Below are 57,671 nucleotides of genomic sequence, written 5' to 3' on the forward strand. Positions count from 1 at the left end.
TGTTTTTGTTTTTTCGTCATGAGGTGCCTCCTCACGAAAAGTCTCAGACTTAATTCTAGCATAATTCGTCATCTGAGATTAACTTCCAGTTTTGGGGGAGAGATGGAAGTTACTTTGAGAAGTTACGTTTTTTAATTTTTTAAAAAAACACCTTGAAAAGGTGAATGATTGATGATATAATGGTTCTATTGTTCGTAAAATGACAAAGGAGATTAAAAATGGACAAACTATTTAAACTAAAAGAGCACGGGACAGACGTCCGTACAGAGGTTCTTGCTGGTTTAACAACTTTCTTTGCAATGAGTTATATTCTCTTTGTAAACCCTCAAATGCTTTCACAAACAGGAATGCCTGTTCAGGGTGTATTCTTGGCAACAATCATCGGTTCTGTTGTGGGAACTTTGATGATGGCCTTCTATGCTAACTTGCCATATGCACAAGCTCCAGGTATGGGACTTAACGCCTTCTTTACATTTACAGTTGTATTTGGGATGGGCTACACTTGGAAAGAAGCTCTTGGGATGGTCTTCATCTGTGGAGTTATTTCACTGATTATTACATTGACCAATGTTCGTAAAATGATCATTGAGTCTATTCCTACAACACTTCGTTCAGCGATTTCAGCAGGTATTGGGGTTTTCCTTGCTTATGTTGGGATTAAGAATGCTGGTCTCTTGAAATTCTCGATTGACCCAGGTACTTATACAGTAGCAGGTGAAGGAGCAGATAAGGCTCAAGCAGCACTTACTGCAAACTCAGCAGCTGTTCCAGGATTGGTAGACTTCAACACGCCAGCTGTCTTGGTAGCTCTTGCAGGTATTGCCATTACTATCTTCTTCGTTGTTAAGGGGATCAAAGGTGGTATCATCCTTTCTATTTTGACAACGACAGTTCTTGCGATTGCTGTTGGTCTTGTTGATTTGTCTAGCATTGACTTTGCAAGCAATAATCTTTCATCAGCAGTTAACGATCTAGGAACCTTGTTTGGTGCTGCTCTTGGTTCAGAAGGATTGGGATCTCTGATTTCAAACACCTCTCGTTTGCCAGAAACCTTGATGGCCATTCTTGCCTTCTCATTGACAGATATTTTTGATACTATCGGTACTCTTATCGGTACTGGTGAAAAAGTTGGTATCATTGCAACAAGTGGTGAAAACCATGAGTCAGCTAAATTGGATAAGGCTCTTTACTCTGACTTGGTGGCAACTTCAGTAGGTGCTATTGCAGGTACTTCAAACGTTACAACTTATGTTGAGTCTGCAGCTGGTATCGGTGCTGGTGGACGTACTGGTTTGACAGCTTTGGTTGTTGCCATCTGTTTTGCCCTATCAAGCTTCTTTAGCCCACTTCTAGCAATCGTTCCAACAGCTGCAACTGCACCAATTTTGATTATTGTCGGAATTATGATGCTCTCTAACTTGAAAAATATTCCTTGGGATGATATGGCTGAAGCTGTTCCAGCTTTCTTCACATCTATCTTTATGGGATTCAGTTACTCAATCACACAAGGGATTGCCGTTGGTTTCTTAACTTATACTTTGACGAAGGTTGTCAAAGGTCAAGTGAAAGATGTGCATGTCATGATTTGGATTTTGGATGCCTTGTTTATCTTGAATTACATCAGTATGGCTCTTAACTAATGACAAAAACAAAAAAAGAGGGGAGTCTCCTCTTTTTTTGTTGATGGAAATATCACAAAATAAAACTTTTTGGTATAATAAGTACATGTACACAAAAAATGAAGATGAGTTGATTGCACTTGGGGAAGACCTAGGGCATTTGTTAGAAAGAAATGATGTGTTGATTTTGACTGGTGAATTAGGTGCTGGGAAAACAACGCTAACAAAGGGTCTGGCTAAGGGATTAGACATTCATCAAATGATTAAAAGTCCTACTTATACCATTGTTCGAGAATATGAGGGACGTCTACCCTTATATCACTTAGATGTTTATCGCATCGAAGGGGATGCAGATTCTATCGACTTGGATGAATTTCTTTTTGGTTCAGGTGTAACGGTTATTGAGTGGGGACATCTATTGGGGGAAAATCTTCCATCAGATTATCTGGAGTTAGAAATCCTTAAAAAAGATGAGGGCCGAGAAATCGTCTTTCATGCTCATGGCCAAAGAGCGACAGAACTTTTGAAAGGATTGACGGATGGAGTATGATCTTTTAATCCGTGAAGCGGAAATCCAGGATGCTTCAGCGGTCATTGCTCTCTTAGATCAAATTGGTCAAGAGTCTAATTTTACCAGTCTGGATGAAAATGGGATTGCAATGAGTGAGTCTGAGATGCAACATTTTTTGGATAAGCAGGCCCAGTCGGATAATCAAATTACCCTACTCGCTTTTTTGAATGATGAGTTAGTAGGAATCATCAATACAACAGCTGATCAACGTCCGCGAGTCAGTCATATTGGAGATGTTTTTTTAGGAATAAAAAAAGCTTACTGGGGAAATGGTCTCGGTAGTATCTTGATGGAAGAAACTATTGAATGGGCCAAATCAAGTGGTAGTATTCGACGGTTACAATTGACAGTTCAAAAAAGAAATCTTGCCGCGGTGCATCTGTATGAAAAAATGGGCTTTATCATAGAAGGATTACAGGAACGTGGTGCTTGTATAGAAGGAGGAGAGTTTCTAGATGTTTACCTAATGGGTCAACTGATAGACGAATAAGAGTATGGTAAAAAAAATAATTGGAATGTTTTTGGGTTTGGTCCTTGTGACTGTGCTAGGTGTAGGTGCCTATGCCTATACAATTTATCAGCAAAGTACGCAAACTTTAGCTAAAACCTATAAAAAAATCGGTGAAGAAACCAAGGTAATTGAAGCGACCGAACCTCTGACGATTTTGCTTATGGGCGTGGATACAGGAAATGTTGAACGTACAGACCCATGGGCTGGGAATAGTGATTCAATGATCTTAGTGACAGTGAATCCTAAAACTAAGAAGACGGTCATGATGAGTTTGGAGCGTGATATTCTCACACAAATCCAGCAACCAGATGGTAGTGTTAGAGAAGCGAAACTCAATGCTGCCTATGCTGATGGCGGAGCAGAGTTGTCTATTTCAACGATTCAAAAGATGATGAACATTCATATCGACCGTTATGTGATGGTCAATATGCATGGCCTTCAAAGAATGGTTGATGCTGTAGGTGGTATTACAGTCAACAACACTCTCGGCTTCCCAATTTCTATTCAAGATCAGGAACCTTTTAATACGATTTCGATTGGAGTCGGTGAGCAAACCCTCAATGGTGAAGAAGCCCTTGTTTATTCACGCATGCGTTATCAGGATCCTGAAGGGGACTATGGTCGTCAAAAACGCCAGCGTGAAGTGATTCAAAAGGTTGTCGAGAAAATTCTTAGTTTGAACAGTGTGAGTCACTACCAAGAGATTCTGAAGGCTCTTAGTGACAACATGCAGACAAATATCGAGATTACAACGACAACCATTCCTCAGTTGATGGGTTATCAAGATTCCTTTAAAAATATCGAAACCCAACAATTACGTGGTGAAGGTGAAATGATTGACGGGATTTCTTACCAAATCGTTTCTGGTGAGCATATACTAGAGATGCAAAATCTTTTACGCCGTTCGCTCGGACAACCAGAGGTTACGAATTTGGAGACCAATATAGTCTTGTACGAGAATCTTTTTGGCCACTTGCCACCATCTTCTGAGGAGTCAGAATAACAAGAAACTATCCATCAAATCGTAGGAATTATCCTGCGATTTTTTCAAAGAAATCCGAATAGGTAAGTAGGAGGAAAAAATGAAAGCAGAAATTATAGCTGTTGGAACAGAGATTTTGACAGGTCAGATTGTCAATACCAATGCGCAATTCTTGTCTGAAAAATTGGCTGAAATCGGTGTAGATGTCTATTTTCAGACAGCTGTAGGAGATAACGAGGCTCGTCTCTTATCCTTGTTAGAAATTGCTCAGAATCGCAGTAGTCTAGTCATTTTAACAGGTGGCTTGGGACCGACGGAAGATGATTTGACCAAGCAAACTTTGGCCCAATTTTTGGGACGCGACTTGACTTTTGATCCTCAGGCTCAGGCTAAGCTAGATGACTTTTTTGCTCATCGACCAGACTATGCTAGAACTCCAAATAATGAACGCCAGGCTCAAATCGTTCAAGGTTCAACTCCATTACCAAACGAAACAGGACTGGCAGTCGGTGGTATGATCGAGGTGGCTGGGGTAACCTACGTTGTTCTACCAGGACCTCCAAGTGAATTGAAACCTATGGTCTTAAATGAGTTGCTTCCAAGATTGACAACGGGATCTAAGCTCTATTCACGTGTGCTACGTTTTTTTGGGATTGGTGAGAGCCAGCTAGTGACCATTCTATCAGATTTGATTGACCAACAGACGGATCCAACCTTGGCACCTTATGCTAAAACTGGGGAAGTGACGCTTCGCTTATCGACCAAGGCTAAGAGTCAAGAAGAAGCGGATCGTGTTCTAGATACTTTAGAACAAAAAATCCTTGAAAGAGAAACCTTTGAGGGTGTTTCACTTCGAGAAATTTGCTATGGCTATGGGGAAGAAACCAGTTTGGCTAGCCTGGTAGTAGAAGAGTTGAAAAAGCAAAAGAAAACTATCACTGCAGCAGAAAGCTTGACTGCAGGTCTTTTTCAAGCTACTTTGGCTGATTTCTCAGGTGTATCTGCTATCTTTAAAGGTGGTTTTGTGACCTATAGCCTTGAAGAAAAAGCTAAGATGCTTGATATTCCAAATGCTGAATTGGAAAAACACGGAGTCGTCTCAGCCTTTACTGCTGAAAAAATGGCTGAACAGGCGCGAATCAAGACTCAGTCAGATTTTGGCATTAGTTTGACAGGAGTGGCTGGACCAGATAGCCTAGAAGGTCAACCAGCAGGTACAGTCTTTATCGCTTTGGCGCAAGCTTCGGGGACAGAAGTTATCCAGGCCAATATCGCAGGTAGAAGTCGTGCAGATGTGCGAGAAATTGCAGTCTTACATGCTTTTAACCTAGTTCGCAAAGCTTTATTAAGTGCTGGAGATTTGTTATAATAGAAGAAGGTCTAAGGACTATTAGAATACAGGAGAATAAAATGGCGAAAAAACCAACAAAAAAATTAGACGAAATTGGCAAAAAATTTGGTGCTGATCGTGAAAAAGCCCTAAACGATGCCCTTAAATTGATTGAAAAAGATTTCGGTAAGGGATCAATCATGCGCTTGGGTGAACGTGCAGAGCAAAAGGTCCAAGTGATGAGCTCAGGTTCTTTGGCTCTTGATATCGCACTCGGATCAGGTGGTTATCCAAAGGGACGTATCATCGAAATCTACGGTCCAGAATCATCTGGTAAGACAACAGTAGCCCTTCACGCTGTAGCGCAAGCCCAAAAAGAAGGCGGAATTGCTGCCTTTATCGATGCGGAGCACGCGCTTGACCCAGCCTATGCAGCAGCGCTTGGTGTTAATATCGATGAATTGCTCTTGTCACAACCAGACTCAGGGGAGCAAGGTCTTGAAATTGCTGGGAAATTGATTGACTCAGGTGCAGTTGATCTTGTTGTTATCGACTCAGTTGCTGCCCTTGTACCTCGTGCAGAAATCGATGGAGATATCGGAGATAGCCACGTTGGTCTTCAAGCTCGTATGATGAGCCAGGCTATGCGTAAACTCGGAGCTTCTATTAATAAGACTAAGACAATTGCTATCTTTATCAACCAATTGCGTGAAAAAGTAGGAGTTATGTTTGGTAATCCAGAGACAACTCCTGGTGGACGTGCTCTTAAATTCTACGCTTCTGTCCGTTTAGATGTTCGTGGAAGCACACAAATCAAGGGAACTGGTGACCAAAAAGATACTAGCGTAGGTAAGGAAACCAAGATTAAGGTTGTTAAAAACAAGGTGGCTCCACCATTTAAAGAAGCCTTTGTTGAAATCATGTATGGTGAAGGAATTTCAAGAACTGGTGAGCTCTTGAAGATTGCAAGTGATCTTGACATCATCAAGAAGGCAGGAGCATGGTACTCTTATAAAGACGAAAAGATCGGTCAAGGTTCTGAAAATGCTAAGAAATACTTGGCGGATCACCCAGAAGTCTTTGACGAGATTGACCACCAAGTTCGTGTCAAGTTTGGCTTGATTGAAGATGATGCGGTAGCTGATGAAAAAGTTGCACCTGTGGAATCAGAAGTAGCTAATCAAGAAGTGACTCTTGACCTTGGCGATGATCTTGAAATCGAAATTGAAGATTAAAAAGTAAAAGTGGCGGAGGAATCCCCACTTTTTTTGCTATATGAGAATAAAGAAACAAGGTTATGAGAGCAGGAATGACAGATTTTCACAGTAAAAATGAGGAAGACTATTGCAAAAGATTTGATGATAAAATAAATTGAAAATAAAAGTAATACCAAGGAGATTGTTGGTATGGAAAAACGTTTAGTTCGCAATGTTCAAGAGAAAAAAATTGCTGGTGTTTGTGCAGGGCTTGCTGACTATTTAGATATTGATGCAACACTTGTTCGTGGGCTTTGGATTCTCTTCACACTACTAGGTGGATCAGGAATTCTTGCCTATCTCATTCTCTGGCTCATCATGCCAGAAGCTGGAACAAAAGCGTAAACTTAGTGACATTTTTATAAGAGAAATCAAGATAAGGCTGAAACAAAATTGTTTCAGCCTTATTTATAGTGGATTGAAATAAGGGATGAACAATTCGATTAGGAAAGTCAAACTTATTTCTAGAAATATTTTAGAATTCGTAGCGTACTATTCTAGATTCAATCTACTATAATTTTGTTGTGTAGCAGATTGAATAGAAAACACTATAGTAGATTCAAATAAGGGATGAACAATTCGATTAGAAAAATCAAACTTATTTCTAGAAATATTTTTAGCAGTCGTGATGTACTATTATAGATTCAATCTACTATAATTTTGTTGTGTAGCAGATTGAATAGAAAATACTATAGTAGATTCAAATAAGGGATGAACAATTCGATTAGGAAAGTCAAACTTATTTCTAGGAATATTTTTAGCAGTCGTAATGCACTATTCTAGATTCAATCTACTATATTTTGATGGATTTAGCAAAACTTTCTGCTATTTGATTTCGGAATCACAAAAAAATCACCTGTAGTGCAGGTGATTGGGTATTCATTGTAGAGAAATTTGCAGTTTCTTACTGGGAAGTTCAAGACTGCAGTATAGGTTAGTGGTCGCTGAAACGACGGTACTCGATGTGGAAGTCGAAATAATTTTCTTCTTGCAATTTTTGAAAGATATCACGGTAGGCTTCTTCATCAAAGTGGTCACCACGATATAGAATCTCAAAACTAAGACCTTCGTACTCCAAAAAAGCATTGGCGGTTTTGAAGCCATTTTGTTTATAAAATTCCATGCGAGCTTTTCGCTGTTCGAGGTTATCGCATTCCTCATCCAAACGTTCAACTTCAAGAATCATGGTACGCTGGTAAAAATCAATCAGCTTTTCAATGATTTCTTTGCCATAGCCGTGGCTACGCAAATGAGGCATAATGGCAAAAAAGCTTATGTAGAAAGCCTTTTGATTAGAAATGGCAAAGGCAAATCCTACAAATTCCTCTTCGTTGTAAAAGGCGAAAAAGTGGGCATCGTCTCGATCCTGGTAACTTAAAAATTCTTCCAAAGAGACGCGTTCTTCTTCAGGAAAGGCTTCTTTGTTTAATTGGTCGACTTTTTCAAGGTCTGGGAATGCATCTGTAATTAACTGGCTGGTTAAGCTCATACATACTCTCCTTTTCTGTCACGATTATACCAGATTGTTTGTAACTAGGCAACGCTTTCTTATCCAAACTCTCTTGTTCCCCTACTAGAAAGCTGATATAATAGCCTTATGAATAAAAAATCAACGGTGGACCTGATTCATGGTCCCATACTTCCCGCGCTAATTAGTTTTGCATTCCCGATTCTACTGTCCAATATCTTTCAGCAACTTTATAATACGGCTGATATTTTGATTGTTGGGTATTTTTTAGGGCAAGAATCCTTGGCGGCAGTCGGAGCAACGACAGCCATTTTTGATTTGATTATCGGTTTTGCTCTCGGAGTCGGCAATGGAATGGGTGTTGTTATTGCACGTCTCTACGGCGCTCGCAATTTTGCTAAAATTAAAGAAGCTGTCGCAGCAACTTGGATTTTAGGTATTATCTTGAGTGTGCTTGTCATGTTGATGGGCTTTTTTGGTCTTTATCCACTCTTACAGTACCTAGAAACACCTGCAGAAATTCTCCCTCAGTCCTATGAATATATCTCCATGATTGTTAGCTGTGTGGGAGTGAGCTTTGCTTATAATCTTTTTGCAGGTTTGCTACGCTCTGTTGGTGATAGTCTTGCTGCGCTTGGTTTTCTTATTTTCTCAGCCATCGTTAATGTCATCCTGGATTTATATTTTATTACGCAATTGCAGTTGGGGGTTCAGTCTGCAGGTCTTGCAACGATTATCTCCCAGGGCTTGTCAGCTATCCTTTGTTATCTCTATATCCGAAAGAGTGTTCCAGAGCTCCTTCCTAGGTGGAAAGATTTTAAATGGAATAAGGCCCTCTATGTCGATCTCTTAGAGCAGGGGCTAGCCATGGGCTTGATGGGTTCAATCGTCTCTGTCGGAAGTGTTATTTTGCAATCCTCTGTCAATAGTTTTGGAGCAGTCATTATCAGCGCTCAGACAGCAGCACGCCGAATCATGGCCTTTGCCTTATTGCCAATGACGGCTATCTCAGCATCGATGACTACTTTTATCTCTCAAAACTTTGGTGCAAAACGTCCAGATCGCATTGTCCACGGTCTTCGACTAGGGAGTTATATCAGTATGGCTTGGGCAAGCTTTGCATGTGTATTTCTATTTTTTGCAAGTCCTAGCCTAGTTTCTTTCCTGGCAAGTTCGACAGACGGTTACTTGATTGAAAATGGGGCTTTGTACCTACGCATCAGTTCGGTATTCTATCCGTTTTTGAGTCTTTTATTGATCTATAGAAATAGCTTGCAGGGTCTCGGTCAAAAATTCTTGCCACTTGTATCAAGCTTTATCGAGTTTTTGGGCAAAATTATTTTCGTCGCTTGGATTATTCCTTGGACAGGTTATACAGGTGTGATTCTATGTGAGCCCCTTCTCTGGCTAGTTATGACTGCTCAACTTTACTTCTCACTTTCCAAACATCCATGGATCAAAGAAGGCAAAAAACTCTTGGCTACTGGCGGGAAATCCTAGCTTAATTTACTAAAGAAAATCCGTTTCCTCTAGTGAAAATCGGATAGACTTGTGTTATAATAAGAAAGATTAAAATGTGAAAAAAGGAGATTCCTAATGGGACGTAAATGGGCCAATATCGTAGCTAAGAAAACGGCTAAAGATGGAGCTAACTCTAAAGTATATGCAAAATTTGGTGTAGAAATCTATGTAGCAGCTAAAAAAGGTGAACCAGATCCAGAACTAAACACTGCTTTGAAATTCGTTATCGATCGTGCCAAACAAGCACAAGTGCCAAAGCACGTTATTGATAAGGCTATCGATAAGGCAAAAGGAAACACAGACGAAACCTTTACAGAAGGACGTTACGAAGGATTCGGACCAAATGGTTCTATGTTGATCGTTGATACTTTGACTTCAAACGTCAACCGTACAGCTGCGAATGTTCGTGCTGCCTTTGGTAAAAACGGTGGAAATATGGGAGCTTCAGGTTCTGTATCTTACCTCTTTGACAACAAGGGTGTTATCGTTTTTGCAGGTGATGATGCTGATGCTATCTTTGAACTCTTGCTTGAAGCAGATGTTGATGTAGATGATGTAGAAGCAGAAGAAGGAACAATCACTGTCTACACTGCACCAACTGATCTTCACAAGGCTATCGTTGCCTTGCGTGAATCTGGTATTGAAGAATTCCAAGTAACTGAATTAGAAATGATTCCTCAATCAGAAGTTGAGTTGTCAGGTGAAGATTTGGAAACATTTGAAAAACTCTACGGAGTCCTTGAAGACGACGAAGACGTACAAAAAATCTACACAAACGTAGACGGATTCTAAGAATAAAAATAACCCCTTTGAAAATTCAGTGTTTTCAAGGGGTTTGTTTATCCTGTGATGACAAAAGGAGCAGGAAAGAGACAAAAATTTCTTTTGCTCAAAACGTTATTAGTAATCTATAATTGTCCATAATCCAATGGATTGTGGAAATATCGTGGTGTTGGGATTTAGAAATCGAGGCTTGGTCTACCGATTGCTATTCCCAGTACCTTTTTAGTTATGTTAAACTTTCACTCCAGAATCAGATTGTTCTTTTCGGTCCAGTCCGACAGCAAATTTATGAATCAGAAGAAACTGACCATTTTTCTGCTTTACAAAGTTTAAAACAACTGCCTTACTAGGTGAACCTAGGGAGAGATAGGTGATTCTTTTGGTTTCATAATCACTGTCACTTGAATCTACTTCAGAATCTGGAATCCCATGTTCACTGATAATGTCTTTGTAATTGCTACCGCCTTGCCCTTGGTTGGAAGGGTCGCCCTCTATTAAGGCATCAAACTGTTCTTGAGTCCAGGTAAATATCTCTTCTTCCTCTTCATATTCATCAATGGTACTATTTGGCCAATCTTCATTGGTTGGTTCTTCCATGAGATAATTAGAAGAGCTACGATAGCCTCTTATAAAATCAGCGAAGATAGGAGTGAACAGCAGTTGGCTTATCAGTACAATGATAATGGAAATGAGGCCAAAGCTTGAACCAATCATAGCTAATGTTTTTTGATTTTGGAGATTGAGGCCAATGCCGATGACTCCTAAGATCAAGGCAACAAATCCAAAGAGAAAGGATAGACCATTGATAATTGGTATCCAAGAACCAAGAAGTGCCAGGGCTCCAAAAATAACAGCAAGGGTTCCTAAGGTTTTATACTCTTCTTGTTTCATTTGAAAGTTCTCCCATTTCTAGTGTAATCAGACAAGTTAGTGCCTATTATAGATAAATTATCAACTATTGTCAATTTATATCGAAATAGTTCTCATAGAAACTTTTTTCTTGACATCTTTTCTGAAAATGATAAAATAGTTCTCATGAAAACCAATTGGTTCTCGTGAGAACTATTTATGTGTAAAAAGGAGCAATCATGGATAAGCCGATGTTAGCTTTTAAACGTTTTGGTCATCAGGTTCACCTTATGGTACAACAGGAAGCTAAACGTTGTGGTATTGAATTTATGGGTGGACCGCAGGGCCAAGTTATACGATTTTTAGACTATCGTGAGGAGTCTGAACAGGCGGTGTTAATCAAGGATATTGAGCAGGAACTCAATATCACCAAGTCAGTCGCCAGTAATCTAGTGAAGCGCATGGTGCAAAATGGTTTGGTGGAGTTGGAGACAAGTCCAAGTGATAAGCGGGCAAAATTTGTTCATTTGACGGAAAAATCACGCTCTCAGATGAAGCCAATCAAGTCTTTCTTTGATCGAATTGACCGTAGTCTACTTGATGGAATTTCTGAGGAAAAACTAGCTGTTTTTGAAGAAGTCATGGGTCTACTACAGGCTAATGTAGATAAAATGGGAGGTAAGAATGAAGAAACTCGCTAAACGTATCACAGGAAAAGAGTGGGGAATGATTCTCTTGACTGTCCTCTTTACCTGTTTCTCGGTCTATCTAGAGTTAGAAGTACCGACTTACATTTCAGAAATTACAGAACTGCTTGGAACACCAGGCACAGAGCTAGGAGATCTTTGGTCACCAGCCATTAAGATGATAGGCTTGTCTCTACTTGCTTTTCTCTCATCCGTTACTGTTGGATTTTTTGCCGCTCGCGTTGCAGCGTCTTACACAACTCATTTACGAAGCGATATTTTTAATCGTGTTCTAGATTTCTCGCAGACAGAGATCAAACGTTTTTCAATCCCCAGTCTTTTGACTCGGACGACTAATGATATCACACAGGTTCAGATGCTTTTTACCATGGGACTCCAGGTGGTCACTCGTGGACCAATCATGGCTATCTGGGCCATTGGAAAAATCCTTGGGAAGTCTGAGTACTGGCTCTGGGCAGTAGTAATCGCTGTTATCGTCAATGTTTTGATGACAACTGTTCTCCTGACTCTGGCCTTTCCGAAACAATCTGTCATTCAAAAATTGACAGATAAACTCAATAGTATTACTCGTGAAAGTTTGACAGGGATTCGAGTGGTGCGTGCTTATAATGCCGAGGATTATCAAGACAAGAAATTCGAAGAAGCCAATGAGGAAGTCACTCGTCTTAATCTCTTTGTCAACCGTTTGATGGCGATTATGAATCCTATTATGATGGCGATTTCGAGTGGCTTGAGTCTAGCTATCTACTGGATTGGAGCCTATATCATCAACGATGCTAGCTTGACAGAGCGTCTACCCCTCTTTAGCGATATGGTGGTCTTCATGTCCTATGCTATGCAAGTGGTAATGGGCTTCTTACTCATGGGTGCTCTCTTTATCGTTCTTCCTCGTACCTTGGTTTCTGCAGGTCGTATCAATCAAGTCTTGGACCTTTATTCCTCTATTGAAAATCCTAGTCACCCACAGACGGCAAACTCTTCTGTAAAAGGTCAAGTGGAATACCGCGACGTAACCTTCCGCTACTCTAAAAACTCAGAAGCAGTTGTGGAACATGTCAGCTTCAAGGCAGAAGCAGGGCAAACCATTGCCTTTATCGGCTCAACTGGTTCTGGGAAATCTACTCTAGTTAATCTCTTGCCTCGTTTTTATGATGTGTCAGAGGGAGAAATTCTAGTAGATGGCGTCAATGTGAAAGATTACTACTTGGAAGATTTGCGTAATAAGGTTGGCTATATCCCTCAAAAAGCTGTGCTCTTTTCTGGAGATGTTAAGGACAATCTCGACTTTGGTAAGAGTCAAGAAACGCCACTAAGTGAAACGGCCATGTGGCAAGCTTTGGAATTGGCTCAATCTAAAAACTTTATAGAGGATAAGGAAGCTGGTCTTGACTCAGAAGTGGCTCAAGGTGGGACCAATTTCTCAGGTGGACAGAGACAACGTTTGGCCATTGCACGCGCCTTGGCTCGTAAACCAGAGATTCTCATTTTTGATGATTCGTTCTCAGCCTTGGACTACAAGACAGATCGTATCTTGCGTCAAGTATTAGCTGAAAAAACACAATCCATGACCAAATTAATCGTTGCCCAACGCATTTCAACCATTATGGATGCAGACCTGATCTTAGTCTTGGATCAAGGTAAAGTCGTGGGGCAAGGCACCCACAAGGAACTTCTTGCAAGCAATGAAGTTTACCAAGAAATTGCCTATTCACAACTATCGAAGGAGGAATTGGAACATGGAAAATAAGAAAATGTCCTTATGGAAACAGTGTAGACCTTTTCTAGCAGGTCTCCAACTTCCCCTACTAATCGCAGTTGTGACGGCTATCTGTTCAAGTATTATCACGGTTTATGGACCAACTAAGATCAAAGAAATTACCAATTTGATTTCAGATGGGTTAATGACAGAGATTGATCTAGAGGCTGTCTCAAGTATTGCTAGCTTTTTGGTTATCCTCTATGTGCTTGGGATTATCCTGAACTATACGCAAGCCTACATTTTCTCAACTAGTATCCAACATTTCTCAAAACGTTTGCGGACAGCTATTGCTGAGAAAATCAATCGCTTGCCACTTGCTTATTTTGACCGTCATTCTCAAGGGGACACCCTTTCTCGTGTGACTAATGACGTTGATACAGCAGCTCAGTCTCTTAACCAAAGCCTTGGGACAGTTCTTTCAGCTAGCTTTTTACTGATTGCTGTTTTGATTACCATGTTTGGTATGAACTGGATTTTGGCACTGGTAACCGTTGTTTCAACCCTTATTGGATTTGCGGCGGTCTCAGTGATTATGGCTAAATCTCAAGGCTACTTTAAAGCTCAACAAAACAACCTAGCAGCTGTAAATGGCTATGTGGAAGAAATGTACTCTGGCCACAATGTGGTGACTAGCTATAATGCTGTGGAACCAACAAAAGAAACATTTGCAGGCTTGAATCAGAATCTACATGATAGCATTTGGAAATCTCAGTTTATCTCTGGAATTATGATGCCTGCCATGGTCTTTGTAGGCAACTTTAGTTATGTTCTAGTCATTATCGTTGGTGCTGCCTTGGCTCTTGAAGGGTATATCAGTATCGGGATTATTGTAGCCTTCATGGTTTATGTTCGAACCTTCTCGCAACCCTTATCACAGATTGCCCAAGGAATTACAAGTTTGCAACAGGCCAGTGCAGCTATGACCCGTGTCTTTGAGTTTCTAGGCGAAGCTGAGATGGAAGACGAATCTCATAAGGCAAGACAATTGACTGGTATGAAGGGTGAAGTAGTCTTTGACAGAGTTGCCTTTGGCTATACTCCTGAAAAAACGATCATTCACGACTTTTCAGCGACAGCTCATGCAGGTCAAAAGGTCGCCATTGTTGGACCAACTGGTGCTGGGAAGACGACCATTGTTAACCTCTTGATGAAGTTCTATGAGATTGATAAGGGAAGTATTCGCATTGATGGTGTGGATACCAAGGCTATGAAGCGCTCAGAAGTACACGATGCCTTTTCAATGGTCTTGCAGGATACCTGGCTCTTTGAAGGAACCATTCGAGACAATCTCATCTATAATCAAACAGGTATCAGTGATGAACGTGTGATTGAAGCTGCCAAAGCAGTAGGAATCCACCACTTCATCACAACCTTACCTGATGGATACGATACTGTTTTGGATGATACAGTGACCTTGTCAGTCGGACAGAAACAACTCTTGACCATTGCTCGTGCTCTGATCAAGGATGCTCCGCTCTTGATTCTGGACGAAGCAACATCCTCAGTCGATACTCGTACGGAGGAGTTGATTCAAAAAGCCATGGACCGTTTGATGGAGGGACGCACATCCTTTGTGATTGCCCACCGCTTGTCAACGATCCGCAATGCTGACTTGATTCTGGTCATGAAAGAAGGAAATATCATCGAGCAAGGCAATCATGAAGAGCTTATGGCTCAGGGTGGTTTCTATGCTGACCTCTACAATAGTCAATTTACAGAAGATGAAGTAGAAGAATAAACCCAAAGAAGGCTTGACGGCCTTCTTTTTCTTCTTTATACTGGTATAATAGAAAGAGGAAAGTATGAGTCAAAAATTATACAATATGAAATTTTCTGCTGTCTATCCAGCCTTGATTGCAAAGGTTGAGCGAAAGGGTGGAAGGGCAGAGTCCGTTCACCAAGTGACCAGTTGGCTGACAGGTTATGAAGTGAGTGAGATCCTTGCTTGTCTGGATAGGGACCTTACTTATGGAGATTTTTTTCGACAGGCACCGTCTTATGTACCTGAACGGATTGCGATTACAGGTAAGATTTGTGGGATTCGTATTGAGGAAATTGAGGACCCTCTGATGCAGGAAATCCGCCGTCTGGACAAATTAGTGGACTGGCTTGCCAAGGGTAAAACAACTCAGCAGGTCCTAGAAAAGTATGAGAAATAGACATGAAAAACTATCAAGAATGGTACGAGAAGAGGAAATCAAGTCTCCTTCGACATCCACAATTATTGCAATTGATGCGAGTCTTTAATCGCATGATGACAGTTCTGATGCCCTTGGCTTACTTGACCTTGTTGGGGACAAACTTTGTAAGTAAAGGAATTGGGAACGACCTTTATGCTTATATCTTAGTGCCAGCTTCTGGCTTTGTCCTATTGACGCTTGTTCGTAAGTGGATCAATCAACCGCGTCCTTATGAGACTTGGGAAATTATTCCGCTACTAGACAAGGACAGCTCTGGCAATTCAATGCCCAGTCGCCATGTCTTTTCAGCGACTATCATTTCTATGGCTTGTTTTCACGCAAGTTTACCAGTGGGATTGATTTTATTGATCTTGTCAGCTCTTCTCGGTCTTGTGCGGGTCTTAGGAGGCGTTCATTATCCCAAGGATGTTCTGGTAGGCTATGCCTGTGGCCTCCTTTTGGGAATTCTTTTCTTTATTTTGTAAGAAGCAAAGCAAGTGGGCTTGGCCTCGTAACCACTTACGGGTCAAAAGTGACCACTTGCTTTTTTGCCCTTGTAAAGTCTTTTAGGCTTTGGTATAGTAGATGCAGAAAGGAGATAGGATGAAGTTACGAATCGAGATTGATAGTGAATTAACTGAGACAGAGATTGTCATCAAGGCTGCAGCCCTGACAGATGAGATAGCTGATTTGCAACGACTCTTGCAAGAAACCAAAGCTCCTAGGTTGATTTTTTACAAGGGGACGGGTGAGTACTACTTAGACTTGTCGGAAATTCTCTTTTTTGAGACAGAAGGTAGCAAGATTTACGCTCATACCCAGAAAGAAGCCTACGAGGTTCGACTCAAGCTTTATGAGTTGGAGTCCATTCTCCCCCGCTATTTTAGTCGGGTATCCAAGTCGACCATTGCCAATATCCGGCAGGTTTACTCGGTGGACAAGTCCTTCTCAGGTACAGGAACTATTTCCTTTTATCAGACCCACAAGGAGGTGCACGTGTCACGACACTACCAATCCCTCCTAAAAGAAAATCTAAGAAACATGAGGTAAGAACATGAAAAAGAAAGCATTTGGTATTGTATTGCTAGTATTGGCAGCTTTAGTATTATTGCAGGGAAATTTTGGAATTCCTTCTCTAGGAGGGCAGATTTGGCCCTTGATCGGTATTGGATTTTTTGCTTACCAATCAGTTGAAGCTTTGTTGCGTCGTCACTTAACTTCAGCCTCTTTTACAGCCCTAGTGGCCCTCATGATTGCTAATCATTTTTATGACATTCTACCGATTCCCAATCAGTCACTGTTCTGGGCAAGTGTTCTCATCGTGCTTGGAGTAAGTATGCTGACTCATACTAACAGAACTTGGAATGGGAAAAAATGGTGGTATGACGGTGAAAAGACTATTCTGACAGACAAGGAAGTCGCTTTTGGGGCGGGTACATTTTACAAGCAAGACCAAGAATTGGTAGAAGACGAGTTTGAAGTCGGATTTGGGAATGCCAAAATCTATTATGACAATGCAGAGATGTTAGGTGATTTTGCTACTCTGAATATCGAAGTCGGATTTGGGAATGCAGTTATCTATGTGCCCCAACACTGGAGAGTGGACCTGAAGGTGGAAACTTTTTGTGGTGCGGCCAAGGCAGATGCTCCTGTAGCCCCAACCAGCAAAACTTTGATTATCCGTGGAGACGTAGCTTTTGGGAAATTGGGAGTTGTTTACGTTAAATAAAAAAAATATTCCAATCTCCTTGCCAAAAAAGAGAAAGTGTGATAACATAGTACAGTATGTGGTGCTAGCACATCCGCTATATTAGATCTAATAGGAGGAAAACACAAATGGCTAAAGTATGTTACTTTACAGGTCGTAAGACTGTATCAGGAAACAACCGTTCACACGCGATGAACCAAACAAAACGTGCCGTAAAACCAAACCTTCAAAAAGTTACTGTACTTATCGATGGTAAACCTAAAAAAGTTTGGGCTTCAGCTCGTGCTTTGAAATCAGGTAAAGTAGAACGCGTTTAATAAAGAGTAAAAGGCCATCAGGTCTTTTTCTTTTGCTCTGAGCTCAAAATCCCTTGTCAAAGGAGCAAATATCCGCCGATACAGTATTCTGCTTTTACACTTGGCTTGAAATATGATAAAATAGAGTATCAACTAGTTGAGGTAGAAAAAATGACTGTAAAAATTAATACAAAAGATGGTCAAATCGAACTAACAGATGAAGTGATTGCTACCGTTGTAGGCGGTGCAGCAACTGAGATTTTTGGTGTGGTCGGTATGGCAAGTAAGAAAGCCCTCAAAGATAATTTCCAAGCCCTCCTTGGGAAGGAAAATTATTCTAAAGGTGTCGTTGTAAAAGCGGCCGAAGATGGTAGCATTGCAGTTGATGTATATACCGTGTTGAGCTATGGAACTAAGATTAGTGAAGTCTCAAAAAACATCCAAGAGCGTGTACGCTTTAGTTTGGAAAACCAACTTGGCATCACTGCTCAAACTGTGAATGTCTACATTCAAAATATCAAAGTTGTAGGAGAATAATCGTGTCAAATATTACTACAAGCTTATTTCAAGAAATGGTACAGGCTGCATCTACTCGTTTGAACAAGCAAGCCGAATATGTCAATTCATTAAACGTCTTCCCAGTTCCAGATGGAGATACAGGAACAAACATGGGAATGACTATCGAAAATGGTGCTAAAGAAGTAGCAGACAAACCAGCTTCAACTGTTGGTGAGGCTGCAAGTATCTTGGCTAAAGGTCTGTTGATGGGTGCGCGTGGGAACTCAGGAGTTATCACTTCTCAGCTTTTCCGCGGATTCTCGCAAGCCATTAAGACAAAAGAAGAGTTAACAGGGAAAGACCTAGCTCTTGCCTTCCAATCTGGTGTTGAAGTAGCCTACAAGGCTGTTATGAAGCCAGTTGAAGGAACAATCTTGACTGTATCACGTGGTGCTGCCATCGGTGCTAAGAAAAAAGCCGAGCAGACAGACGATGCCATTGAGGTTATGCGCGCTGCCTTAGAAGGAGCTAAAACAGCCCTTGCTAAGACTCCGGACATGCTTCCAGTCTTGAAGGAAGTTGGTGTTGTGGACTCTGGTGGTCAAGGTTTGGTCTTCATCTATGAAGGTTTCCTTTCAGCTCTTACTGGCGAATACAGCGCTTCTGAGGACTTTGTCGCTACTCCAGCCAACATGAGTGAAATGATCAATGCAGAACACCATAAGTCTGTAGCTGGACATGTGGCAACAGAAGATATCACTTTTGGTTACTGTACGGAGATCATGGTTGCCCTTAAGCAAGGTCCAACTTATGCTAAAGACTTTGACTACGATGAATTCCGTAACTACTTGAATGACCTTGGGGATTCTCTACTTGTTGTTAATGATGACGAAATCGTTAAAGTTCACGTCCATACAGAAGATCCAGGTCTTGTCATGCAAGAAGGTCTCAAATATGGTAGCTTGGTTAAGGTTAAAGTCGATAACATGCGTAACCAACACGAAGCACAAGTGGAAAAAGAAGCTAAAGTTAGCAAACCAGCTGAAGAAAAAGAATACGCCCTTATCGCAGTAGTAGCTGGACAAGGCTTGGCAGACATCTTCCGTGCTCAAGGTGTGGACTATGTTATCGAAGGTGGACAAACCATGAACCCTTCGACAGAAGACTTTATCAAGGCTGTTGAGCAAGTTAATGCTCGTAACATCATCTTCTTGCCAAACAACAAAAATATCTTCATGGCAGCTCAATCTGCAGCTGAAGTCTTAGAACAACCAGCAGTAGTGGTAGAAGCTCGTACCCTTCCTCAAGGATTGACTAGTCTTCTTGCCTTCGACCCAAGCAAATCAATTGAAGAAAACAAAGAACGCATGACTGCAGCTCTTGGTGATGTGGTCAGCGGTAGTGTAACAACAGCCGTTCGTGACACGACTATCGATGGTTTGGAAATCCATGAAAATGACAATCTTGGTATGGTAGATGGTAAGATTCTCGTATCAAACCCTGACATGCACCAAACTCTGACTGAAACTTTGAAACATATGTTGGATGAAGACAGTGAAATCGTAACCTTCTATATCGGTGAAGACGGAAGCGAAGAATTGGCTAACCAAATCGCCCAAGAAATCGCAGAAGAATTCGAAGATGTAGAAGTAGAAATCCACCAAGGTCAACAACCAGTTTACCCATATCTTTTCAGTGTGGAATAGGAGACTTTGAATGAAGAAAGTTTTAGGATTGATTTTTGCAGCGTTACTTGCTCTTGCTGGCTGTGGTCAAACCAACACTGCAACAACAGAGTCAAGTAGTACAGCAAGTTCGATTGATTCATCTAGTCAGTCGAGTCAGGTAAAAGAAGAAAAAACAAAAATCCTTAAAGGGAAAATGGATGAATTTGATGTCACTATGACCTTTGTTTATACGGATGTTGTTAAACACTTCAAGATGGAGATGCTCGGAAAAATGAACGTGGAGATTCCTGCTGGAGTTACTCCTGAAGAATTCCAAGCAATCTTCCGTGAAGCTATGGAAGATAGTCCAGAGTATCTTGAAATCAAGGACGAGCCTGGTGTTAATGTAGAATATTTTATCACCGAGGACAAAAAGATGAGAGTCGTTATGGAACTCGATCTTGAAAAAGCAGATTTAGATAAAGTAAAAAACACATATTTCTTTAAATCACTAGCGGATGGTATAGAAGACTTTAAAAAGCCTAATGCACTATTCGCTGCATTAAAATTACAGGGATTTAAAGAAGAATAAAAAAAGAGGTCGGGAAAAGATTCCCGATCTTTTTGGTTTGCAATGAGTTTTTGAGCTGGTAGCTGACTGAACTTTTTGTGACATTTGTCATATTTCCTCATGACAGAAGCTTCTAGTGATTCTACCTTCAAAGAATTATACTAGATGTATCAAATGGAGGAAGAAAAAAATGAAACATAAAGTAATTGTCGCAATGAGTTTAGTAGCAGCAGGAGTCATGACTTATCTCATGTTTTCAGGATTGGATGAAGGCTTTTATCATTTTCCTTGGGAGTTGTTTGCAAGTTTTGGAATCATGTCTTGGTTGATCCGAGAAGGTTTGAAATTGGTCTCAGATGTGAAAAAGGAGTTTGAAAAATGAAAAAAGCGATTCTCTTTCTTTTTATTGGACTGTCACTAGTGGTATGGTTGGTAGAAATGTTTACAGGTTGGTTTGATCAAGCCTTCCTGCACCAAGCCATTCGCGGTGCCTGGGGATTAGGATTTATGATTTTTATCGTCTTTCCGATGGGAAAGGAGTGGCTGAAAGGAGAATATCATGAACATGATTAAGGTAGAAAGCCTAAATAAAAACATCAAGGGCAAGGCTATTTTGAAGGATATTTCCTTTGAGGTAGCTGAAGGTGAATGCGTCGCCTTGATTGGGCCCAATGGTGCTGGAAAGACCACACTCTTGGACTGTTTGCTTGGAGATAAACTGGTCACCAGCGGTCAAGTATCCATCCAAGGCTTGCCAGTGACGAGCTCTCAGTTAGACTACACAAGATCCTACCTCCCTCAAGAAAATGTCATCGTTCAGAAATTAAAGGTTAAAGAGTTGATTGCTTTCTTTCAAAGCATTTACCCAAATCCCTTGAGCAACCAGGAAATCGATCAACTATTGCAGTTTGACCAGCAACAAAAAGAGCAATTGGCAGAAAAATTATCAGGTGGGCAAAAGCGTCTCTTCTCTTTTGTCTTGACCTTGATTGGGCGACCAAAGCTTGTCTTTTTAGATGAACCGACTGCGGCCATGGATACCTCAACCCGTCAACGTTTTTGGGAAATTATCCAGGAGCTAAAAGCTAAGGGAGTAACTATTCTCTATTCGTCCCATTACATCGAAGAGGTAGAGCATACAGCTGATCGGATTTTGGTCTTGAATAAGGGAGAGTTGATTCGCGATACAACACCTCTAGCCATGCGCAGTGAGGAGATTGAAAAGCACTTTATCCTTCCTCTAGCATACAAGGAAATCATTGAGCAGTCTAACTTGGTTGAAAACTGGTCACAAAAACAAGATGCTCTGCAAGTAGTTACACGTGAAGCGGATGCTTTTTGGCAACTGTTAGTGCAAGCAGGATGTAGGATTCAAGAAATTGAAGTCAATAATCGTAGCTTGTTGGATACAATCTTTGAAGAAACACAAAAAGGAGATGACTAAGATGAAACGATGGATCGCATTAAATAAGATAGAATTTCTATTGACCAAACGACAATTAGTCTATTATCTGTTATCCGTAGGGATGCCGACAGCCTTCTATTTATTCTTTTCAGGTATGTACCAGGACACACCAGGTGGACCGGCTAATTTTATGCGCGACTACCTCATCTCCATGACGGCTTTTTCCATGATGTCGACAGCTATCTTTTCATTCCCAGTTGTTTTACATACCGATAAGATCAACAACTGGCAGAAAATATTACGTCATAGCCCTGTAAATATGGTAGAATATTATCTATCAAAGATAACAAGTATGATGGTTGATTATTTGGTCTCAATCCTGGTTGTTTTCTCAGTTGGGCATTTTGTAAGAGGTGTGGATATGTCTCTTGGAAACTGGATTGGGGCTGCGTTCTTGCTGATAGTAGGAAGTGTTGCCTTTGTAGCACTTGGCTTAACCCTGACTCTCTTACCGTCCAGTCAGCTGATGTCTGTCGTAGGCAATCTTCTTTACTTTGGCTTGGCTGTTTTAGGCGGACTCTGGATGCCTGTCTCTTTATTTCCAGATTGGATGCAAGCAATCGGGAAGCGTCTACCAAGCTATCAGTTGATGGAATTGATCAAGACCTTCTTAAATGAGGGTGGCATCAATTTATCAGCCACAGTTTATCTACTTGTTTTTTCAGCAGTTTTGTTTGGTTTGACCATTTACCTTCAAGGTCATAAGGAGAATGCTTAATGCTTGAAAGACTGAAGAGCATAGACTATATGTATTGGGCCAGTTTGATTTTTATGGTTTTTCCCATCCTTCCTGTAGTGATTGGGGAGCTTGCTGTCTGGCATTTATTGATTGATATTCTATTTGTAGTGGCGTATTTGGGTGTTTTAACAACTAAGAATCAGCGCCTATCTTGGCTTTTCTGGAGCATCATGCTGGTCTATGTAGCTGGGAACACCGCCTTTGTTGCTGTAAATTATATCTGGTTCTTCTTTTTCCTTTCCAATCTCTTAATTTATCATTTTGGCGTACGTAGTTTTAATTCTTTACATGTCCGGACTTTTCTCCTTGCTCAAGTGCTTGTGGTGGGGCAACTGTTGATTATTCAGAGAATCGAAGTTGGGTTTCTATTCTATCTACTTGTAATTCTTGCTTTTGTCGATTTGATGACTTTTGGTTTGGTTCGGATTCGTATTGTAGAGGATTTGAAAGAAGCGCAGGCCAAGCAAAATGCCCAGATAAATCTATTGCTAGCTGAAAATGAACGCAGTCGTATCGGTCAGGATTTGCATGATAGCTTGGGACATACCTTTGCTATGCTGAGTGTCAAAACAGATCTGGCCCTGCAGTTGTTTCAGATGGAGGCTTATCCACAGGTGGAAAAGGAATTAAAAGAAATTCACCAGATCAGCAAGGATTCCATGAATGAAGTGCGAACCATTGTGGAAAATTTGAAATCACGGACCCTAGCTTCCGAGCTTGAGACTGTTAAGAAGATGCTGGAAATTGCTGGGATTGAAGTTCAGGTTGACAATCAGTTGGACAAGGCTAGTTTGACCCAGGATGTCGAGTCGACGGCTGCTATGATTTTGTTAGAACTTGCGACCAATATCATCAAGCATGCCAGCGCTGAAAAAGCCTATCTAAAACTGGAACGCACAGATCAGGAATTGCTATTGACAGTTAGAGATGACGGGAAAGGATTTGCAACTGTAAAAGGAAATGAACTTCATACAGTCCGTGACCGTGCAGCGGCCTTCTCAGGTCAAGTAGAGCTGGTCAGTTTGGAAGATCCCACAGAGGTGCGCGTGCATCTGCCTTATAAGGAGAGAAAGTAGATGAGAGTATTAGTCGCAGAAGATCAAAGTATGCTTAGAGATGCTATGTGCCAGCTCTTAAGCTTTCAACCAGATGTGGAGGCTGTCTTGCAGGCGAAAAATGGAGCCGAGGCTATCGAGGTTTTGGGGAAAGAAGCAGTAGATATTGCCATCCTTGACGTCGAAATGCCAGTCAAGACGGGACTAGAAGCACTTGAGTGGATCAAAGAAGAAGTGCCTGAAATCAAGGTGGTTATCGTTACGACCTTTAAACGGCCAGGTTATTTTGAACGAGCAGTCAAAGCAGGAGTAGATGCCTATGTCTTGAAAGAGCGAAGCATCGCTGAGCTCATGCAAACCCTGCATACGGTGTTAGAGGGGCGCAAGGAATATTCTCCAGAGCTGATGGAAGTCATGATGACTCACCCCAATCCATTGACCGAGCAGGAAGTCGCTGTTCTACATGGAGTGGCTCAAGGGCTCTCCAATCAAGAAATTGCTGACAAGCTCTACCTCTCAAACGGCACCGTCCGTAATTACATGACCAATATCCTCTCCAAACTAGGCGCCAGCAACCGAACCGAAGCAGCCAAAACCGCTGAAGAAGAAGGCTGGTTGTGAGGAGAAAGAAAAAATCTCTTAGAAATGAATCTAAGAGATTTTTTGTGTTATGTGGCTATTATAGTAGATTAAAATAAGGTATGAACAAATCGATTAGGAAAGTCAAACTAATACTCTATAGGTAGTATAGAAGTTTAAGCCTTATCTAATTGCAAGAGGGCTTCAATCTCGGCTAATGTGCTTGCTTGTGAGATAGCTCCACGGAGTTTAGCTGCACCTGATGTTCCACGGAGGTAGTGAGGAGCGAGTCCACGGAATTCACGGACCGCAACCTTTTCTCCCTTGAGGTTAATCAAGCGTTTCAAATGCTCGTAAGCGATGTTCATCTTATCTTCAAAGGTTAAATCAGGAAGGATTTCTCCAGTTTCAAAGTAATGGTTGATCTGGTTGAAGAGGTAGGGATTTCCCATGGCAGCTCGACCAATCATAACAGCGTCAGCACCGACTTCTTCGATGCGTTGTTTGGCTTCTTGGACCGTACGGATATCGCCGTTGGCGATGAAGGGAATCTTGGTCAGAGCTTGGGCTACGTCGTGCAAGGTCTCAAGATCAGCATGACCAGTATACATTTGCTCACGGGTACGGCCATGCATGGCGAGGGCAGAGACACCTGCAGCTTCAGCGGCGAGGGCATTTTCCACAGCTAGAGATGGGTCAGCCCAACCTGTACGCATTTTGACGGTGAGTGGGATATCAAGGACAGATTGAACTTTGTTAATGATAGAGTAGATCTTGTCGGGATCCTTGAGCCACATAGCGCCGGCTTCGTTCTTCACGATTTTGTTAACTGGACAACCCATGTTGATATCCACGATATCGGTCTTGGTGTTTTCTTGGATGAATTCTGCTGCGCGTGCTAGGCTGTCTTCATCACTACCAAAAAGTTGGATAGAGACTGGGTTTTCGCCTTCATCGATATGAAGCATGTGAAGAGTTTTTTCGTTGTTGTATTGGATTCCCTTGTCAGAGACCATTTCCATGACAACGAGTCCAGCTCCGAGTTCTTTAGCAATGGTACGAAAGGCTGAGTTGGTCACGCCGGCCATGGGTGCTAAAACGGTACGATTGGGAATCTCAACATTGCCAATCATAAAAGGTGTATTAAGATTTGTCACGAATGAGTTCCTCCAGATCATTTTCGTTAAAGTTGTAAGTTGTTTGACAGAATTGACAAGTGATTTCTGCCCCGTGGTCTTGGTCCTTCATTTCCTGCAAGTCTGAGCTTGGGAGACTAGAAAGAGCCTTCATAAAGCGTTCTTTGCTGCAGTCACATTGGAAACGAATCTCTTCTTCAGACAAGCGTTTGTATGGTTCGTCACCATAGATGGCTTTAAGAAGAGCTTCGATATGGTCGTCGCTTTCCAGAAGGGTTGAGATAGCTGGCATTTCTTGGATGCGTTTTTCAAAACGAGCGATTTCTTCTTCCTTGGCTCCTGGCAAAACTTGAACAAGGAAGCCACCTGCTACTTTGACCTTGTCTTCTTCGTCTAAAAGGACATTTAGACCAACTGCTGACGGCGTTTGTTGGCTTTCAGTCAGGTAGTATGCCAAGTCTTCACCGATTTCCCCAGAGATGAGAGGAGTCATGGAGTTGTAAGGATTTCCAGTGCCATAGTCTGTGATAACGAGAAATTGGCCATTGCCGACAAAAGGACCGACTAGGACTTCACCCGTTGCAGTCTTTTTGATGTCAACGCCAGGATTTTGAACGTAGCCTTTGACGTTGCCCTTGGTATCTGCGACTGTGATGATGGCACCGAGAGAGCTCGTTCCAAGAACTTTAACTGTTAGTTTGGTATTTCCTTTCTCATTAGCTGCGAGAATCTGGCTAGCGATAAGGGTGCGACCAAGTGCGACGGTTGAACTGGCTTGGGTTTGATGTTTTTCTTGAGCAGTGCGGACGGTTTCTGTGCTATCAAGGACAAAAGCACGAAAGGCTCCGCTTTCTGATATAGTTTTAATAATTTTATCCATAGCTACTATTTTAGCATAAAAATGCCCAAAGGGGGAGCCGTGTGTTTGCTGATTTTCAGGATAATGGATCAGGAAATCAGCAGGTAAATAAAAAGAGAAACAGATTATTTCAGCATTTGTAAGATTTATGCTATGCTTAAGGTAGAAAATGAAAGGGGTAACAAATGTATTTAGGAGATTTGATGGAAAAGGCCGAATCTGGCCAATTTTCAATCCTTTCCTTTCTATTACAAGAGCCTCAGACGACTGTCAAGGCTGTAATGGAGGAAACAGGATTTTCAAAAGCAACCCTAACCAAATATGTCATCCTTCTTAATGAAAAGGCTTTGGATAGTGGCTTAGAGCTGAACATCTCCTTAGAAGATGAAAATCTGCGCCTGTCGATCGGTGCAGCTACCAAGGGGAGAGATATTCGGAGCCTGTTTTTGGAGAATGCTGTTAAATACCAGATTTTGGTCTATATTCTCTACCACCAACAGTTTTTAGCCCATCAGCTGGCTCAAGAATTGATGATTAGCGAGGCTACGCTTGGCCGTCACTTAGCTGGTTTAAATCAGATTTTGTCAGAATTTGATTTATCCATCCAAAATGGACGTTGGCGAGGTCCAGAGCATCAGATTCGCTATTTCTATTTCTGTCTTTTCCGCAAGGTCTGGTCCAGTCAGGAATGGGGAAATGAAATGCAAAAGCCTGAGAGAAGGCGGGAGATTGCTAGTTTAGAAGAAATCTGTGGTGCTCAATTGTCTTCGGGGCAGAAGTTAGACTTGATTTTGTGGAATCATATCAGCCAACAACGTTTACGTGTCAATGCCTGTCAATTTCAAATCATAGAAGATAAAATGCGAGGCTATTTTGACAATATTTTCTACCTTCGCTTGTTGAGAAAGACACCGTCCTTTTTTGCTGGGCAACATATTCCTTTGGGAACTGAGGATGGTGAGATGATGATTTTCTTCTCTTTTCTTCTTTCTCATCGCATTTTGCCCCTACATACCATGGAGTATATCCTTGGGTTTGGAGGGCGGCTGGCAGATTTGTTGACGCAACTGATTCAAAAAATGAAGAAAGAGGGCTTGCTGGGTGATTATACAGAGGATCACGTTACCTATGAACTCAGTCAGCTTTGTGCTCAAGTCTATCTCTATAAGGGCTATATTTTACAGGATCGCTACAAGTACCAGTTAGAGAATCGTCATCCTTATTTGCTGATGGAACATGATTTTAAAGAGATAGCAGAGGAGATTTTTCATGCTTTACCTGCCTTTCAGCAGGGGACGGACTTGGATAAAAAAATACTTTGGGAATTGCTTCAATTGATGGAATACATGGCAGAAAATGACGGTCATCATATGCGGATTGGTCTAGATGTAACAGCGGGTTTTCTTGTCTTTTCAAGAATGACTGCTATCTTGAAACGCTATTTGGAATACAATCGTTTTATTACTATTGAAGCCTATGACCCTAGTCGGCACTACGATTTGCTGGTTACCAATAATCCTATTCATAAAAAAGACCAGACTCCAGTATATTATTTAAAAAACGACTTAGATATGGAAGATTTGGCAGCGATTCGTCAGATACTATTTGCTTAAAAGGCTTGGGAATCCAGGTCTTTTTTGTGAAATTCTCACAATCCTTATCAATTTTTTTTAAAATTTTAAAAAACTTGATAAACAAGAAAGCGCTTTATTTTGTATACTAGTTACTGTAAAGAGGAAATAACCTCAAGATCTTTATCAGGAGGACAGCACATGTCACAAGAAAAATACATTATGGCCATTGACCAAGGGACTACCAGTTCTCGTGCCATTATTTTTAACAAAAAAGGGGAAAAGGTCAGCTCAAGTCAAAAAGAATTCACACAAATCTTTCCACAAGCAGGTTGGGTTGAGCACAATGCCAATGAAATTTGGAACTCTGTGCAGTCAGTAATCGCTGGGGCTTTTATCGAAAGCGGTATCAAGCCAAATCAAATCCAAGCTATCGGGATTACCAACCAGCGTGAAACGACAGTTGTTTGGGATAAAAAGACAGGTCTCCCTATCTATAATGCCATCGTTTGGCAGTCTCGCCAGACAGCGCCTTTGGCTGAACAACTAAAAAAACAAGGTTATGTAGAGAAATTCCATGAGAAGACTGGTCTGATCATCGATGCTTACTTCTCTGCGACCAAGGTTCGTTGGATCTTGGACCATGTAGAAGGCGCTCAAGAGCGAGCAGAAAAGGGTGAGTTGCTCTTTGGTACTATCGATACTTGGTTGGTTTGGAAATTGACTGATGGTGCGGCTCACGTGACCGACTACTCAAATGCAGCCCGTACCATGCTTTATAACATTAAAGAACTCAAATGGGATGATGAGATTTTGGAAATCCTCAACATTCCGAAGGCTATGCTTCCAGAAGTTCGTTCTAACTCTGAAATCTACGGTAAGACAGCTCCTTTCCATTTCTACGGCGGTGAAGTGCCAATCTCAGGTATGGCTGGGGACCAACAGGCAGCCCTCTTTGGACAGTTGGCTTTTGAGCCTGGTATGGTCAAAAATACTTACGGAACAGGTTCTTTCATCATCATGAATACTGGTGAAGAAATGCAGTTGTCTGAAAACAACCTCTTGACAACCATTGGTTATGGTATTAACGGCAAGGTTTACTATGCCTTGGAAGGTTCTATCTTCATCGCAGGAAGTGCCATTCAATGGCTTCGTGACGGACTTCGCATGGTTGAAAACTCACCAGAGTCTGAAAAATATGCTCGTGACTCTCACAATAATGACGAAGTTTATGTCGTTCCAGCCTTTACAGGTTTAGGTGCTCCATACTGGAACCAAAATGCTCGTGGTTCTGTCTTTGGCTTAACTCGTGGAACAAGCAAAGAAGATTTTATCAAGGCAACCTTGCAATCTATCGCTTATCAAGTGCGTGATATCATTGATACCATGCAAGTGGATGCTCAGACAGCTATCCAAGTCTTGAAGGTGGATGGCGGTGCAGCTATGAATAACTTTCTCATGCAGTTCCAAGCGGACATCTTAGGAATCGACATCGCACGCGCCAAAAACTTGGAAACAACTGCTCTAGGAGCAGCCTTCCTAGCAGGTTTGTCAGTAGGTTACTGGAAAGACTTGGATGAGTTGAAGCTCTTGAACGAGACTGGGGAACTTTTTGAGCCATCTATGAACGAATCTCGCAAGGAACAACTCTACAAGGGCTGGAAGAAGGCTGTGAAAGCGACTCAAGTCTTTGCGGAAGTAGATGACTAATACCGGAAGAATAAAGCGACTTAGTTAGAAAGTGTGTAAATATGGAATTTTCAAAGAAAACACGTGAATTATCAATTAAAAAAATGCAGGAACGTACCCTGGACCTCTTGATTATTGGTGGAGGAATCACAGGGGCTGGTGTAGCTTTACAGGCAGCAGCTAGTGGTCTAGATACTGGTTTGATTGAAATGCAGGACTTCGCAGAAGGAACATCTAGCCGTTCAACAAAATTGGTCCACGGAGGTCTACGTTACCTCAAACAATTCGACGTAGAAGTGGTATCAGATACAGTTTCTGAACGTGCAGTGGTTCAACAAATCGCTCCACATATTCCAAAGCCAGATCCAATGCTTTTACCAGTTTATGAAGAAGATGGAGCGACCTTTAGCCTCTTCCGTTTGAAAGTAGCTATGGATTTGTACGACCTTTTGGCAGGAGTTAACAACACACCAGCTGCAAACAAGGTCTTGAGCAAGGAAGAAGTCTTGGAACGTCAACCAAACTTGAAGAAAGAAGGCTTGGTAGGAGGTGGAGTTTACCTTGACTTCCGTAACAACGATGCGCGTCTTGTGATTGAAAACATCAAACGTGCCAACCAAGACGGTGCCCTCATTGCCAACCACGTGAAGGCAGAAGGCTTCCTCTTTGACGAAAGTGGCAAGATTACTGGTGTCGTAGCTCGTGATTTGTTGACAGACCGAGTCTCTGAAATCAAGGCCCGTCTGGTTATTAACACAACAGGTCCTTGGAGCGACAAAGTACGCAATTTGTCTAATAAGGGAACACAATTCTCACAAATGCGTCCAACTAAGGGAGTTCACTTGGTAGTGGACTCAAGCAAGATCAAGGTTTCACAGCCAGTTTACTTTGACACAGGTTTGGGTGACGGTCGTATGGTCTTTGTTCTCCCACGTGAAAACAAGACCTACTTCGGTACAACTGATACAGACTACACAGGTGATTTGGAACATCCAAAAGTGACTCAGGAAGATGTAGATTATCTACTTGGTATTGTCAACAACCGCTTCCCAGAAGTCAACATCACCATTGATGATATCGAAAGTAGCTGGGCAGGTCTTCGTCCATTGATCGCAGGCAATAGCGCTTCTGACTACAATGGAGGAAATAACGGAACCATCAGTGATGAAAGCTTTAATACTTTGATTGCGACTGTCGAAGCATATCTATCGAAAGAAAAAACGCGTGAAGATGTTGAATCTGCTGTCAGCAAGCTTGAAAGCAGTACATCTGAGAAACATTTGGATCCATCTGCAGTTTCTCGTGGTTCTAGCTTGGACCGTGATGACAATGGCCTTTTGACCCTTGCTGGTGGTAAAATCACAGACTACCGTAAGATGGCAGAAGGAGCTATGGAGCGCGTAGTTGAGATTTTGAAAGCAGAGTTTGACCGCAGCTTTAAACTCATCAACTCTAAGACTTATCCTGTTTCAGGTGGAGAATTGAATCCAGCAAATGTAGATTCAGAAATCGAAGCCTTTGCGCAACTTGGAGTATCACGTGGTTTGGATAGCAAGGAAGCACATTATCTGGCAAATCTTTACGGTTCAAATGCACCAAAGGTCTTTGCCCTTGCTCACAGCTTGGAACAAGCTCCAGGACTCAGTTTGGCAGACACCTTGTCCCTTCACTATGCAATGCGCAATGAGTTGGCTCTTAGCCCAGTTGACTTCCTTCTTCGTCGTACCAACCATATGCTCTTTATGCGTGATAGCTTGGATAGCATCGTTGAGCCAGTTTTGGATGAAATGGGACGATTCTATGACTGGACAGAAGAAGAGAAAACAACTTACCGTGTTGATGTCGAAGCAGCTCTTGCTCAAAATGACTTGGCAGCATTAAAAAATTAAGAAAAACTAGAAGAGAGGGAGACAAGCGTTCCTTGCTTTCTCTCTCCTTCTTTTAAATGGAGACAAAGATATGATGAAAGAATTATTTGGAGAATTTTTGGGAACTTTAATCCTGATTCTTCTAGGAAATGGTGTTGTTGCAGGTGTAGTTCTTCCCAAAACTAAGAGTAACAATTCAGGATGGATTGTCATCACTATGGGTTGGGGGATTGCCGTTGCTGTCGCAGCCTTTGTGTCTGGCAAGCTCAGTCCAGCTCATTTAAACCCAGCTGTGACCATTGGTGTGGCCTTAAAAGGTGGCCTGCCTTGGGCATCAGTATTCCCTTATATCCTAGCCCAGTTTGCAGGAGCTATGCTCGGTCAGATTTTGGTTTGGTTGCAATTCAAACCGCATTATGATGCAGAAGAAAATGCAGGCAATATCCTGGCAACCTTCAGTACTGGGCCAGCCATCAAGGATACAGTTTCTAACTTGATCAGTGAAATCCTTGGAACCTTTGTTTTGGTGTTGACAATCTTTGCTTTGGGGCTTTATGACCTTCAGCCTGGTATCGGAATCTTTGCAGTGGGAACTTTGATTGTCGGTATCGGTCTATCATTAGGTGGGACAACAGGTTATGCCTTGAATCCTGCGCGTGACCTTGGTCCTCGTATCATGCACAGCATCTTGCCAATTCCAAATAAGGGAGATGGAGACTGGTCTTATGCCTGGATTCCAGTTGTGGGACCTGTTATCGGTGCAGCCTTGGCCGTGCTTGTATTCTCACTTTTCTAAGATAAAAGAGCTATTTGTAACAAAGTTTGAGATTGGCTTCTCAAACTTTGTTGTTTTTTGAGGGCAAAACATTAATATTTTAACTTGTCTTAAAATAACCTAAAACGAACTTTTAAGTTATGGTAAACAGTTGAAAATAGAGGGAATAAAGTGGTAAAATGGGAACAAGAAAAAATAGTAATTGTATATTTGCATAAAATTATTGAAAATTTACAAAAAGAAGTTAATTATGGATAAAAAGAAACCAATTTATGTTTTTTTAGGGCAAACGGTCCTGTATTTTATTGTTCTACTTGGTTTGCTTTACTTTTTTAGTTACCTAGGACAAAGTCAGGGAAGCTTTATTTACAATGAATTTTAGTTTAAAGGAGAAAAATCATCGTGTCTAATAAGCCGATAAAAGATATGATTGAAGCGATTGAATATTTCGCCCAAACTCAACCTACCTTTCCAGTCTATAATGTTCTTGGTGAGGAACGTACCTATGGTGATTTAAAGGCTGATTCAGATAGTTTGGCTGCAACCATTGATCAGCTAGGATTACCTGAAAAATCTCCAGTAGTCGTTTTTGGTGGTCAAGAGTATGAAATGTTGGCAACCTTTGTAGCCTTGACTAAGTCAGGACATGCCTATATTCCCATTGACAGTCATTCAGCCTTGGAGCGAGTTTCGGCTATTTTAGAAGTAGCGGAGCCAAGTTTGATTATTGCCATCTCAGACTTTCCATTGGAGCAGGTTTCTACACCGATGATGACTCTAGCTCAGGTTCAAGAAGCCTTTGCTCAAGGGTCTAGTTATGAGATCACGCATCCAGTCAAGGGAGATGATAACTACTACATTATCTTTACTTCTGGTACAACTGGTAAGCCTAAAGGAGTGCAGATTTCACATGATAACCTCCTCAGCTTTACCAACTGGATGATTACGGATAAGGAATTTGCGACGCCAAGTCGTCCGCAAATGCTGGCTCAGCCACCTTATTCTTTTGACCTGTCTGTCATGTACTGGGCACCGACCTTGGCACTGGGTGGTACGCTTTTCGCTCTTCCTTCAGCCATTACTCAGGATTTTAAGCAACTCTTTGCGACCATCTTTTCATTGCCAATCGCTATCTGGACATCAACGCCTTCTTTTGCGGATATGGCCATGTTATCAGAAGACTTCAACAGCGAGAAAATGCCAGGTATCACGCATTTTTACTTTGATGGCGAAGAATTGACGGTCAAAACGGCTCAAAAACTACGTGAGCGTTTCCCCAATGCCCATATTATCAATGCCTACGGTCCAACAGAAGCGACAGTAGCCCTGTCAGCTGTTGCTGTGACAGACGAGATGTTGGCAACTCTCAAACGCCTACCAATCGGCTATACCAAGGCTGATTCTCCAACCTTTATCATTGACGAGGAAGGCAATAAATTGCCAAATGGCGAACAGGGAGAAATCATTGTTTCTGGACCAGCCGTTTCAAAAGGTTATATGAACAATCCTGAAAAAACGGCAGAAGCCTTCTTTGAGTTTGAAGGTCTACCAGCCTACCATACAGGAGATGTGGGAACTATGACAGATGAAGGCTTACTTCTCTACGGCGGACGCATGGACTTCCAGATTAAGTTCAACGGTTACCGCATTGAGTTAGAAGATGTCTCTCAAAACCTCAATAAGTCTCGCTTTATCGAGTCTGCTGTAGCTGTGCCACGTTATAATAAAGACCACAAGGTGCAAAATCTATTGGCTTATGTCATCTTGAAAGACGGTGTTCGTGAGCAGTTTGAGCGAGATATTGATATTACCAAGGCTATCAAGGAAGATTTAACAGATATCATGATGTCCTACATGATGCCGTCTAAATTCCTTTATCGAGACAGTTTGCCACTGACTCCAAATGGAAAAATTGACATCAAAGGATTGATTAACGAGGTGAATAAGAGATGATGGAGTTCTTTCAACAGCTTCCTCATTTAGAGCCATATGGGAATCCTCAGTATTTTGTTTATGTGATTGCTGCAACCTTGCCCATCTTTATCGGTCTCTTTTTCAAGAAACGCTTTGCCTGGTATGAAGTGCTGGTTAGCCTCTTCTTTATCGTCACTATGTTGGTAGGTGGGAAGACTAATCAATTGGCTGCCTTGGGTATTTATCTGTGCTGGGAAATATTGCTCTTACTTTTCTACAAGCACTATCGAAAAAGTAAGGATGGCAAGTGGGTCTTCTACTTAGTCAGTTTTCTGTCCCTATTTCCGATTATCTTTGTCAAGGTGCAACCAGCTATCAATGGAACGCAGTCTTTGCTTGGGTTCTTGGGAATTTCTTACCTGACGTTTCGTTCGGTTGGGATTATCATCGAGCTGAGAGATGGAGTGATTAAGGATTTCACCCTCTGGGAATTCCTCCGCTTTCTTCTCTTTATGCCGACTTTTTCAAGTGGCCCAATCGACCGCTTTAAACGGTTTAATGAAAATTATCAGACCATTCCTGAGCGGGATGAGTTGATGGATATGCTGGATGAATCTGTTCGTTATATCATGTGGGGCTTTTTGTATAAGTTTATCCTAGCTCATGTTTTAGGAGAGACCTTACTCCCTCCTCTGAAGAATCTAGCCCTGCAGACAGGTGGCTTTTTTAACCACTATGCCTTGGCAGTTATGTATACCTTTGGTCTAGAACTTTTCTTTGACTTTGCAGGCTACTCTATGTTTGCCTTAGCCATTTCAAATTTGATGGGAATCCGTAGCCCTATCAACTTTAACAAGCCTTTTTTATCTAGGGATTTAAAAGAGTTTTGGAATCGCTGGCACATGAGTCTGTCTTTCTGGTTCCGTGACTTTGTCTTTATGCGAATGGTCATGGTGTTGACCAGAAAGAAGGTCTTTAAGAATCGCAATGTAACCTCAAGTGTGGCCTATATTGTAAATATGCTGATTATGGGATTTTGGCATGGAGTGACCTGGTACTATATCGCCTATGGCCTCTTTCATGGATTAGGCTTGGTTATTAATGATGTTTGGATTCGTAAGAAAAAAACGCTCAATAAGGAACGGAAAAAAGCAGGGAAAGCTGCTCTACCTGAGAATCGCTGGATTCAGTTGCTTGGCATGGTTATCACCTTCCATGTCGTCATGCTGTCATTCTTAATCTTTTCTGGATTTTTGAATGATTTATGGTTTAAAAAATAAAAGGAAATAAAATATGGATATCAAATCAGAAGTTATTGAAATTATTGATGAGTTGTTTATGGAAGATGTTTCTGACATGATGGATGAAGATCTTTTTGATGCAGGTGTCTTGGATAGTATGGGAACGGTTGAGTTGATTGTGGAGATTGAAAACCGTTTTGATATTCGTGTCCCTGTTACAGAATTTGGTCGTGATGACTGGAATACAGCTAGTAAAATCGTAGCAGGGATTACGGAGTTAAAGAATGCTTAAACGCTTGTGGCTGATTTTCGGGCCTGTCTTTGTAGCGGGCTTGCTGGTGTGCCTTCTTATCTGTTTCTATCCAAGTAGTCCAAGTCATAATCTTATGGAGGAAAAATACTCTGCCGCTTCGATAAGTGCAGAAAGCTTTAAGGAAAGAAGTCAAAAAGTAAGAGCTCTTACGGATCCTGATATGCGTTTTATACCCTTTTTGGGTTCGAGTGAATGGATTCGTTTTGATAGCATGCATCCAGGAGTATTAGCTGAAAAGTATAATCGCTCCTATCGTCCTTATTTTATGGGGCAGGCAGGAGCAGCTTCTCTTAGTCAGTACTTTGGACTACAACAAATCACATCTGAGCTTGAAAACAAACAAGCGGTATTTGTAATCTCTCCACAATGGTTTACAAAAGAGGAGCACGATGCGCCTACTTTTCAAAGCTTTTTTAATAATGACCAGTTGACGGCCTTTTTGGAAAATCAATCCGGAGATCTGGCTGCTCAATATGCGGCTACTAGACTCTTGAAGAAAAATCCAAGAGTACCGATGAAGGGGATTGTTGAGAAGCTGGCCAAGAATGAACAATTGTCAGACTTTGATCAAACGATGGTTAATCTCTCTGCCGAGTTCAATGAAAGACAAGCTGCTCTTTTTGGTCAATTCTCCATTCATGGTCGATTAAAGTACAAAGATCATGTTGAGAAATATTTGAGCAGTCTCCCAGAACAATTTTCTTATGAAGAATTGGAAAATATTGCACGTAAAGATGCAGAAGAAAATACGACCAATAATGATTTGGGAATGGAAAATCATTTTTATACCACTCAACTAAAGAAGGACTTAAAAAATTTAGAAGGCTATCAAAAGAATTATAACTTTCTCCAATCAACTGAGTACAATGATTTGCAGCTAGTGCTCGATCAATTTGCCAAGTCTAAGGTTAATGTGCTCTTTGTCTTTCAACCTGTCAATCAAAAATGGATGAACTATACAGGTTTGAGCGAAGAAATGTATCAACACTCTATTGAAAAAATTCGTTACCAGTTGGAAAGTCAGGGTTTCACTAATATCGCTGACTTTTCAAAAAATGGTGGAGATCCCTACTTTGTTAAGGATACGATTCATATTGGTTGGTTAGGCTGGTTAGCATTTGATAAGGTGGTAAATCCCTTTTTGAGCAATCCGATAACAGCACCTAATTACCAAATGAATGACCGTTTCTTTAGCCAGGATTGGGCAAATTACGATGGGAATATTAAAGATTTTCAATAATATAGAAAAGGAGTTTGAACTTTTTGTTCAGACTTTTTTTATGAAATGTCGGATAGCTTATCCTAAATAAGGCTAAAAGTTTTAAAATGATGCTAAATAGCGTATAATGATAAAAGAAAGAAGAGAAAGGGATTTCAATATGAATAAACGTTTTTTGTTGCCTGTCCTATCGACAGCCCTATTAGCTCCAGCCTTTTTAGCTGGACAAGTCTATGCTGAAGAAAGTACTAGTACTTCAGAAGCTCCAGAAGTTGTGAGTACTGCAGAAGCACCAGTAGTAGCAGCGGCTCCTGAGGTTGTTACAAGTCCGGCAACACCAGCTGAAGAGGCTGCAACTCAAAAAGAAGAAAAAGATACTGTTATCTTGCACACCAATGACGTGCATGGTCGTATCGTAGAAGAAAAAGGAGTAATCGGAGATGCCAAGCTCGCGACAGTTATTGAGAAGGAGCGAGAAAAGGGCAGCCAAACGACTCTAGTAGTAGATGCAGGGGATGCCTTCCAGGGTCTGCCGATTTCAAACTCTACAAAGGGTGAAGCTCGTGCCAAAATCCTAAATGAGATGGGCTACGATGCTATGGCTGTAGGAAATCATGAGTTTGACTTTGGACTTGACGAAGCTAAAAAATACAAAGAAATCTTGAACTTCCCACTGCTTAGCTCAAATACTTATGTAAACGGAGCTCGTCTATTTGAAGCAGCAACAATTGTTGATAAGAACAAGAATGTTGAAGGTGATGAGTTTGTCGTCATCGGTGTGACAACACCTGAAACAGCTACTAAGACCCACCCTAAAAATGTTAAAGGCGTAACCTTTACAGAACCGATTGCAGAGGTTAACAAGGTTATCGAAGAAATTCAAGCTAAAGCCTTGGCAGAAGGCAAAGACTACAAACACTATGTTGTTCTCGCTCACTTGGGAGTTGATACAACAACACCTGTAGAATGGCGTGGTTCAACACTTGCAGAAGCACTTTCAAAAAATCCTTTGTTGAAAGGTAAGCGTGTTACAGTGATTGATGGTCACTCTCATACAGTAGAATCTACTACCTATGGTGACAATGTGACTTACAACCAGACAGGAAGCTATCTCCATAACGTTGGTAAAATCACTTACAACTCTCGTCAATTATTAGGAAATCCAAGCCAGGTACCTGCTGCAGATGCTAAGAAATTAGAAGCCAATCCAAAGATTGCAGCCATGGTCAAAGAAATCAAAGAAAAATATGATGCTGAAAATGCTGTAGAAGTTGTTTCAAATAGCCCAGTTGAATTGAACGGTGACCGTGAAAATGTCCGTGTCCGCGAAACCAACCTTGGAAATGTCGTCGCAGATTCTCTCTACCAGTACGGTCAAACAGGATTTAGTCATCCAACAGATATTGCTGTGACAAATGGTGGAGGCTTGCGTGAAACAATTGCCAAGGATAAACCAATTACAAAAGGAAATGTCATTGCAGTTTTACCATTTGGGAACACAATCTCACAAATCCAAGTAACTGGTCAGCAAGTTCTGGATATGTTTGAAAAATCACTCGGATCTATCTTGCAGGTTGATAAGGCAGGAAAAACTGTCTTGGATGAAAATGGTCAACCATTGCTAGAACCAAGTGGTGGATTCTTACAGATTTCAGGAGCCAAGGTCTACTACGATACAAACCTAGTCGCAGGTAAACGCGTCCTGGCTATTCAAGTGAAGAATCGTGCAACTGGTCTTTATGAAAAACTAGATTTGGCGAAAGTCTACTACCTAGCAACCAATGACTTCCTTGCAGCAGGTGGTGACGGTTATACCATGCTTGGTGGTGCTAGAGAAGAAGGTCCTTCAATGGATGCTGCTTTTGAAGACTATCTAAAAACAGCTGATTTGACTCAGTATGAAAAGGTAAATCCAAATTCACGCACGATTTCTGTGGACTCAAAAACATTTAAACTTCCTGAAGAAGGTAAAGAGCAAGATCCAGCTAAACCAGTAGAAGACCAAGCAACAAAACCGACTCAACCTTCTACTGTAAAAGTTGATTATAAGGTTGCAGATAAGTTTGCTAAGAAAACAGTAGTCTCAGAGAAACTACTTCCAAATACAGGTAGTGAGCAATCTATTTTCATGATGCTACTTGGTATGATTCTTGGAGCGACAGCCCTCTGGACTAGCCGTAAACAAGAAAAATAATTCTAAAGGATGAAAACATCTCAGGTGTTTTCATCTTTTTTCTTGACTCCTTGCTTGGATGTGATATACTTAACTAGTAAAGGAATGGTTTGAATTTGATTTTTGAAGAGTATGAAAACCTTGTATTTATAGAAATTCCGTTCTGAGAAAGGAGCAAATCATGAGACAGTTGGCAAAAGATATCGATCGTTTTTTAAATGAGATTATTCTCAAGGCGGAAAACCAACATGAAATTCTCATTGGTCATTGCACCAGTAATGTGGCCTTGACGAATACCCAGGAGCATATTCTCATGCTTTTATCAGAGGAGTCGCTCACCAACTCTGAGTTGGCGCGTCGTCTCAATGTTAGTCAAGCTGCCGTTACCAAGGCTATCAAATCCCTGGTTAAGGAGGGAATGTTAGAAACGTCTAAGGATCCCAAGGATGCGCGCGTTATCTTCTATCGATTGACAGACTTAGCACGACCAATTGCTGAGGAACACCAGCATCATCATGAACATACCCTCTCGACTTATGAGCAGGTTGCCACTCAGTTCACACCAAACGAACAAAAAATTATCCAGCGGTTTTTAACTGCTTTAGTAGGAGAAATCAAGTAATGAGATACATCACAGTAGAGGATTTGTCCTTCTATTATGACAAGGAACCTGTGCTTGAGCATATCAATTACAGTGTTGATAGTGGGGAGTTTGTCACACTGACAGGAGAAAATGGAGCAGCCAAGACGACTCTTATCAAGGCTAGTCTAGGTATTTTACAACCGAGAATTGGGAAAGTAACCATCTCAAAGACAAATATTCATGGGAAAAAATTAAGAATTGCCTATCTTCCTCAGCAAATTGCTAGTTTCAATGCAGGCTTTCCAAGTACTGTTTATGAATTTGTCAAATCAGGTCGCTACCCAAGAAAGGGCTGGTTCCGTCGTTTGAATGCCCATGATGAAGAACACATCAAGGCTAGTCTGAACTCGGTAGGCATGTGGGAACATCGGGATAAACGGATTGGTTCTCTCTCTGGTGGGCAAAAGCAAAGAGCGGTCATTGCACGTATGTTTGCTTCAGATCCAGATATCTTTATCTTGGATGAGCCAACGACAGGGATGGATGCTGGTACCAAAAATGAATTTTATGAGCTCATGCACCATAGTGCCCACCATCATGGCAAGGCTGTTTTGATGATTACTCACGATCCTGAAGAAGTCAAGGATTACGCAGATCGTAATATCCACCTTGTTCGTGACCAAGATTCGCCATGGCGTTGCTTCAACGTCCATGAAAGTGATCAGGAGGTGGACCATGCTTAATCTACTGTCTTATGATTTTATGCAGCGAGCCTTTTTGGCAGTTATTGCCATGAGTCTCTTTTCACCAGTTCTTGGAACTTTTCTAATCTTGCGCCGTCAAAGTCTCATGAGCGACACTCTCAGTCACGTCTCGCTTTCGGGTGTTGCCTTTGGCTTGGTTTTGGGGATTTCTCCGACCATCTCAACTATTGCTATTGTCTTGATTGCGGCGATCTTTCTTGAATACTTGCGTACGGTTTATAAGAGCTTTATGGAGATTGGGACAGCCATTCTCATGTCTACAGGACTTGCAGTTTCACTTATTGTTATGAGTAAGGGGAAGAGTTCTAGTTCGATGAGTCTGGATCAGTATCTTTTTGGATCTATCGTGACTATTAGTCAAGAGCAGGTCATTAGCCTCTTTGTTATTGCAGCGGTTGTTTTAATCCTGACTTTCCTCTTTTTAAGGCCTATGTATATTCTAACTTTTGACGAGGATACAGCTTTTGTCGATGGTCTTCCAGTGCGTACCATGTCTATTCTCTTTAACATGGTAACTGGTGTGGCTATTGCCCTCATGATACCAGCTGCGGGAGCACTTTTGGTATCGACTATCATGGTCTTACCAGCAAGTATTGCTTTGCGTCTAGGTAAAAACTTTAGTTCTGTGATGATTCTTGCCAGTGTTATTGGTTTTCTAGGCATGGTTGCGGGGCTCTATATTTCCTACTATGCAGAGACACCACCAAGTGCAAGTATTACCATTATCTTTGTAGTTGTCTTCTTGTTAGTCAGCTTACTCAAACGTTTTATCAAATAGGAGAAGTACATGAAAAAACTAGGCCTACTTTTGGCAAGTCTTGTGACAGTCTTCTTAGTTGCTTGTTCTAATCAAAAACAAGCAGACGGGAAATTAAATATCGTTACAACTTTCTATCCTGTCTACGAATTTACCAAGCAAGTCGCGGGAGATACCGCAAATGTAGAACTCCTAATCGGTGCTGGTACAGAACCCCACGACTATGAACCATCCGCTAAGGCAGTTGCCAAAATCCAAGACGCTGATGCCTTTGTTTATGAGAATGAAAATATGGAAACTTGGGTTCCTAAGTTATTAGAATCCCTAGATGCGAAAAAAGTAAAAACGATTAAAGCTACTGGAGATATGTTGCTTCTTCCGGGAAGTGAAGAAGAGGAAGACCATGACCATGGTGAAGAAGGTCATCATCACGAGTATGATCCTCACGTCTGGTTGTCTCCTGCGCGTGCAATCAAACTTGTAGAACATATCCGTGATAGTCTTTCAGCTGACTATCCAGATAAGAAGGCGACTTTTGAACAAAATGCAGTAGCCTATATCGAAAAACTACAAGCCTTGGACAAGGCCTATACTGAAGGACTTTCTGATGCTAAACAAAAGAGTTTTGTGACTCAACACGCTGCCTTCCGTTATCTAGCCTTGGATTACGGACTCAATCAAGTCTCTATCTCAGGTCTTTCACCAGATGCGGAGCCTTCAGCAAGTCGTTTGGCAGAATTAACCGAATATATCAAGAAGAATAAGATTTCTTATATCTACTTTGAAGAAAATGCCTCTCAAGCCCTAGCCAATACTCTCTCAAAAGAAACAGGAGTGAAGCTAGATGTTCTGAATCCTCTTGAAAGCTTGACCGAAGCGGACATGAAGGCTGGAGAAAACTATATCTCTGTCATGGAGAAAAATCTCAAAGCTCTCAAGCAAACAACTGACCAGGCAGGGGCAGAAATTGAACCAGAAAAAGCAGAGGAAACTAAAACCGTTCAAAATGGTTACTTTGAAGATGCCAATGTCAAGGATCGTACCTTGAGTGACTATGCTGGTAACTGGCAGTCAGTCTATCCTTTCCTTGAAAATGGTACTCTAGACCAAGTCTTTGACTACAAGGCTAAATTGACTGGTAAGATGACTAAGGATGAATACAAAGCCTACTATCAAAAAGGTTACCAAACAGATGTAACCAAGATTAACATCACGGATAACACTATGGAATTCATCCAAGGTGGCCAAAGTAAGAAATATACTTACAAGTATGTCGGCAAGAAAATCTTGACTTATAAGAAAGGGAATCGTGGAGTACGCTTCCTCTTTGAAGCGACTGATGCAGACGCTGGACAATTCAAGTATGTTCAGTTTAGCGACCACAATATCGCTCCGGTCAAGGCAGAGCATTTCCATATCTTCTTTGGAGGCACTAGCCAAGAAGCCCTCTTTGAAGAGATGGACAACTGGCCAACCTACTATCCAGATGGCTTATCAGGTCAAGAGATTGCTCAAGAAATGTTGGCTCATTAAATCCAAACAATCCTTCCTACATGGGGAGGATTTTTCTTATTTTTTCATCCCTAAGCATCTGGATTGACATTGACAGATAAGCTTGTATAATAGTTGTAATAGAGAAAGTTACAACAAAGAGGGGGTTTCTATGGTTTACGAATATAATAGTCAGATTTATTTGGCTGAAGTAGCTTTAAATGTCAAGGACTTAGAAAGTCAGACAGCATTTTATCATCAGTTGCTTGGGTTGGAGATTTTGAATCAATTGGAAAAAGAAGTTCTTTTAGGTGCCGGTGGGAAACCGCTAGTTCGGCTAATTAAGACAGATGACATTAGCAATCCTAAGCAAAGTTACGGTCTTTATCATATGGCACTTCTTTTGCCGACTCGTGAAGATTTGGCTAATGTTTTTAAATACTTGTTAGACTTAAAGATTCCATTAGTTGGTGGAGCTGATCATGGCTATAGTGAAGCCATCTATTTAGAAGATTTAGAGGGCAATGGCATTGAGCTCTATAGAGACAAGCCTGTGGCAGAATGGGAAATTCGTGAGGATGGGCGAATTATTGGTGTGACAGAAGAGCTATCTGCCCAAGCTATCTATGAACTAGGACGAGACATAGAGCATTTTGTGATCGCAGAAGGCACTCGCATGGGCCATGTTCACCTATCTGTTAAAAATAGTCGAGAGTCGAGTTCTTTTTATCAAGAGTCTCTAGGTCTTGAGGATAAATTCACGATTCCACATGCTAGTTGGATAGCATCAGGGGATTATCATCATCATTTGGCTGTCAATGAATGGGGTGGTAAAAACTTAGCTCCTCGTGAGCATGGATTGACAGGCCTAGCCTACTATGTGGTTGAAGTTGAGAATAAAGAAGAAATGTTGAGGCTATTCGCTCAATCTCAAAGTAGCGAAGCGGTAACTCAGTGGTTTTCGTCTTCAGAATTCAGCATGACTGATAAAGACGGCATTGTTACTCGAGTGAGGGTGGAGGGCTAAAAGGTTTTAGCTTTAGGGAAAGAGATACTTTTGACAAGGGTTTTCATTAGAGATATAATGAGGAAAAATTATTCAAGGAAAAAGAGATGACAAAATCAAAGTATATTACTCGCCTTAAACGTTCTGAAGGTCAATTGCGGGGGATCCAAAAAATGATAGAGGAGGAGCGTGATTGTGTCGATATCCTTACTCAATTAACAGCAGTTCGATCCAGTGTTGATCGTGTGATTGAGTTAATCATTACGGAAAATTTAACGGCTTGTATAAATGACCCTCTAGAGGATCCCCAAGCACAGAAGGAACGTTTAGAAAAAGCTGTTCAATACTTGATTAAACGTAAGTAAACTGCTCCTTCTATGATATAATAGTAGTGAATACACAGATATAAGAAGTGGCTCTTTACAGAAGTCAATAAACTACTAGCATCATTGTTTCAAGCAACTTAGATGAAGTTGCTTGAGGAGATTCGATAGACTCATTTGAAAGGATCTTGGCAAATAGCAAATGATACGATTCTTATCTCAGATGAGCTAATCAAGTTTTAAGCTGGACCATTGGGACTGGATTTTGTGCAAATCTATCAGGGTCAAGGGGCAGATAGACTTTCTTGTGAAATTAGTGTTACAAATCCATACGATCATTTATGGAAAAACAGGCTTGGATGTGGAAGTATTGTTTTTCGTGATTCACAAGCCATCTTAGAGCAGAGCATACTGCCGGATTTTAAAAATTGGAGTGTTAGAACAGATATGAGAACAAGTGAAACCTACTTAGAAATCGCTCAACTATTAACCAGTAATCAGGAAATTTTAGAAAGTTTGAAAGTCTGTTTTGAGACACCGCAAACTTATTTCCAAGAGCATGCTGATCGATATGATGAACGTTGTATTGATGCAGAGGATGACGAGGCAAGGCTCCAATGGATTGGCCTAGCGGATGAGTTGCTAGAGAGTGGTAGTTTTGTGGAGTTAGACTGGAAGACGGAGAAGGAAGATTTTCTCTATGAGCTAGAATCTTTGGTTAAGAAATACAAGCTCCCTCTGCAGGAGGAGTGGATCAAAGAGGATGGTGATATTCCGCTGTGGGCGCAAACTCTGGATCAAGAGTGGGAGTCGCGAGGCTTCTGTCTAGCAGCTATGGACATTGATAGCGATAGCTATGTCCTCTTTCCGTGTCAAGTAAGAGCTTTGTCAAGCCTTATCACCCTTAGTCAAAAAGTAAATCAGCGCTTTGACTATGCTAAAAATATGTAATTGCTAGTAGATTAAAGGAGCGAGCCCAGGATGACTTTTGCTTTTAAAGATGCACCCGAAACAGCCTGTATCGTTTGCCAACATGTTTTGGATGGGAAAAATCCGATTACCTTTATCTCCCATGATAAAGAGGATGGGATGTGGCAATTTTTGTGTTCAGAAGATCATATCCTAGAGGACGTCCGTCTTATTTCCCTAGCTGAAGCATTTCAAATAGATGAGTCTATCAATCAAGTTGCGGATTTGCCTAGAGGCTTTGTGATGGAACGGACAGAGGCTAAAGGTAGATGGAAGGTATATTCGTCATTAGCCGTGAAATCATGGCTTAAGTCTTAAAAAGTCCTTTTGTTAAAAGTGTAAATGAAACCGATAATCCTTAAAATCCAGTTGTAGCTACAAACATGCACTTAGGAGGTAGCAAGATGGAATTGTACAGTAAAGTAGTGGCAAAGCTAGAAGAGTTAGCTATTCCCTTTGAAGTTGTGGAGCATGAGCCTGCCCTAACGACTGAGCAAGCAGATAGTTTTATCGAAGGAATCGAGGGTGTTCGCACCAAAACCATGTTTCTAACTAACAAAAAGAAAACAGCTTTTTATCTTGTCATTATGGATGATAAAAAACGTCTGGATATGGAGTTATTGAAGGATTTGATAGGGGCCAATAGGATTCGTATGGCTTCTTCTGAGAGTCTCTTTGAAAAAATGATGCTTCCAGCAGGAGTTGTTTCTCCCTTTGGTTTGCTTAACAATGCTGACAAAGATATTCAAGTTTATTTCGACAAAGAAATTATGTCGGAAAGACGAATGAGTTTTCATCCTAATACTAACGAGAAAACCCTCTTTTTAGATAGGACAGATTTACTGAAATTCTTAGAAGACATTGGTTATCAAGCTCATATCATTGAATTATAAAGCTCAAAAGAGGATGACTATCAAGTCTTCAAAATCAGAAAAACGCCTACTATCAAGTGTTGACAAAACTTGATAGTAGGCGTTTTATGATGAGGAAGTGTACTGAGTTTTCACTTCCATTTTATACTCAATGAAAATCAAAGAGCAAACTAGGAAGCGAGCCGCAGGCTGTACTTGAGTACGGCAAGACGAAGCTGACGTGGTTTGAAGAGATTTTTGAAGAGTATTAATCTCATCCAACCTATTGTGCTGATCCTACTTCGCCTGGCCAGTGGTTCATGCCACCTTCTACATTTGTGACCTTAAGTCCTTGGGCACTAAGGAAGGAGCAGGCAGATGCGGAGCGAGCTCCACCTTGGCAAATGATATAGTATTCTTGATCGTCTTTGAGTTCCTTGTAGTCTTGCTCCAAGCTACTTAGTGGCAGATTTCTTGCACTAGGTGCATGTCCTGCTTGGTATTCATGTACTTCACGTACGTCGATAAGATTGAGTTCTTGTTTCTGATACTTTTCATAAAAGTCAGCCATGCTGATACTAGTTTTCATATTTGACTCCTTCTGGGTTAGTCATTTTGTATAGGAAACGCCGTCAAGCTTTTGGACGGCAACGCTTGCTTACTTGAGGATTGGCTTAGCGATAAAGCTACCAAGACTACTGTGGCAGCTAACAATGTAGGTTTTGTTCCTGTCTAGTTCTTCCAAGTCTTCATGCCACCTCGAACATTGATGACATGGTAGCCTTTTTTCTGTAGTTTTTTCGCAGCCATCTTACTGCGAACACCAGACTGACAAATGAGATATAAGGTTTCTTTTGTCGCTGGTTCATAAGAACCGATTTCAGTCAGGGTAACATTCTTGGCGCTTTCGATATGGCCTCTGCCAAATTCCGTAGGCGTCCGAACATCCAGTAGCTGAATGGGTTCTTTGAGTTTGGTTTTTAACTCGCTAGTAGAAATACTGTCAATTTTTGTAAACAAATGAAACATAGGTACCTCCAAATATACCCTTATGGGGTATATTAAACCACTAAGTATAGTTTTTGTCAAGAAAGTTGAATTGACAAGCATTCTTTCTTATTTAGAAAAGTTTTTGTGCTTTTCCAGTATGTTAGATGATGCACTACAAACAAGGGAGAACCGTTTTTTCAGTTGGTCGTCAGGATGTATCATACAAGTGATTCTAATTATTCAAGAACGAACCAATGAAAACATTCTTTTCTGAAAACAAGCCCTATCAATATTTCAGGCAAAAAAATCGTTCAAATCCCTTGAAAAATCAAAGAAAATTAGGTATAATATGAATAATCATTTGTCGTAGGTTTTGTCTGAAATATTGTCCAGGCAAGGCTCACAGCAGTTAAATCTCCTGAAAAAGTCGGATTTAGCTGCTCTTTTTGTGCTTTTTTTCAGTTTTTTCGACCTTTGTAACAAAGATTTAAAGATTCTGAAAATTAGTCGAGGGGGATAAGTTGATAGGGTTTTTAGAACCATCTAACGATAATTACTAGCTTAGATCACTAAGCTTGGAACTTTATTTAAAAAGGAGAATCATCTTGGCAGGACATGACGTTCAATACGGGAAACATCGTACCCGTCGTAGTTTTTCAAGAATCAAAGAAGTTCTTGACTTACCAAATTTGATTGAAATTCAAACTGATTCATTCAAAGATTTCCTAGACCATGGTCTGAAGGAAGTGTTTGAAGATGTATTGCCAATTTCAAACTTCACAGACACAATGGAGTTGGAATTTGTTGGCTACGAAATCAAAGAACCTAAATATACGCTTGAAGAGGCTCGTATCCACGATGCTAGCTACTCAGCACCTATCTTTGTAACCTTCCGCTTGATTAACAAAGAAACTGGCGAAATCAAGACACAGGAAGTATTCTTTGGTGATTTCCCAATCATGACTGAGATGGGTACTTTCATCATCAACGGTGGTGAACGAATCATCGTATCACAGTTGGTGCGTTCTCCAGGTGTTTACTTTAATGACAAGGTAGACAAAAATGGTAAAGTGGGTTACGGTTCAACTGTTATTCCTAACCGTGGAGCTTGGTTGGAACTTGAAAGCGACTCAAAAGACATCGCCTACACTCGTATCGACCGTACTCGTAAGATTCCATTTACGACCTTGGTTCGTGCGCTTGGTTTCTCAGGCGATGATGAAATCTTTGATATCTTTGGTGACAGCGATCTTGTTCGTAACACTGTTGAAAAAGATATTCACAAGAACCCAATGGACTCTCGTACAGACGAAGCTTTGAAGGAAATCTACGAACGCCTTCGTCCAGGTGAGCCTAAGACTGCTGAAAGCTCACGTAGCTTGCTTGTAGCTCGTTTCTTCGACCCACGTCGTTATGACTTGGCTGCAGTTGGTCGCTACAAAATCAATAAAAAACTCAATGTTAAAACACGTTTGCTTAACCAAACAATTGCTGAACCATTGGTAGACCCTGAAACTGGTGAAATCTTGGTAGAAGCTGGAACAATCATGACTCGTAGCGTGATTGAGAGCATTGAAAGCCATTTGGATGGCGATTTGAACAAGATTGTCTACATTCCAAATGATGCTGCTGTAGTAACAGAGCCAGTTGTTCTTCAAAAATTCAAGGTTGTTGCACCAACTGATCCAGACCGTGTTGTAACTATCATCGGTAATGCAAATCCAGATGACAAGGTTCGTATCGTAACGCCTGCAGATATCTTGGCTGAGATGAGCTACTTCCTCAACTTAGCAGAAGGTATTGGTCGTGTGGATGATATCGACCACCTTGGAAATCGTCGTATTCGTGCTGTTGGTGAATTGCTTGCCAATCAAGTGCGTCTTGGACTTTCACGTATGGAACGTAACGTTCGTGAACGTATGTCTGTTCAAGATAACGAAGTACTAACACCACAACAAATTATCAATATCCGTCCAGTAACTGCAGCAATCAAAGAATTTTTTGGTTCTTCTCAATTGTCACAGTTCATGGACCAACACAACCCGCTTTCTGAGTTGTCACACAAACGTCGTTTGTCTGCCTTAGGACCTGGTGGTTTGACACGTGACCGCGCTGGATATGAAGTGCGTGACGTGCACTACACTCATTATGGTCGTATGTGTCCAATCGAGACACCTGAGGGACCAAACATCGGTTTGATCAACAACTTGTCTTCATACGGGCACCTCAACAAGTATGGTTTCATTCAAACACCATATCGCAAGGTTGATCGTGAAACTGGAAAAGTAACTAACGAAATCGTTTGGTTGACAGCCGATGAAGAAGATGAGTACACAGTAGCACAGGCTAACTCTAAATTGAACGCAGATGGCACTTTTGCTGAAAAAGTTGTCATGGGACGTCACCAAGGGGTTAACCAAGAATACCCAGCTTCAAGTGTTGATTACATGGACGTTTCTCCAAAACAGGTAGTTGCCGTTGCGACAGCATGTATTCCTTTCTTGGAAAACGATGACTCCAACCGTGCCCTCATGGGTGCCAACATGCAACGTCAGGCTGTACCATTGATTGATCCAAAAGCACCTTACGTTGGTACTGGTATGGAATATCAAGCAGCCCATGACTCTGGAGCGGCTGTAATTGCTCAGTATGATGGTAAAGTTACTTATGCCGATGCTGACAAGGTAGAAGTTCGTCGTGAAGATGGTTCATTGGATGTTTACCATATCCAAAAATTCCGTCGTTCAAACTCAGGTACTGCCTACAACCAACGTACGCTTGTTAAAGTTGGTGACGTTGTAGAAAAAGGCGACTTTATCGCAGATGGACCTTCTATGGAAAATGGAGAAATGGCGCTTGGACAAAACCCAATCGTTGCCTACATGACATGGGAAGGTTACAACTTCGAGGATGCCGTTATCATGAGCGAACGCTTGGTCAAAGACGATGTCTACACATCTGTCCACCTTGAAGAATACGAATCAGAAACTCGCGATACAAAGCTTGGGCCTGAAGAAATCACTCGTGAAATTCCAAACGTTGGTGAAGATGCCCTTAAAGACCTTGACGAAATGGGTATTATCCGTATCGGTGCTGAGGTTAAAGAAGGGGATATCCTTGTAGGTAAAGTAACACCTAAGGGTGAAAAAGATCTTTCAGCTGAAGAGCGTCTCTTGCACGCTATCTTCGGAGACAAATCTCGTGAAGTTCGTGACACTTCCCTTCGTGTACCACACGGTGCCGATGGAGTTGTTCGTGATGTTAAGATCTTCACACGTGCAAATGGAGATGAGTTGCAATCAGGTGTTAACATGCTGGTTCGTGTTTACATCGCTCAAAAACGTAAAATCAAGGTTGGAGATAAGATGGCCGGACGTCACGGAAACAAAGGGGTTGTATCTCGTATCGTTCCTGTAGAAGACATGCCTTACCTTCCAGACGGAACTCCAGTCGACATCATGTTGAACCCACTTGGGGTGCCATCACGTATGAATATCGGTCAGGTTATGGAGCTCCACCTTGGTATGGCAGCTCGCACCCTTGGTATTCACATCGCAACACCAGTCTTTGACGGAGCAAGTTCAGAAGATCTTTGGTCAACTGTTAAAGAAGCAGGTATGGATAGCGATGCCAAGACGATCCTTTACGATGGACGTACTGGTGAACCATTTGATAACCGTGTGTCAGTTGGAGTCATGTACATGATCAAACTCCACCACATGGTTGATGATAAATTGCACGCTCGTTCAGTCGGACCATACTCAACCGTTACCCAACAACCACTCGGAGGTAAAGCTCAGTTTGGTGGACAACGTTTCGGTGAGATGGAGGTTTGGGCGCTTGAAGCCTATGGTGCATCAAATGTCCTTCAAGAAATCTTGACTTACAAGTCTGACGATATCAACGGACGTCTGAAAGCTTATGAAGCCATTACAAAAGGAAAACCAATTCCAAAACCAGGTGTTCCAGAATCCTTCCGAGTTCTTGTAAAAGAATTGCAATCTCTTGGTCTTGACATGCGTGTCCTAGACGAAGATGACCAAGAAGTGGAACTTCGCGACTTGGATGAAGGAATGGACGAAGATGTCATCCACGTAGATGACCTTGAAAAAGCCCGCGAAAAAGCAGCCCAAGAGGCTAAAGCAGCCTTTGAAGCTGAAGAAGCTGAGAAAGCAACAAAAGCGGAAGCAACAGAAGAAGCTGCTGAACAAGAATAAGCAGTTCACTTAGAATAGAAAGGGAAGAAATAGTGGTTGATGTAAATCGTTTTAAAAGTATGCAAATCACCCTAGCTTCTCCAAGTAAAGTCCGTTCATGGTCTTATGGAGAAGTCAAAAAACCTGAAACAATCAATTACCGTACGTTGAAACCAGAACGTGAAGGACTCTTTGATGAAGTTATCTTTGGTCCTACAAAAGACTGGGAATGTGCTTGTGGTAAGTACAAACGCATTCGTTACAGAGGGATTGTTTGTGACCGTTGTGGAGTTGAAGTAACGCGTACAAAAGTTCGTCGTGAGCGTATGGGGCACATCGAGTTGAAAGCTCCTGTATCTCACATCTGGTACTTCAAGGGGATTCCAAGCCGTATGGGCTTGACCCTTGATATGAGCCCTCGTGCCCTCGAGGAAGTGATCTACTTTGCGGCTTATGTGGTGATTGATCCGAAGGATACACCACTTGAGCACAAGTCTATCATGACAGAGCGCGAATACCGTGAGCGCTTGCGTGAGTATGGTTATGGTTCATTCGTTGCCAAAATGGGTGCCGAAGCCATCCAAGACCTTTTGAAACAAGTAAATCTTGAAAAAGAAATTGCTGAACTCAAAGAAGAGTTGAAAACAGCGACTGGACAAAAACGTGTCAAAGCCATCCGTCGTTTGGATGTTTTGGATGCCTTTTACAAGTCTGGAAACAAACCTGAATGGATGATCCTCAACATCCTTCCGGTTATCCCACCAGATCTTCGTCCAATGTTGCAGTTGGATGGTGGCCGTTTTGCCTCATCTGATTTGAACGACCTTTACCGTCGTGTTATCAACCGTAACAACCGTTTGGCTCGTTTGCTTGAGTTGAATGCACCGGGTATCATCGTTCAAAATGAGAAGCGTATGCTTCAAGAAGCAGTTGATGCTTTGATTGACAATGGTCGTCGTGGTCGTCCAATCACAGGACCAGGTAGCCGTCCACTGAAATCATTGAGCCATATGCTTAAAGGTAAACAAGGACGCTTCCGTCAAAACTTGCTCGGTAAACGTGTTGACTTCTCAGGACGTTCCGTTATCGCCGTTGGTCCAACGCTTAAGATGTACCAATGTGGTGTGCCACGTGAAATGGCGATTGAGCTCTTTAAACCATTTGTCATGCGTGAAATCGTTGCGCGTGATATCGTGCAAAACGTCAAAGCAGCTAAACGCTTGGTGGAACGCGGAGATGAGCGTATCTGGGATATCCTTGAAGAAGTGATCAAAGAACACCCAGTACTTTTGAACCGCGCACCGACCCTTCACCGTTTGGGTATCCAAGCATTCGAGCCAGTCTTGATTGATGGTAAGGCCCTTCGCTTGCACCCACTTGTCTGTGAAGCCTACAATGCCGACTTTGACGGGGACCAAATGGCCATCCACGTACCGCTTTCAGAAGAAGCTCAAGCAGAAGCTCGTATCCTCATGCTCGCTGCTGAGCACATCTTGAACCCGAAAGATGGTAAACCAGTTGTTACTCCATCTCAGGACATGGTTTTGGGTAACTACTACTTGACCATGGAAGAAGCTGGTCGTGAAGGTGAAGGAATGGTCTTCAAAGACCGTGACGAAGCGGTTATGGCTTACCGTAATGGTTATGTTCACCTCCACTCACGTGTTGGTATCGCAACAGACAGCCTCAACAAGCCTTGGACAGAAGAGCAAAAACATAAGGTCTTGCTCACAACAGTTGGTAAAATCCTCTTCAACGACATCATGCCAGAGGGGCTACCATACTTGCAAGAGCCAAATAATGCTAACTTGACAGAAGGTGTTCCAGATAAATACTTCTTGCCACTAGGTGGAGATATCAAGGAAGCTATCAGCAAACTTGAGCTTAACCCTCCATTCAAGAAGAAAAACCTTGGAAATATCATCGCTGAAATCTTCAAACGTTTCCGTACGACAGAAACTTCTGCCCTACTTGACCGTATGAAGAACCTCGGTTACCACCACTCAACTCTTGCAGGATTGACAGTGGGTATTGCCGATATCCCAGTTGTTGAAGACAAGGCTGAAATCATCGAAGAATCACACAAACGTGTAGAACAAATCACAAAACAATTCCGTCGTGGTATGATCACAGACGACGAGCGTTACAATGCCGTTACAGCTGAATGGCGTGCTGCCCGTGAAAAATTGGAGAAACGCTTGATTGCCAACCAAGATCCTAAGAACCCAATCGTTATGATGATGGACTCTGGAGCCCGTGGTAACATCTCAAACTTCTCACAGCTTGCCGGTATGCGTGGTCTGATGGCGGCTCCGAACGGACGTATCATGGAATTGCCAATCCTTTCAAACTTCCGCGAAGGTTTGTCGGTATTGGAAATGTTCTTCTCAACTCACGGTGCCCGTAAAGGTATGACTGATACGGCCCTTAAGACAGCCGACTCAGGTTACTTGACTCGTCGTTTGGTTGACGTTGCCCAAGACGTTATCATCCGTGAGGATGACTGTGGAACAGACCGTGGTCTCTTGATCCGTTCTATCGCAGAAGGAAAAGAGATGATCGAATCTCTCGAAGAACGTCTCAATGGTCGTTACACTAAGAAAACTGTTAAACATCCAGAAACTGGTGTAGTTATTATCGGTCCAAATGAGCTGATTACAGAAGACAAGGCGCGTGAAATTGTCAACGCTGGTGTGGAAGAAGTGACTATCCGCTCTGTATTTACATGTAACACTCGTCACGGTGTCTGCCGTCACTGTTATGGTATCAACTTGGCGACTGGTGATGCGGTTGAAGTTGGTGAAGCAGTTGGTACAATCGCTGCCCAATCTATCGGGGAACCTGGTACACAGCTTACAATGCGTACCTTCCACACGGGTGGGGTTGCCTCAAATACCGATATCACTCAGGGTCTTCCTCGTGTCCAAGAAATCTTTGAAGCCCGCAATCCTAAAGGGGAAGCGGTTATCACAGAGGTTAAAGGACAAGTTACAGCTATTGAAGAAGATGCATCAACTCGTACTAAGAAAGTCTTTGTTAAGGGTGAAACTGGCGAAGGTGAATATGTCGTTCCGTTTACAGCTCGTATGCGTGTTGAAGTCGGCGATCAAGTTTCTCGTGGTGCAGCATTGACAGAAGGTTCTATCCAACCAAAACGTCTCCTTGCTGTACGTGATGTCTTGTCAGTTGAAACCTACCTTCTCGGTGAAGTACAAAAAGTTTACCGTAGCCAAGGGGTAGAAATCGGTGACAAACACATTGAGGTAATGGTTCGTCAAATGATCCGTAAAGTCCGTGTCATGGATCCAGGAGATACAGACCTTCTCATGGGTACCCTCATGGATATCAATGACTTTACAGATGCCAACAAAGATGTCCTTATCGCAGGTGGAGTTCCAGCGACAGGTCGCCCTGTCCTTATGGGAATTACAAAAGCCTCACTTGAAACCAACAGTTTCTTGTCAGCGGCTTCCTTCCAGGAAACAACTCGTGTCCTTACTGACGCGGCTATCCGTGGTAAGAAAGACCATCTCCTTGGACTTAAAGAAAATGTTATCATCGGTAAGATCATCCCAGCTGGTACAGGTATGGCACGTTACCGTAACCTTGAACCACAAGCTATCAATGAAGAGTCTTACCTAGCATCTTCTCAAGAAGAAACTTCAGTAGATACGACTGTAGAAGAAGTCGTTGAAACTGTTGAAGTAAGCGAATAAGTAGGTGTTGCTTAAGGTCTGAAATGAAAAGATTAATCATTCACGATAGATTCTTAAGAAGGATCCACTAGATAAAAAAGCGAACAAGGCAGAATTCTGATTGTCAGAAAACTAGCTTTGCTCGCTTTTTTTATTTAAGGTTAGGCTTGTGTTTTATAGTGGATTGAATCTAGAATAGTACACTACAACTGCTAAAAATATTTCTAGAAATTAGTTTGACTTTCCTAATCTCTCTGTTCATATCTTATTTCAATCCACTATACAAAACGGTACACTGTGAATTCTAAAAAATGCTAGAAATTGACTTAACTACTCTGGTAAATTTGTTCAGATTCTATTTCATTTCACTATAACTTGCTCTAGATTTAAAACTATGCTACAATCATCTAATACTCTTCGAAAATCAAATTCAAACCACGTCAGCTTCACCTTGCCGTACTCAAGTACAGCCTGCGGCTCTCTTCCTAGTTTGCTCTTTGATTTTCATTGAGTATAAAAAACAAGGACATCAAGATATGAAAACTGAATATCAAAAAATGATCGCGGGGGAACCCTATCACCCATTCGACCCAGACCTCCGTTTTCTAGCACAAAAAGCGCGACAAAAGCAAGCAGCTTTTAATGAAGAAGTCGATCCAGTAAAAGGTATGGAAATCATCAAAGGATGGTTTGGTTCTACTGGTGAAAATCTCTACATCAACACTCGCTTGATGGTAGATTACGGGGTCAATATTCATCTGGGAGAAAATTTCTATTCCAATTGGAATTTAACTATGCTAGATGTTTGTCCTATAACCATCGGTGACAATGCTATGATTGGTCCCAACTGTCAATTTTTAACACCCCTTCACCCGCTGGACCCCGACGAACGAAACTCAGGACTAGAATTTGGCAAACCCATCACGATTGGTAAGAACTTTTGGGCAGGTGGTGGTGTCATTGTCCTACCGGGTGTTACTTTAGGGGATAATGTCGTTGCAGGAGCAGGAGCGGTCATTACAAAATCCTTTGGTGACAATGTAGTTCTAGCAGGAAATCCAGCGCGAGTTATCAAAGAGATTCCAGTCAAAGGAAATTAAAGGTTGAGATAGAGAAAATGAAGTCTTTTTCACAAGAGCTCTTTGGAATCGAAAAGCCTAACCAGTCTCAGTGTCAAAAACTTATTGCTAGCAAAAAACGAGGTCGGAATTTTTATCCCAGCCTCGTTTTTCGTCTTTAGAGATTTTTTCTCTTTTTAGCTTTTTTAGTCAATGCCACATCGCATTGATCAATATTTTGTGTAAGATAGCTAGTCACTTGGAAATCATCTGCCTCTGTTTTTAGCTCGACTTCATAGACAATGCTAAGGTTGTCCCCTGCATTTGTGCTATTGATCGTAATCATGTCAATTTCTGAGCAGAATTGGTCAAGAGCTGATTGGATAGCTTCCTGTACCTTCTCCTGATTAGCTACCGTGATTGTCAAAAGTCTACGGCGTTGATTGTCAGTTTTGACTTGTTGATTTTCCAAAAGGAACCAAACGCCCAAGATAAAGAGCGTGAAGAGAATTGCTAGGAAGAGATAGCCTGTTCCACAAGCCAGACCGATAATCATGGCTAGGAAAATTGCAATCAGTTCTCTTGAACCACTAGTTGCAGAACGGAAACGAATCAAACTAAAGGTTCCGGCTACAGCAATTGAAGTACCCAAGCTCCCATTGACCAGAAAAATAACCAAGGTCATAAGGCAGGGAAGCAGAGTCAAGCTGATAGCAAATTCTCTGGTGTAGAGGGTTCGATATTTGTAGGTCCAAGTAAGTGCCAAACCTAGGACTAGACTGACTAGAAGTGCCAGCAGTAGTTGGAAGGGATCTGCACTTGCAGTGGCGTTGTTGAAAATTGAGTTAAATAGATTAAGCATAAGCGGTACCTGCGCTTTCTATACTGGGACGTGGTGCATAAGGAAGCCCTTGAGATTTGTGGTAAGCACAACTGTATTTTGAAAATTTGTGCTCCATCAAACTATACTTGTCTAGGATGTCTTGTAACCACTGAGGTTTGTTTCCAGGAGCTTTAATCTCCATAATTACAGTATTGTCATCCAATAGAGGAGCCCCTTGATTTCCTGCGAAGAGACTGACATTTTCATCTCTATAGATTAGATTTTGGTCAATTGTGATACGAATTTTATTATAGTCGTAGCCCTCGATGTATTTTTTTTCTTTTAATGAATAACGATCGTAGTAGATGTACATACGAGGCTGGATTGCTTGCTTGTAATCCTGATGAAGCTTTTTCACTTTTTCAATGACGACTGTATCAGTAATGCTAGCATCCAAGTGCCCTTTGGTCATAAAATTAAGGATAGAAGTAGGAGTTGAGAGTAGTCTAAACTTGCGACCAACTCCTTCTTGGTCCTTGGTTTTGATTTCTAAAAATACTTGACTATCTGCTTTAGGTTGACTGAGATAGGTCCGCATCCGAACCTTTTCTTTTCGCTTATTTCCAAAATCATCATCTTGGAGCACATCAAAGTCTTCCGTATCAAAGTAGATGTTTGAAATAGTTGAAATTGGATAGTCGTCTTCTACTAGATATTCCTTTAAATCTTGAATCAGTTTGTCTAGTTTATCTTTGGAGATAATATATTTGGTTTCAATCCGCTTAAAAGTTGTTTCTAATGGTTTCATAAGTCTTTCTCCTCTTTCTTTCAGTTATACTATTTTTAAACAAGGTGAACTTGCTTGTCTACAATTCTAGAGGGGGTTTCTAAAACTTTTGTTAAATTTAACTTAATTGAAACTAAACTTAAGAAAACTTTCAGAAAAAGTTTAGGCTTCTTTTAGGAAAGACCCGTAGACTAAGAGCATGTAAAATGAAAGACGAGGAAACGAGCATGAAAGCAAAAAAATGGACATTCCTATTAACAAGTATAACAACTCTAGCACTGGTAACAGCATGTACCCAGTCAACTTCAAATACAACAGCTAGCAATAGTACTGCAACGACAACAGTAACTACCAATAAGAAAACATCTAGTTACTTTACAGATAAGGACTATGATACTTCTTATGATGAAAAGACAGCAGCAACTGTAACTCTATCAGGCTCAACAGCGACGGTATCAGGTGATGGTGTGGCTGTATCAGGTTCTACCGTTACAATCTCTAAGTCA

57 protein-coding genes and 1 pseudogene (1 of these 58 running past the window's edge) are annotated in these 57,671 nt (G+C 41.6%); 49 read left to right on the forward strand and 9 right to left on the reverse strand.

Going from position 1 to position 57,671, the window contains the following annotated elements; translation table 11 throughout:
• Nucleotides 1–218: 218 nt before the first annotated feature.
• The 7 genes from QM928_RS07805 (at nucleotide 219) to QM928_RS07835 (ending at nucleotide 6,614) form a co-directional block, all read left to right on the forward strand.
• On the forward strand, nucleotides 219–1,640 hold the full coding sequence (locus QM928_RS07805) for an NCS2 family permease (RefSeq protein WP_153224561.1): 1,422 nt from the start codon (nucleotides 219–221) through the stop codon (nucleotides 1,638–1,640).
• 85 nt (nucleotides 1,641–1,725) lie between these two features.
• The gene (tsaE, locus tag QM928_RS07810; RefSeq protein WP_153224560.1) at nucleotides 1,726–2,169 is read left to right on the forward strand and encodes a tRNA (adenosine(37)-N6)-threonylcarbamoyltransferase complex ATPase subunit type 1 TsaE; all 444 of its coding nucleotides are present in this window, start codon (nucleotides 1,726–1,728) and stop codon (nucleotides 2,167–2,169) included.
• The gene (locus QM928_RS07815; protein WP_153224559.1) at nucleotides 2,159–2,680 is read left to right on the forward strand and encodes a GNAT family N-acetyltransferase; all 522 of its coding nucleotides are present in this window, start codon (nucleotides 2,159–2,161) and stop codon (nucleotides 2,678–2,680) included. Before tsaE ends, QM928_RS07815 begins: the two co-directional genes overlap by 11 nt.
• 4 nt (nucleotides 2,681–2,684) lie before the next feature.
• Nucleotides 2,685–3,704, forward strand: coding sequence for a biofilm formation/cell division transcriptional regulator BrpA (brpA, locus tag QM928_RS07820; protein WP_153224558.1), 1,020 nt, complete (start codon nucleotides 2,685–2,687; stop codon nucleotides 3,702–3,704).
• Nucleotides 3,705–3,783: 79 nt separating this feature from the next.
• Nucleotides 3,784–5,052, forward strand: coding sequence for a competence/damage-inducible protein A (locus QM928_RS07825; protein WP_371607900.1), 1,269 nt, complete (start codon nucleotides 3,784–3,786; stop codon nucleotides 5,050–5,052).
• A 41-nt stretch (nucleotides 5,053–5,093) separates the two neighbouring features.
• Complete coding sequence (gene recA / locus QM928_RS07830) at nucleotides 5,094–6,248, forward strand: recombinase RecA (protein ID WP_001085523.1); 1,155 nt, start codon at nucleotides 5,094–5,096, stop codon at nucleotides 6,246–6,248.
• A gap of 171 nt (nucleotides 6,249–6,419) precedes the next feature.
• Nucleotides 6,420–6,614 (forward strand): PspC domain-containing protein, encoded by a 195-nt coding sequence (locus QM928_RS07835; RefSeq protein ID WP_371607899.1) that lies wholly within the window; start codon nucleotides 6,420–6,422, stop codon nucleotides 6,612–6,614.
• A 589-nt stretch (nucleotides 6,615–7,203) separates the two neighbouring features.
• On the opposite strand, the gene QM928_RS07840 is transcribed toward QM928_RS07835, so the two are convergent.
• The gene (locus tag QM928_RS07840; RefSeq protein WP_414294976.1) at nucleotides 7,204–7,758 is read right to left on the reverse strand and encodes a GNAT family N-acetyltransferase; all 555 of its coding nucleotides are present in this window, start codon (nucleotides 7,756–7,758) and stop codon (nucleotides 7,204–7,206) included.
• Between the two features lie 108 nt (nucleotides 7,759–7,866).
• Here QM928_RS07840 and QM928_RS07845 point away from each other — a divergent pair, with 108 nt between their 5' ends.
• Together QM928_RS07845 and QM928_RS07850 are read left to right on the forward strand one after the other, a co-directional pair.
• Complete coding sequence (locus QM928_RS07845; RefSeq protein ID WP_414294975.1) at nucleotides 7,867–9,237, forward strand: MATE family efflux transporter; 1,371 nt, start codon at nucleotides 7,867–7,869, stop codon at nucleotides 9,235–9,237.
• Between the two features lie 96 nt (nucleotides 9,238–9,333).
• Entirely contained in the window at nucleotides 9,334–10,050 is a 717-nt protein-coding gene (locus QM928_RS07850) for a YebC/PmpR family DNA-binding transcriptional regulator (protein WP_000532896.1), read from the forward strand.
• A 222-nt stretch (nucleotides 10,051–10,272) separates the two neighbouring features.
• Here QM928_RS07850 and QM928_RS07855 read toward each other — a convergent pair whose 3' ends face one another.
• Nucleotides 10,273–10,932, reverse strand: coding sequence for a hypothetical protein (locus QM928_RS07855; protein WP_414294974.1), 660 nt, complete (start codon nucleotides 10,930–10,932; stop codon nucleotides 10,273–10,275).
• 197 nt (nucleotides 10,933–11,129) lie between these two features.
• Here QM928_RS07855 and QM928_RS07860 point away from each other — a divergent pair, with 197 nt between their 5' ends.
• The 17 genes from QM928_RS07860 to QM928_RS07940 all read left to right on the forward strand — a co-directional run bounded on the left by QM928_RS07860 (nucleotide 11,130) and on the right by QM928_RS07940 (nucleotide 24,156).
• Nucleotides 11,130–11,591 carry a MarR family winged helix-turn-helix transcriptional regulator gene (locus QM928_RS07860; RefSeq protein WP_414294973.1) on the forward strand — a complete coding sequence of 154 codons (462 nt, stop codon included), beginning with the start codon at nucleotides 11,130–11,132 and terminating at the stop codon, nucleotides 11,589–11,591.
• On the forward strand, nucleotides 11,575–13,344 hold the full coding sequence (locus QM928_RS07865; RefSeq protein WP_414294972.1) for an ABC transporter ATP-binding protein: 1,770 nt from the start codon (nucleotides 11,575–11,577) through the stop codon (nucleotides 13,342–13,344). Before QM928_RS07860 ends, QM928_RS07865 begins: the two co-directional genes overlap by 17 nt.
• Nucleotides 13,334–15,094: an ABC transporter ATP-binding protein gene (locus QM928_RS07870; protein WP_414294971.1), complete on the forward strand. Its 1,761-nt coding sequence runs from the start codon at nucleotides 13,334–13,336 to the stop codon at nucleotides 15,092–15,094. The genes QM928_RS07865 and QM928_RS07870 overlap by 11 nt, the downstream gene beginning before the upstream one ends.
• 64 nt (nucleotides 15,095–15,158) lie before the next feature.
• A complete protein-coding gene (locus QM928_RS07875) occupies nucleotides 15,159–15,515 on the forward strand; it encodes a DUF2200 domain-containing protein (RefSeq protein ID WP_414294970.1) in 357 nt (118 codons plus the stop codon).
• Nucleotides 15,516–15,517: 2 nt separating this feature from the next.
• The gene (locus QM928_RS07880) at nucleotides 15,518–16,021 is read left to right on the forward strand and encodes a phosphatase PAP2 family protein (protein ID WP_414294969.1); all 504 of its coding nucleotides are present in this window, start codon (nucleotides 15,518–15,520) and stop codon (nucleotides 16,019–16,021) included.
• 118 nt (nucleotides 16,022–16,139) lie between these two features.
• Nucleotides 16,140–16,586 carry a LytTR family DNA-binding domain-containing protein gene (locus tag QM928_RS07885; protein WP_000776599.1) on the forward strand — a complete coding sequence of 149 codons (447 nt, stop codon included), beginning with the start codon at nucleotides 16,140–16,142 and terminating at the stop codon, nucleotides 16,584–16,586.
• A 4-nt stretch (nucleotides 16,587–16,590) separates the two neighbouring features.
• Nucleotides 16,591–17,265 (forward strand): LiaF transmembrane domain-containing protein, encoded by a 675-nt coding sequence (locus QM928_RS07890; RefSeq protein WP_248034429.1) that lies wholly within the window; start codon nucleotides 16,591–16,593, stop codon nucleotides 17,263–17,265.
• Between the two features lie 107 nt (nucleotides 17,266–17,372).
• The gene (gene rpmB, locus QM928_RS07895; protein ID WP_001140948.1) at nucleotides 17,373–17,561 is read left to right on the forward strand and encodes a 50S ribosomal protein L28; all 189 of its coding nucleotides are present in this window, start codon (nucleotides 17,373–17,375) and stop codon (nucleotides 17,559–17,561) included.
• Between the two features lie 150 nt (nucleotides 17,562–17,711).
• Nucleotides 17,712–18,077 (forward strand): Asp23/Gls24 family envelope stress response protein, encoded by a 366-nt coding sequence (locus tag QM928_RS07900; RefSeq protein WP_000216431.1) that lies wholly within the window; start codon nucleotides 17,712–17,714, stop codon nucleotides 18,075–18,077.
• Between the two features lie 2 nt (nucleotides 18,078–18,079).
• Nucleotides 18,080–19,744, forward strand: a complete 1,665-nt coding sequence (locus tag QM928_RS07905) for a DAK2 domain-containing protein (protein ID WP_414294968.1) — start codon at nucleotides 18,080–18,082, stop codon at nucleotides 19,742–19,744.
• A gap of 10 nt (nucleotides 19,745–19,754) precedes the next feature.
• Nucleotides 19,755–20,297 carry an SP0191 family lipoprotein gene (locus QM928_RS07910; protein ID WP_414294967.1) on the forward strand — a complete coding sequence of 181 codons (543 nt, stop codon included), beginning with the start codon at nucleotides 19,755–19,757 and terminating at the stop codon, nucleotides 20,295–20,297.
• A 169-nt stretch (nucleotides 20,298–20,466) separates the two neighbouring features.
• Nucleotides 20,467–20,658, forward strand: a complete 192-nt coding sequence (locus QM928_RS07915) for a hypothetical protein (protein WP_006152799.1) — start codon at nucleotides 20,467–20,469, stop codon at nucleotides 20,656–20,658.
• The gene (locus tag QM928_RS07920) at nucleotides 20,655–20,849 is read left to right on the forward strand and encodes a hypothetical protein (protein ID WP_414294966.1); all 195 of its coding nucleotides are present in this window, start codon (nucleotides 20,655–20,657) and stop codon (nucleotides 20,847–20,849) included. The genes QM928_RS07915 and QM928_RS07920 overlap by 4 nt, the downstream gene beginning before the upstream one ends.
• Nucleotides 20,836–21,720 carry an ABC transporter ATP-binding protein gene (locus QM928_RS07925; RefSeq protein WP_414294965.1) on the forward strand — a complete coding sequence of 295 codons (885 nt, stop codon included), beginning with the start codon at nucleotides 20,836–20,838 and terminating at the stop codon, nucleotides 21,718–21,720. Before QM928_RS07920 ends, QM928_RS07925 begins: the two co-directional genes overlap by 14 nt.
• A gap of 1 nt (nucleotide 21,721) precedes the next feature.
• On the forward strand, nucleotides 21,722–22,459 hold the full coding sequence (locus QM928_RS07930) for an ABC transporter permease (protein ID WP_223338424.1): 738 nt from the start codon (nucleotides 21,722–21,724) through the stop codon (nucleotides 22,457–22,459).
• Nucleotides 22,459–23,556, forward strand: a complete 1,098-nt coding sequence (locus QM928_RS07935) for a sensor histidine kinase (RefSeq protein WP_414294964.1) — start codon at nucleotides 22,459–22,461, stop codon at nucleotides 23,554–23,556. Before QM928_RS07930 ends, QM928_RS07935 begins: the two co-directional genes overlap by 1 nt.
• Nucleotides 23,557–24,156, forward strand: a complete 600-nt coding sequence (locus QM928_RS07940; protein ID WP_414294963.1) for a response regulator transcription factor — start codon at nucleotides 23,557–23,559, stop codon at nucleotides 24,154–24,156.
• Nucleotides 24,157–24,290: 134 nt separating this feature from the next.
• Here the strand turns inward: QM928_RS07940 and dusB are convergent, their stop codons facing one another.
• Nucleotides 24,291–25,271, reverse strand: coding sequence for a tRNA dihydrouridine synthase DusB (dusB, locus tag QM928_RS07945; RefSeq protein ID WP_414294962.1), 981 nt, complete (start codon nucleotides 25,269–25,271; stop codon nucleotides 24,291–24,293).
• On the reverse strand, nucleotides 25,258–26,130 hold the full coding sequence (hslO, locus tag QM928_RS07950; RefSeq protein WP_414294961.1) for an Hsp33 family molecular chaperone HslO: 873 nt from the start codon (nucleotides 26,128–26,130) through the stop codon (nucleotides 25,258–25,260). Before hslO ends, dusB begins: the two co-directional genes overlap by 14 nt.
• A 164-nt stretch (nucleotides 26,131–26,294) precedes the next feature.
• Between hslO and QM928_RS07955 the strand changes: the two genes are divergently transcribed.
• The 19 genes from QM928_RS07955 to QM928_RS08045 all read left to right on the forward strand — a co-directional run bounded on the left by QM928_RS07955 (nucleotide 26,295) and on the right by QM928_RS08045 (nucleotide 45,658).
• Nucleotides 26,295–27,722 carry a helix-turn-helix domain-containing protein gene (locus QM928_RS07955; RefSeq protein WP_414294960.1) on the forward strand — a complete coding sequence of 476 codons (1,428 nt, stop codon included), beginning with the start codon at nucleotides 26,295–26,297 and terminating at the stop codon, nucleotides 27,720–27,722.
• Between the two features lie 159 nt (nucleotides 27,723–27,881).
• On the forward strand, nucleotides 27,882–29,390 hold the full coding sequence (gene glpK, locus QM928_RS07960; RefSeq protein ID WP_414294959.1) for a glycerol kinase GlpK: 1,509 nt from the start codon (nucleotides 27,882–27,884) through the stop codon (nucleotides 29,388–29,390).
• Between the two features lie 41 nt (nucleotides 29,391–29,431).
• Nucleotides 29,432–31,258, forward strand: a complete 1,827-nt coding sequence (glpO, locus tag QM928_RS07965) for a type 1 glycerol-3-phosphate oxidase (protein WP_414294958.1) — start codon at nucleotides 29,432–29,434, stop codon at nucleotides 31,256–31,258.
• A 70-nt stretch (nucleotides 31,259–31,328) separates the two neighbouring features.
• Complete coding sequence (locus QM928_RS07970; RefSeq protein ID WP_281335296.1) at nucleotides 31,329–32,033, forward strand: MIP/aquaporin family protein; 705 nt, start codon at nucleotides 31,329–31,331, stop codon at nucleotides 32,031–32,033.
• A gap of 229 nt (nucleotides 32,034–32,262) precedes the next feature.
• Entirely contained in the window at nucleotides 32,263–32,394 is a 132-nt protein-coding gene (locus QM928_RS07975) for a teichoic acid D-Ala incorporation-associated protein DltX (protein ID WP_000358457.1), read from the forward strand.
• A 20-nt stretch (nucleotides 32,395–32,414) separates the two neighbouring features.
• A complete protein-coding gene (gene dltA / locus QM928_RS07980; RefSeq protein WP_414294957.1) occupies nucleotides 32,415–33,965 on the forward strand; it encodes a D-alanine--poly(phosphoribitol) ligase subunit DltA in 1,551 nt (516 codons plus the stop codon).
• Nucleotides 33,962–35,206 (forward strand): D-alanyl-lipoteichoic acid biosynthesis protein DltB, encoded by a 1,245-nt coding sequence (gene dltB, locus QM928_RS07985; protein ID WP_261048694.1) that lies wholly within the window; start codon nucleotides 33,962–33,964, stop codon nucleotides 35,204–35,206. The genes dltA and dltB overlap by 4 nt, the downstream gene beginning before the upstream one ends.
• A gap of 13 nt (nucleotides 35,207–35,219) precedes the next feature.
• Nucleotides 35,220–35,459, forward strand: a complete 240-nt coding sequence (gene dltC, locus QM928_RS07990; protein WP_414294956.1) for a D-alanine--poly(phosphoribitol) ligase subunit DltC — start codon at nucleotides 35,220–35,222, stop codon at nucleotides 35,457–35,459.
• Complete coding sequence (gene dltD, locus QM928_RS07995) at nucleotides 35,452–36,720, forward strand: D-alanyl-lipoteichoic acid biosynthesis protein DltD (protein ID WP_414294955.1); 1,269 nt, start codon at nucleotides 35,452–35,454, stop codon at nucleotides 36,718–36,720. The genes dltC and dltD overlap by 8 nt, the downstream gene beginning before the upstream one ends.
• Nucleotides 36,721–36,859: 139 nt before the next feature.
• Complete coding sequence (nt5e, locus tag QM928_RS08000) at nucleotides 36,860–38,893, forward strand: cell surface ecto-5'-nucleotidase Nt5e (RefSeq protein ID WP_414294954.1); 2,034 nt, start codon at nucleotides 36,860–36,862, stop codon at nucleotides 38,891–38,893.
• A 160-nt stretch (nucleotides 38,894–39,053) separates the two neighbouring features.
• Nucleotides 39,054–39,494, forward strand: a complete 441-nt coding sequence (adcR, locus tag QM928_RS08005) for a zinc-dependent transcriptional regulator AdcR (protein ID WP_414294953.1) — start codon at nucleotides 39,054–39,056, stop codon at nucleotides 39,492–39,494.
• Nucleotides 39,494–40,198 carry a metal ABC transporter ATP-binding protein gene (locus QM928_RS08010; RefSeq protein WP_049548546.1) on the forward strand — a complete coding sequence of 235 codons (705 nt, stop codon included), beginning with the start codon at nucleotides 39,494–39,496 and terminating at the stop codon, nucleotides 40,196–40,198. Before adcR ends, QM928_RS08010 begins: the two co-directional genes overlap by 1 nt.
• Nucleotides 40,191–40,997, forward strand: a complete 807-nt coding sequence (locus QM928_RS08015; protein WP_075230350.1) for a metal ABC transporter permease — start codon at nucleotides 40,191–40,193, stop codon at nucleotides 40,995–40,997. The genes QM928_RS08010 and QM928_RS08015 overlap by 8 nt, the downstream gene beginning before the upstream one ends.
• A gap of 9 nt (nucleotides 40,998–41,006) precedes the next feature.
• Complete coding sequence (locus QM928_RS08020; RefSeq protein ID WP_075230351.1) at nucleotides 41,007–42,509, forward strand: zinc ABC transporter substrate-binding protein AdcA; 1,503 nt, start codon at nucleotides 41,007–41,009, stop codon at nucleotides 42,507–42,509.
• Between the two features lie 130 nt (nucleotides 42,510–42,639).
• A complete protein-coding gene (locus QM928_RS08025; RefSeq protein ID WP_414294952.1) occupies nucleotides 42,640–43,494 on the forward strand; it encodes a VOC family protein in 855 nt (284 codons plus the stop codon).
• Nucleotides 43,495–43,580: 86 nt separating this feature from the next.
• On the forward strand, nucleotides 43,581–43,838 hold the full coding sequence (locus QM928_RS08030; RefSeq protein WP_414294951.1) for a metal-sensitive transcriptional regulator: 258 nt from the start codon (nucleotides 43,581–43,583) through the stop codon (nucleotides 43,836–43,838).
• 405 nt (nucleotides 43,839–44,243) lie between these two features.
• Entirely contained in the window at nucleotides 44,244–44,747 is a 504-nt protein-coding gene (locus tag QM928_RS08035; RefSeq protein ID WP_414294950.1) for a DUF6630 family protein, read from the forward strand.
• Nucleotides 44,748–44,777: 30 nt separating this feature from the next.
• Nucleotides 44,778–45,083: a hypothetical protein gene (locus QM928_RS08040; protein ID WP_414294949.1), complete on the forward strand. Its 306-nt coding sequence runs from the start codon at nucleotides 44,778–44,780 to the stop codon at nucleotides 45,081–45,083.
• Nucleotides 45,084–45,169: 86 nt separating this feature from the next.
• On the forward strand, nucleotides 45,170–45,658 hold the full coding sequence (locus QM928_RS08045; protein ID WP_414294948.1) for a prolyl-tRNA synthetase associated domain-containing protein: 489 nt from the start codon (nucleotides 45,170–45,172) through the stop codon (nucleotides 45,656–45,658).
• 241 nt (nucleotides 45,659–45,899) lie between these two features.
• Here QM928_RS08045 and QM928_RS08050 read toward each other — a convergent pair whose 3' ends face one another.
• The 3 genes and pseudogenes from QM928_RS08050 to QM928_RS08060 form a co-directional block, all read right to left on the reverse strand.
• The gene (locus QM928_RS08050) at nucleotides 45,900–46,205 is read right to left on the reverse strand and encodes a rhodanese-like domain-containing protein (protein ID WP_414294947.1); all 306 of its coding nucleotides are present in this window, start codon (nucleotides 46,203–46,205) and stop codon (nucleotides 45,900–45,902) included.
• Nucleotides 46,195–46,367, reverse strand: a pseudogene (locus QM928_RS08055) (CoA-disulfide reductase); the annotation flags it as partial. The pseudogene QM928_RS08055 and the gene QM928_RS08050, both read right to left, overlap by 11 nt.
• A complete protein-coding gene (locus tag QM928_RS08060; protein ID WP_414294946.1) occupies nucleotides 46,349–46,645 on the reverse strand; it encodes a rhodanese-like domain-containing protein in 297 nt (98 codons plus the stop codon). The gene QM928_RS08060 and the pseudogene QM928_RS08055, both read right to left, overlap by 19 nt.
• A 566-nt stretch (nucleotides 46,646–47,211) precedes the next feature.
• On the opposite strand from QM928_RS08060, the gene QM928_RS08065 reads away from it, so the two are divergent.
• The 3 genes from QM928_RS08065 (at nucleotide 47,212) to QM928_RS08075 (ending at nucleotide 55,597) form a co-directional block, all read left to right on the forward strand.
• Entirely contained in the window at nucleotides 47,212–50,823 is a 3,612-nt protein-coding gene (locus QM928_RS08065) for a DNA-directed RNA polymerase subunit beta (protein WP_414294945.1), read from the forward strand.
• Between the two features lie 32 nt (nucleotides 50,824–50,855).
• Entirely contained in the window at nucleotides 50,856–54,518 is a 3,663-nt protein-coding gene (rpoC, locus tag QM928_RS08070; protein ID WP_414294944.1) for a DNA-directed RNA polymerase subunit beta', read from the forward strand.
• Nucleotides 54,519–55,033: 515 nt separating this feature from the next.
• A complete protein-coding gene (locus QM928_RS08075; RefSeq protein WP_075232406.1) occupies nucleotides 55,034–55,597 on the forward strand; it encodes a sugar O-acetyltransferase in 564 nt (187 codons plus the stop codon).
• A 136-nt stretch (nucleotides 55,598–55,733) separates the two neighbouring features.
• Here QM928_RS08075 and QM928_RS08080 read toward each other — a convergent pair whose 3' ends face one another.
• Nucleotides 55,734–56,417 carry a DUF4956 domain-containing protein gene (locus QM928_RS08080; RefSeq protein ID WP_045762619.1) on the reverse strand — a complete coding sequence of 228 codons (684 nt, stop codon included), beginning with the start codon at nucleotides 56,415–56,417 and terminating at the stop codon, nucleotides 55,734–55,736.
• On the reverse strand, nucleotides 56,410–57,186 hold the full coding sequence (locus tag QM928_RS08085; protein ID WP_153224524.1) for a polyphosphate polymerase domain-containing protein: 777 nt from the start codon (nucleotides 57,184–57,186) through the stop codon (nucleotides 56,410–56,412). The genes QM928_RS08080 and QM928_RS08085 overlap by 8 nt, the downstream gene beginning before the upstream one ends.
• A gap of 206 nt (nucleotides 57,187–57,392) precedes the next feature.
• Between QM928_RS08085 and QM928_RS08090 the strand changes: the two genes are divergently transcribed.
• On the forward strand, nucleotides 57,393–57,671 hold the 5' end (the start) of the coding sequence (locus QM928_RS08090; protein WP_414294943.1) for a carbohydrate-binding domain-containing protein. It continues 954 nt past the right edge of the window; the window shows 279 of its 1,233 coding nt (coding positions 1–279); the start codon lies at nucleotides 57,393–57,395; the stop codon falls past the right edge of the window.

This window comes from Streptococcus infantis (assembly GCF_047460405.1).
GTDB lineage: Bacteria > Bacillota > Bacilli > Lactobacillales > Streptococcaceae > Streptococcus > Streptococcus infantis_Q.

Coding starts and splice junctions, on each gene's coding strand:
- QM928_RS07805 (WP_153224561.1), top strand. CDS start 219: ATGGACAAACTATTTAAACTAAAAGAGCACGGGACAGACGTCCGTACA.
- tsaE (WP_153224560.1), top strand. CDS start 1,726: ATGTACACAAAAAATGAAGATGAGTTGATTGCACTTGGGGAAGACCTA.
- QM928_RS07815 (WP_153224559.1), top strand. CDS start 2,159: ATGGAGTATGATCTTTTAATCCGTGAAGCGGAAATCCAGGATGCTTCA.
- brpA (WP_153224558.1), top strand. CDS start 2,685: ATGGTAAAAAAAATAATTGGAATGTTTTTGGGTTTGGTCCTTGTGACT.
- QM928_RS07825 (WP_371607900.1), top strand. CDS start 3,784: ATGAAAGCAGAAATTATAGCTGTTGGAACAGAGATTTTGACAGGTCAG.
- recA (WP_001085523.1), top strand. CDS start 5,094: ATGGCGAAAAAACCAACAAAAAAATTAGACGAAATTGGCAAAAAATTT.
- QM928_RS07835 (WP_371607899.1), top strand. CDS start 6,420: ATGGAAAAACGTTTAGTTCGCAATGTTCAAGAGAAAAAAATTGCTGGT.
- QM928_RS07840 (WP_414294976.1), bottom strand. CDS start 7,758: ATGAGCTTAACCAGCCAGTTAATTACAGATGCATTCCCAGACCTTGAA.
- QM928_RS07845 (WP_414294975.1), top strand. CDS start 7,867: ATGAATAAAAAATCAACGGTGGACCTGATTCATGGTCCCATACTTCCC.
- QM928_RS07850 (WP_000532896.1), top strand. CDS start 9,334: ATGGGACGTAAATGGGCCAATATCGTAGCTAAGAAAACGGCTAAAGAT.
- QM928_RS07855 (WP_414294974.1), bottom strand. CDS start 10,932: ATGAAACAAGAAGAGTATAAAACCTTAGGAACCCTTGCTGTTATTTTT.
- QM928_RS07860 (WP_414294973.1), top strand. CDS start 11,130: ATGGATAAGCCGATGTTAGCTTTTAAACGTTTTGGTCATCAGGTTCAC.
- QM928_RS07865 (WP_414294972.1), top strand. CDS start 11,575: ATGAAGAAACTCGCTAAACGTATCACAGGAAAAGAGTGGGGAATGATT.
- QM928_RS07870 (WP_414294971.1), top strand. CDS start 13,334: ATGGAAAATAAGAAAATGTCCTTATGGAAACAGTGTAGACCTTTTCTA.
- QM928_RS07875 (WP_414294970.1), top strand. CDS start 15,159: ATGAGTCAAAAATTATACAATATGAAATTTTCTGCTGTCTATCCAGCC.
- QM928_RS07880 (WP_414294969.1), top strand. CDS start 15,518: ATGAAAAACTATCAAGAATGGTACGAGAAGAGGAAATCAAGTCTCCTT.
- QM928_RS07885 (WP_000776599.1), top strand. CDS start 16,140: ATGAAGTTACGAATCGAGATTGATAGTGAATTAACTGAGACAGAGATT.
- QM928_RS07890 (WP_248034429.1), top strand. CDS start 16,591: ATGAAAAAGAAAGCATTTGGTATTGTATTGCTAGTATTGGCAGCTTTA.
- rpmB (WP_001140948.1), top strand. CDS start 17,373: ATGGCTAAAGTATGTTACTTTACAGGTCGTAAGACTGTATCAGGAAAC.
- QM928_RS07900 (WP_000216431.1), top strand. CDS start 17,712: ATGACTGTAAAAATTAATACAAAAGATGGTCAAATCGAACTAACAGAT.
- QM928_RS07910 (WP_414294967.1), top strand. CDS start 19,755: ATGAAGAAAGTTTTAGGATTGATTTTTGCAGCGTTACTTGCTCTTGCT.
- QM928_RS07915 (WP_006152799.1), top strand. CDS start 20,467: ATGAAACATAAAGTAATTGTCGCAATGAGTTTAGTAGCAGCAGGAGTC.
- QM928_RS07920 (WP_414294966.1), top strand. CDS start 20,655: ATGAAAAAAGCGATTCTCTTTCTTTTTATTGGACTGTCACTAGTGGTA.
- QM928_RS07925 (WP_414294965.1), top strand. CDS start 20,836: ATGAACATGATTAAGGTAGAAAGCCTAAATAAAAACATCAAGGGCAAG.
- QM928_RS07930 (WP_223338424.1), top strand. CDS start 21,722: ATGAAACGATGGATCGCATTAAATAAGATAGAATTTCTATTGACCAAA.
- QM928_RS07935 (WP_414294964.1), top strand. CDS start 22,459: ATGCTTGAAAGACTGAAGAGCATAGACTATATGTATTGGGCCAGTTTG.
- QM928_RS07940 (WP_414294963.1), top strand. CDS start 23,557: ATGAGAGTATTAGTCGCAGAAGATCAAAGTATGCTTAGAGATGCTATG.
- hslO (WP_414294961.1), bottom strand. CDS start 26,130: ATGGATAAAATTATTAAAACTATATCAGAAAGCGGAGCCTTTCGTGCT.
- QM928_RS07955 (WP_414294960.1), top strand. CDS start 26,295: ATGTATTTAGGAGATTTGATGGAAAAGGCCGAATCTGGCCAATTTTCA.
- glpK (WP_414294959.1), top strand. CDS start 27,882: ATGTCACAAGAAAAATACATTATGGCCATTGACCAAGGGACTACCAGT.
- glpO (WP_414294958.1), top strand. CDS start 29,432: ATGGAATTTTCAAAGAAAACACGTGAATTATCAATTAAAAAAATGCAG.
- QM928_RS07970 (WP_281335296.1), top strand. CDS start 31,329: ATGATGAAAGAATTATTTGGAGAATTTTTGGGAACTTTAATCCTGATT.
- QM928_RS07975 (WP_000358457.1), top strand. CDS start 32,263: ATGGATAAAAAGAAACCAATTTATGTTTTTTTAGGGCAAACGGTCCTG.
- dltB (WP_261048694.1), top strand. CDS start 33,962: ATGATGGAGTTCTTTCAACAGCTTCCTCATTTAGAGCCATATGGGAAT.
- dltC (WP_414294956.1), top strand. CDS start 35,220: ATGGATATCAAATCAGAAGTTATTGAAATTATTGATGAGTTGTTTATG.
- dltD (WP_414294955.1), top strand. CDS start 35,452: ATGCTTAAACGCTTGTGGCTGATTTTCGGGCCTGTCTTTGTAGCGGGC.
- nt5e (WP_414294954.1), top strand. CDS start 36,860: ATGAATAAACGTTTTTTGTTGCCTGTCCTATCGACAGCCCTATTAGCT.
- adcR (WP_414294953.1), top strand. CDS start 39,054: ATGAGACAGTTGGCAAAAGATATCGATCGTTTTTTAAATGAGATTATT.
- QM928_RS08010 (WP_049548546.1), top strand. CDS start 39,494: ATGAGATACATCACAGTAGAGGATTTGTCCTTCTATTATGACAAGGAA.
- QM928_RS08015 (WP_075230350.1), top strand. CDS start 40,191: ATGCTTAATCTACTGTCTTATGATTTTATGCAGCGAGCCTTTTTGGCA.
- QM928_RS08020 (WP_075230351.1), top strand. CDS start 41,007: ATGAAAAAACTAGGCCTACTTTTGGCAAGTCTTGTGACAGTCTTCTTA.
- QM928_RS08025 (WP_414294952.1), top strand. CDS start 42,640: ATGGTTTACGAATATAATAGTCAGATTTATTTGGCTGAAGTAGCTTTA.
- QM928_RS08030 (WP_414294951.1), top strand. CDS start 43,581: ATGACAAAATCAAAGTATATTACTCGCCTTAAACGTTCTGAAGGTCAA.
- QM928_RS08035 (WP_414294950.1), top strand. CDS start 44,244: ATGAGAACAAGTGAAACCTACTTAGAAATCGCTCAACTATTAACCAGT.
- QM928_RS08040 (WP_414294949.1), top strand. CDS start 44,778: ATGACTTTTGCTTTTAAAGATGCACCCGAAACAGCCTGTATCGTTTGC.
- QM928_RS08045 (WP_414294948.1), top strand. CDS start 45,170: ATGGAATTGTACAGTAAAGTAGTGGCAAAGCTAGAAGAGTTAGCTATT.
- QM928_RS08050 (WP_414294947.1), bottom strand. CDS start 46,205: ATGAAAACTAGTATCAGCATGGCTGACTTTTATGAAAAGTATCAGAAA.
- QM928_RS08060 (WP_414294946.1), bottom strand. CDS start 46,645: ATGTTTCATTTGTTTACAAAAATTGACAGTATTTCTACTAGCGAGTTA.
- QM928_RS08075 (WP_075232406.1), top strand. CDS start 55,034: ATGAAAACTGAATATCAAAAAATGATCGCGGGGGAACCCTATCACCCA.
- QM928_RS08080 (WP_045762619.1), bottom strand. CDS start 56,417: ATGCTTAATCTATTTAACTCAATTTTCAACAACGCCACTGCAAGTGCA.
- QM928_RS08085 (WP_153224524.1), bottom strand. CDS start 57,186: ATGAAACCATTAGAAACAACTTTTAAGCGGATTGAAACCAAATATATT.